Consider the following 57,671-nt stretch of genomic DNA (forward strand, 5'->3'; position numbering starts at 1 on the left):
CCCGCAGCGAAGATAAAGTCAAAGACTTCGCCGACAACTGGGGCTGGGAATCCTACGAAACCGATTGGCGAAAACTGATCGAACGGGATGACATCGACCTGATCGATATCACCACCCCCAACAATTCGCACCACGATATCGCCATCGCTGCCGCTGAAGCCGGCAAGATGGTGCTCTGCGAAAAGCCACTCGCCATGAACACGGCAGAAGCCGTTGCCATGACAGACGCTATCGAAAAAGCAGGCGTGGCGAATATGGTCTGGTTTAACTACCGTCGCGTTCCCGCCATTTCACTGGCCAAGCAACTGGTGGATGAAAAACGGATCGGTCGGCCTTTCCATTACCGGGCTTGCTACCTGCAGGACTGGACGATTGCCGAAGACGTTCCTCAAGGGGGTGCTACTCTCTGGAGACTGGATGCCAAAGTCGCCGGTAGCGGCGTGACTGGCGACCTACTGGCACACTCGATTGATTCCGCGATCTGGCTCAATGGGCCGATCACCTCGGTTTCCGCAGCAACGGAAACGTTTGTCAAAGAACGCGTGCATCAGGATACCGGCGAAAAGACCAAAGTGGAAATCGACGACGCCTGTATGTTTTTAGCCCGCTTTGCCAATGGGTCTATGGGAACCTTTGAAAGCTCGCGTTATGCCCGCGGACGTAAGAACTTTAATACGTTCGAACTGAATGGCGAAGATGGCTCTGTCTTCTTTGATCTGGAAGATCCACAGATTCTGCAGTATTTTGAATATGCGAATCCTACCACAGGTCAGAAAGTAGAAGATCATCTGACTGGCTGGCGCCGGATTCATGTGACTAACTTTGAGCATCCCTACATGGATCACTGGTGGGTTCCCGGCTGCACCATCGGCTATGAGCACACCTTTACAAACGCGCTGGCTGATTTCTTCCAGGGACTGGATACCGGCAAGCCAACCCAACCCGACTTCAGAGCGGCGCTTGAAACTCAAAAAGTTTGTGATGCCGTTCTGCAAAGTGCGAAAGACAAGCAATGGGTCGAAATTGCATAGCATTACAGGCAGCTTTTCTGCTATAATGCCAGCATAATAAGCCTTTGTAAAAACGGGCGACAATTTTACGTCGCCCGTTTTTGCTATATACTGAATTAAATAAATCTCGAGGATAGAGAACCGGGAGTCGAAATTATGGACCGTCATCCAATCACACAAGAGGGCTACGATAAACTGCGCGAAGAAATTCGTTACCTCGAAAACGAAAAGATGCCTGAGATCGCCCAGGCCATCGCAGATGCACGCGCTGAGGGTGACTTGAAGGAAAACACCGAATACCATGCCCAACGCGAAGCACAGGGGATGACACAAGCGAAAATCAACCAGCTGAAATCCAAGCTGGCAAACTGCTATATCGCCGATAAATCAAACATGCCTAAAGGCGTAGTCACCTTCGGAGCAATTGTGACTGTAAAAGACCTCAATGATGGCCTGGAAGAGAAGTATGAATTTGTCGGCCCCGGCGAAGAGGATTACACAGGCGAAGTCATGAAAATCCTGACCTCAAGCCCTCTGGCTGTAGGCCTGCTCAACAAAAAAGTGGGAGATCAGGTGGAAGTCGATGTTCCTTCAGGAACACTCCGATTAGAAATCATCAAAATAAACGACTGATCAGAACCGAAACTCAGAAATGATAATAGCGGCGTGAAACTGATTCACGCCGCTATTTTTGTATTCAAACATTGTCAGCATCGGGCAACTTTGACCCGGGCTGCTATTTGCCCTGAACCAGAACCCGGTTCACCAAGGGGACCGAAGGTGCAAAGGTTTGCACGACTTGTGTCACCAATTGCTTCAGATAGTAGGTGGAACTGACACCGTAGACGGTAATTCCCGCGTGATCGCAGCGAACTTTCACATTCTGGATCTGTTGGTGAGTCCCGGAGAGGATCTCTGCTTCCAACGTAGCGGGTGCAGGACAGGCTTCCCATTGAGAGGGGAGATCCTGCTGCGAAACTTCCATTTCAGGCTGGCATTCCAGGCTCTTTCTGAGACCATCCAGAATGGTTGTTTCTTCTGCAAATGAACGACGGGGTTTTTGTAAAGTCTGCAAAGACATCGCAACGATCCAACTTAAAAAAATGAGTGTCGGCTTGGATTCAAACTACTTTTCCACAGTCGCGAATCATGTGCCAAAATTAAGTTGTTTCAAAAAAACAGCAGACTCGCAACGCCAGCATAGATATGAAAAATCCCTATCTGACACAATATACAAGGCTTAGAAAAATCAATATTGAACTCAATCTTAACCGCCTGTAAATAATCCGGGCGACTTCGATTAAGTTTTGATGTGCGCCGTAAGTTTGCGAGCTGCGCAAAAAATGTGCGAAAACCGTGATCATCACCATGAAGAAAACGGCCCTGGCAGTCAGCCCGGATCGCCTCTAAGAACAGCCCCTATTTCTGGGCTTCGATCCATTTGGCAATATCTGTAATGACACGCTTCTCCACATTACCGGGAGTGATATATTCACTTGGAGCACTTTTTCCCTCGCCTGCCATGAAAAGGTGATTCAGCCTGGGATAAGCAATCAGCGTGACATCATCGCGGCTCCCCAATGCCTGTTTCCATAGATCAAAATCAACCATTGTGACCTGATAATCCCGCTCACCCTGCAGGATTAGAAAGGCCTTCTCCAATGTTTTCGCACTCTTGGAAGGGTCATACCCTCTTAGATCCAGCCAGTATCTTGCTGAAACCCCTAACGGGAGTTCCGAGGCCGCAACTTCCTCTGACAACGCAGGCGATTTCACCTTTTCCACCTGTTTTGCGATGACATCAATTTTCTGCTGCTCCTCAGCCGAGACCGTCCCATCGAGTGAAAACAGATAGCTCACCTGATCCAGCACAAGATCTTCCAGAGGCCTTACCGAGCCGGCCAAGCTGATAAAACCGGTGATTTTATCGGAGGCGGCTCCGATCCGCGGCAGTAGATTTCCTCCCAAACTATGCCCCAGTACAAAGATACGCTCAGGATCGATCCGCGGCTGCTTTGTCAGGGCATTCACGGCCGCGACAGCATCATCGACGGTCTCTTCCTTGACGGTTAGCCCTCCTGAAAGCAACGCCGTTTTGAGCCGATGATGCTTTGTCCGCTTCTCATACCGCAATACGGCAATGCCTCGGGAAGCGAGCCCGTGTGCCAGATCTCGGAACGGCTTATTGGGGCCAATCGTTTCATCCCGATCATGGGGGCCCGATCCATGCACCAGCACAACCGCCGGCACCTCCTTGCCTCCCTTGGGCAGCGATAGTGTGCCTGGCACCACCCAGAGCCCGCTGCCCACGGTCACTTCGACTTCCTCAAACGCCTTCTGGTTCACATAACCGGGAGAGCGATACGCGCCAGTGGGCACGAAAAACAGACCTGCAATTTCATTCTGCTCTGTAAACACCACCTTGGCATCGAGCTTGCCTCGCTCAAACTGACAGGTGACAAACACGATCTGGTACTTCTTGAGATCCTCGGTTCTCGTATCCCCAATCCGTTGAAGGCTGCCATACTGACTAACGAGCCCATTCCAGATCGCCTGCAATTTGTCGGAAGGAAGTGCTTTGGCCATCACAGTATCAAATCGCTGTACCGCCTTCTCAAACTCTCCCTGCTCCATCTGATTGACAAATCCCCGTGCCAGTTTCTCGCGATCAAATTTTACCTGCTCAGACGCAAAAACAGATTCCCAGAGTAAGGCGACGATCATCGAAACGGCAAAGATTCTAGCTCGCTGCATGATCTCACTCCACGCTACCTGCTTCATAAAAATCAATCAAACCAAATCGAATATAACAGGTCTAGTATGGATTTGATAACACTTCTGAGTCAATTCATATACAGGCTGCGAAATGACGAGATGAAGCCAAGACTTTTTCATTGCAAAATAGCTCTGCAAATTACTTCAGATCAAAATCCTGTACATTCTCGCCTTCTTTGATTTCGATTGATAACGTGGATTCCGTGTTATATTTGGATGGCAGAAACTGTACGACTTCCTCAATTTTCTGACTTTCGCCCCCGGAAGAAACTACTTTTTTCCCAGAACCACGATAGCTTTTGATTTCGATACGGTTCTTCCCAACCGTGGCGCCATCCTCTGACGAGACTGAATATTTACCATCCTGGATGTCAGCAAAGATCGCCTTGCCGGCTACCTGCCCATTGACCACTTTCCCATCTGGGATGAATCGAATCTTCCCGGACTCCAGCGGTTTCCCCTGATAGTTAACTGTTCCCTGAACTTGAGAGGTGGAAAACTTCAGACCTGACTGCCCACCGCAGCCAGTTATGGCCAAAATAGCCAGCCCAGTAAATAAGATATGAAGTTGGTTCTTTGAACGCATTTTTCTTTTCCATAAAAATAACAACAGTATGAGAAACTAAGCCGACCTTGTCATGGCAAAGTCGGCTACAGAGATCAACACCAGAGACCAACACGTCGATCCGTCCCAGTAGGAATTCTGCCCGAACTAGAATTCTCCCAGAACATTATCATCTGATTTGTTCCCCAAGTCCTGCCATGTTTTCAAATGGATATTATCAGATACAAATCGAACTGCCCCATCACAGAGCAGGATATGCACACCGCCGACATGCTGACTGGCGGGAGAAGCATTGGCATATTCCTGAAAGGTCCGGCAAGCCAGTTTTGTATTGGGAGAGAACACGGTCAAGTAAGCCCAGTCGATTGAAGCATCTCCATAAAACCATGATCGACCTCGTAGCTTTCCAGTACTTCCTGACATACTACAATCATCTAGAATTCCGCCCGTGCTGACATTACCGTAGTTTAAGTATTCAGAACCGACCAATAACTCGGATACCATCATAGTATTGGAAGTTCCATCAGTAATATCCCGGATTTTTGTTTTGCTATCGGTAAAAAAGACTGAGGTCCCATTGTTTTTATAGGAACTGCCCCCGCCTGAGACAGAACCAAGGGGGCTATTTCCGACACACCCTGTATAATTGCTGGGACCGCTGGAAGAATCACCAGTCGTCCCCTTCCCACCCGGATCGCTAGGGCAGCGATAAGCTGGCAAATCGACTTTCCGTACGTCTGCATTATTGGCGTGTCTTCCCGGATCAGGCATCGAGAAATCAATCTTGTTGTAAAGTGGTCCCTGATCCATAAAAGGTAGAATGAAGGCAGACCATAAAACTTTCCCTGTATTCCAGCCACTTACCCCGGCATAAGGGTGCTGTGGAGCTCTCGTAATTCCCGGAGGGAATGTGGAATGCGTATCGAGATAGTTGTGTAAAGCGAGCCCAATCTGTTTCAGGTTATTTTTGCAGGTACTGCGACGGGCTGCTTCGCGAGCCTGCTGCACAGCAGGTAATAACAAAGCAATCAGAATCGCAATGATGGCGATCACCACCAGCAATTCAATCAAGGTAAAACCACGTTTTCGCTGGTTCATCATAAGCTCCTGGATCAATAGAAATCATGGATAGATAGAAGATATAGCCGTATTTTCAAATAGTTCTGGTTGGGCTGAGTTTGGTGCAATTCCAGGGGATGGAATTTTATCGCACTGAAGGAAGGATCAATTCAATGCCTCTTTTTCACATCCCGCATACCAGAAACTGGTCGCGGAAGAACTCTCGAAAAAGCGGGGATGGATGCATATTCACTCAGGACTGTAGCTGGAACAAACCCAGCATTCAAAAGGTAGGAGATTAAACGTAGTCTCTCTAGGTGATTCGGACGAATTAACTTCATCAATTTGACATAAAGACGTTGTTAAGAATCTTCCTGTTTCAGGCTTGAAACCTTACTTGATTGTAACGATCCGCATACCTTGTGACTAGGATTTATTCATTTTTTCATTCGAAAACCACGTGCTTACAACCAGACTTTAGAAGTGCTCGTAAATCACTTCTGAAGCCAGAATGAGCCAATTGACTACTACAGAGATATGAGCCAGCGCGCTGCATGAGATATCTCCAGGCGCAAAAAAAGAGCCTTCAGCATTAAATCTGAAGACTCTTCTTTATAGAAAATATAACGACTCACTACGTGAAAAACCCGCAACGAGATCGATGATCTGACTTAAGCAAGCAGCCCCTGCAGGAGATTTTCTCCTGGACCGTGATCATAGCAATCACTATTATTCCAGAGCGGAAGACCGGCAGCATAACGAGCGGCCAGCATCAGAACTTTTTGTTCTGAACCAGGCTTCGCCTGAGTTGCATCATCTGGATTGATTCCCATTTCACGGTATTCTTCTTCACCGAATAAAGCATCGAAGTTGGGATCATACCCTTCTTCAGAAAACTCCTGGAAATCACCATCTTCAAAGCTGACCAGTGACGGATCAGCTTCGATTTCGTATGAAACATTACCAACGTCATTCGAACCCATCAAAAATGCCGACATTCTCTTCTTCTTTCTCCAACAACAACAATAACTAAGTCCAGTCCTTCTACCCATACCATATGAGTGGACAAACCTTCTTCGTGGAACAAAACAATCAGTCATCTCTACCAAACCGAGAAATTCAATCGCTCGTAGCGTACGCATCCATTGCGTTATTTGGGAGATTTCAAGCAACACCCTCCAAGGGTGCGGGAAGTTTTTTTCAGGTGGGAAACTCTTCTAAAATTTAGTGGTTAAAAAACATCCCAGTTTCTATAGGGTTACGGCTGAAAGCCGCAAGTAAGGACACCTAATATGTATCCCCTGTTTCTAGGACAATTCTTTAGTTTTTATGGTAAAATGTCAACAAGATTTTTGACATTTTTGCAAACTACTTTGAAATCGGATCTTTGATCAGGCACTACCCCCCAGACTTCAAGATGTAAGCCCCCACTTCGGCTGAATTTGCTGGGTTTTGATGACTCAAAACTTTTTGCGGTCAGGGCAGCGCCATTCTGATCGCCCCTCAAGGACGGTTGATCCCATAGCGTTTCAGCTTGCGATCCAGAGTCGAACGCTCGATTCCCAGAATCTGAGCAGACCGTGATTTATTCCAGTTGGTATTATTCAACACCGCTAGAATGTGCTCCTGCTCGACCACATCGAGCGAAACATCCCGAAACCCTGTCTGTGCCGCCGGTAACACACATTGAGGATCGCTTTTCATACCGACTGCGGAAAGCTGGATATCGGATGCATCCACGATATCACCCGTACATAAGATAAAGGCCCGTTCGATCGTATTCTGTAATTCACGGACATTGCCGGGCCAATGGTACGATTCCAGCAGGTCTTGTGCTTCCTGAGTAAGACCACGAATCGGCCGTCCGGTTTTCGTCACAAATCGATTCAGAAAATAGTTGGCCAATAACAGGATATCGTCCGCCCGAACACGTAACGGATCTACACTCACCTCAACGACATGCAGACGAAAGTACAAATCCTGACGAAAATCCCCTTTTGCCACTGCTTTTTCCATATCACGATTCGTGGCAGCGACAACCCGAACATCAACATCAATCGAAGTACTTCCCCCTACCCGCTCAAAAGAATGACCTTCCAGAACGCGTAGAAACTTCGCCTGAACGTTCAGAGACATCTCGCCGACTTCATCCAGAAACAAAGTTCCCCGATGCGCCTGCTCGAATTTACCAGGCTTCTGACTGGTGGCACCCGTGAACGCCCCCTTTTCATGGCCAAACAGTTCACTTTCCAGCAGGCCTTCACTAAGTGCGGCACAGTTCATACAGACGAATGGTTGTTTCTTACGCAGACTGTTGAAGTGGATCGCACGGGCCACCAGCTCCTTGCCGACTCCACTTTCCCCTCGAATCAACACACTGGCATCGGTCGGGGCAATCCGCAGGATCTGCTCCTTCATCGCGATCATACTCGCGCTATTGCCCACTAGTTCACTCTCCAGCTCCAACTGCTCGCGCAGCGCCTTGTTCTCAACCTCCACCCGAGCCAAACCTTCAGAGAGCTTCTTTTTCTCATTCAGGTTTTGAAAGGAGATGGCCAACTGATCGGCCAAAGCCAGCGTGAACTCCAGATCGTCAGAATCCAGCGGATTATCTGGATTGGTCGAATACAGGTGAATCAGCCCTGCTACCCCCTGCTTGTTACGCAGTGGGGCACAGATCACACTCTGGGCATGAATCTTTCCCAGACTGTCCCGGGTCGAAAGCTTGCTGTCCTCCGCGACATTGTGCGCCAGAACCGCATCCCCCTCTTCAAACACCATCTGAGACAGAAAATCAGATGGTTTTTGATAGGGCATTTCATCCACAGACTGAAACGCAATTACTTTCAAATTTTCTGGCTTGGGAGCTTCATGCCGGGCTGGATCAAAGTACAAGATTGCCCCGATATCCGCACTCGTCCCCTCAAACAAACCATTCAATACGATCTGCGAGAGTTCCTGTACGGACTGGGTATTCCCCATATCCAATGCCAAGCGGTAGAGACGTCCCAATTCACGACTTGTCCGATCCCGGTCAAGTTGAGACGGGGGAAGTGGCGTATGAAACCGTGTGTGCTTCTTTCGCTGGATAATCTCTGGAACGTTAAACTCTTCCCAACTGGATTGCTGTCCGACTCCGATCGTTTCACTCTCCAGTTCTTCAGACAAACCAGATGACGTCGCACGAGACGAAAAACGAGCAACATCATACGTGAAGATCGCCTCACTGTCTCCGAGCTCAATCACGTCCCCTTCCTGGAGTTCATGATCCTGTGTAATCGCAATCCCTTGCACCAATGTTCCATTACGGCTTCCCAGATCGCGAATGACCCAGGCAAAATCGCTATAAAAAATCTCACAATGATTGCGGCTGCAAACCTCATCATCCAGAACAATCCGATTTGTCGGCGCACGACCAATTGTCGTGACCTGACGGTCGACCAGACGATAGACTTTCCCCCGCTCATCCAGCTCTTGAATGATCAGATAAGCGACCGACGCAGCGCCATTTGGATTTTGTTGCTCAGAATTATGCATAGAATATTACGCAGGAAACGTTCCACTGTCGAAAATCAGTGAGCCTGGTACTCTCTTCAGGAAAAGGTGGAGCCCCCGCCCCGCAAACAATGCCGAAATCGGTACGCCCTATTTACTTACGATAACCCCAGTAATTATTATATTCAATTAACTTGCACCAGAACATAAAATTCGTCAAGCTAAAATAAGAATTCAGTAAGCTAAACGCGTGAAACATCAATATCTTCCTGCCTGTAAAGAGAATCTCCCATGCCTAGTTTAATTTTCGCCCGTGTTTTCACTACTCCCCTACGGACGGCCCTTGGTATTTGTCTCTGCCTTTCCGCCCTGACAACACTTCAGGCCGAGAACTGGCCTCGCTTTCGCGGGATTGATGGTTCTGGAATTTCCAGTGAAAAAGGATTTCCTCAAAAATGGACCGAGAAAGACTATGCCTGGCAGAAAGAGCTGCCCGGCGTAGGACATTCGTCACCTTCAATCTGGGGTGACAACCTGTTTGTGACGTCCGCTCTCGGCGAAGGAGAAACCCGCTATCTATTTTGTATCGACCCGAAAACCGGTCAGGAAAAGTGGCGACGCGAAACGAAATTGAAAAAAAGCCATAAACACCGAAAAGGAAGCTGGGCCTCCAGCACCCCGGCTACAGATGGCGAACACGTATATGTGGAATTTGCAGACGAAGAATCATATTTTCTGATTGCCTATGACCTCAAAGGAAATCAAATTTGGGAACGTAACCTGGGGTCCTTCACCAGCCAGCACGGTCACGGCAGCTCTCCCATTATCTACAAAGACCTGTTGATCGCCACCAATGATCAACAAGGCCCCAGCTCAGTGACCGCCTTTAATAAGCTGACCGGAAAAACCATCTGGCAGGCAGACCGGGCTGTGCGCAGAACTTCTTATGCAACCCCCATCATAATCAATCACCCCAACACCGGCCCGCAGTTGATTTGCGTCAGCGGTGCCACAGGTGTCAGCAGTCTCGACCCGGAAACAGGTAAAGCCAACTGGACCACGGGAGAATTTCCAATGCGAACCGTTTCCTCTCCGGTCTACGGCGAAGGCCTGATTTTTGCAACCTGTGGCGGAGGCGGCAGAGGAAAACTACTCTACGGCGTCGATCCCACCGGATCAGGAAATATCAAAGAAACCCACATCAAGTACCAGCGCTCAACAAAACTGCCTTATGTCCCCACACCGATTGTCTACGAAGGGCACCTTTACCTCTGGGGCGATAGTGGCGTGGTCAGCTGTGTTGATCTGGCGACCCAGAAAAATGTCTGGACGGAACGCGTCGATGGCGGCTACAGCAGCTCCCCCGTATGCATCAACGGTGTTCTATACTGCATCGATGAAAACGGCCAGGTCGCCATGATTGACGCCTCTCCCCAATTCAAATCGTACGGGAAGGTCAAACTCAATGACCCCAGCCACGCCACCGTCGTTGTGGCCAACGGCCGCATGTTCCTGAGAACCTTTAAAAACCTGTATTGCCTGGATGCCCAAAAGTAACTTTTTGGCCAAATTCCTGATGCACTTTGTAAGAATCTGATTCATAACCATTCACGGCGCTGCTATAATGGGAGCATGCCGCCGTGAAGTTTTTCCTCTCATTCTCACTTAGAGGACAGCCACTCACAGCGATTACAGTAGACTGCCGGGATCGAGATCGGGGCCATCTCGTTCCCACTCAATATTTCATCGATGATTTTCTACAGAAGGATTGATTATGCCCGCCTGGCCTGGTGGTTCCTGCCCTCAATGCGGGGAGGACATGCCTGCAAACCTGGTTCACTGCCAAACCTGTCGCGCACTGCTAAACGACGATCTGGATCACGATACCGTCGAGATCCCTGCCTTCCATCCACTGAAGGAACTCTCTGCTCACTGCGATGCCTATCCGGTTGGCTTTTACTTCCAATGCCCCGACTGCCATAAAGATCTACGGGTTCATAAAAAGTACCTCGGCAAAAAAGTCAGCTGTAAGTTCTGCCAGGCCCCTATCTCTTTGAATCTCGATTCAAAACAGACACAATCATTTGGTTTCTACACCAACTGCCCTCATTGTCGCGAAGAATTACGAATCGCACATAAATACCTGGGAACGATCGCATCCTGCAAATTCTGTCACGGGCATATTCAACTACTCGAAAAACCGGCTGACCCGGTTGACAGCTGAGAGAAAGGGGCGGTAGCTATTGACGCTCCGCTTCGGTTGTGGGATCTGCAGTGCTTTCCCAAGAGACATCTGCTTGTGCAGGACGCGTTTTATAAACCGCCCCTGTCTCATTGAAAAGTAACGCAACATTCAAATGCCAGCGGTTTCCATCTTCGCGTTTCCACAGATCACAATAATAGATCGAAGGACTTGATGAAAACTCTCCGGAAATCCCGGCTGCATTCAACTGCTTGATTGCCTGCTCTTTCTGTGTTCCAACGGGAGCAATTTCAAGAATCTTCTGCGATTGCTCCTCGAACACCAACGGTGCTGGAACAACATGCTGAAACCCAGTACACGCTACCAGAGCCAGCGTGCTTAACATGCAGATCGTAGAAACTCCCCGGCAGCGAAACCACCTCTTGCTTGCTGGCATTGATTCAACATTGTTTGACATTCGCTTCCCGCCTCCATGAAAGGGAAACTCACTGATCCCCTCGACCTGAATTCGAAGTGAAATATACCAGAATCAGCTTAAAAGTCGTACTGCAATTTTCAAAGCAAGTTTTCAGGGTCAACAGGGCATAATTTCCCCCAGTCCCCTTTGATTTGAGCATAAAAAAAGCCAGGCTTGCTGATCAAAACAAACCTGGCTTTGCAATTTGATTCGCCAATTAAGGCTGTATCAGGCTTAAGCTACCAATGCAGCTTGAGCAGCTTTCACGATCTCATCAAAGATTTGGGGCTGAAAAATCGCAAGTTCACTGAGTGACTTACGATTCAGCGTGATTCCCGCTTTTGTCAAGCCGTTAATGAACTGTGAGTAATTCGTACCCCGCTCACGACAGGCGGCGGTAATGCGAGTCACCCACAATGCTCGGAATTCACGTTTGCGTACGCGACGGTCACGATAAGCATAAACGCGTGAACGAACCAGGGTTTCTTTCGCGGTTCGCAACAACTTGCTACGACCGCCAACATTACCACGTACTTCTTTAAACAGTCTTTTCTTTGCTCGACGTCGAGCTGAACCTTTTCGAACTCTCATGACTACTTTCCAACTGAGAAGTTAAGTTTTGATTCCGTCAGGATTGATATCCCATACTCAGGCATACGGGATTGGCGGTGATGTTACGAACTGGAACGCAGTGCGTTCACAATCAATTTTGCCTCAGCACCTGTCACAACTCCATCACCACGAAGACGCATCTTTCGCTTGGGGCTCTTCTTGCTGAGAATGTGACCACGAGATGCTTTTCTGTGCTTGGCTTTACCAGAAGCAGTGATCTTAAACCGCTTCTTCAATCCTTTATGTGTCTTTTGCTTAGGCATTATATTTTCACTCTTCGTAAACGATTCAGAGGCAGCAGTCGCCTCTGTGAAAACAGAGATTCAGATCGCAAACCCTGGGGTACAATATCAATATTCTCTTCATTCAACAATTGAATGATTCGTCAACCACACAGAGGGGACATGTTCATACAAACAGTCCGTACTGATATTATGATGAAAGTTGATCGCGCAGTATAATCAGCCTCACTCTATTTTTTCTACCGAAACGAGACTAAAAACCGGGGGACTTCCCAGAAAAAATGTCTGATCTGCTTAAAATCGGGATTTTTCACTCACCAAATAGTCAGTTACCCCGTTTAGGATTGACGCCCCAAGGACACAAAACAGCGTAAAAGCCTCTGCACCTTCTTGAAAATCAACTCTGGAAGCGAAGCAGAAGCAGCCTCGCGCTCATGCTTGTGCCATCTCGGACGCTTTAACCCGCGCTTCAATAATATCTTTTGGAATGGCCAGCATCTTTTCAATGCTGATTGCTTTATGTCCCTTATAGACACCTGGATAAGCAGTAAAAACCGGAGAACCTTCTAATTCGACGGTCAAACTTTGCGCACTCCCCTTATTACACATGATTACATCACCAACCGCCAGGTTAAGAACTTCCCCGGCAGTCAGTTTACTGTTGTCCAGATCCACTTTCAAATTGATCTTGGATTTGGAGACACTGGCTTCCAGATTCAACTGCTGTCTCATATCAGGAGACTTCTTCTTATAAGCAGACCAGGTATCGGACGTCAGTTTATTCGAGAGGGGCTCAATTGTATTAAAGGGAATACACAAGTTAATAATGCCGCGGGTTTCCCCCATTGTGACTTCGAATGAAATCAAAACAATCACTTCGTTGGGAGGCACAATCTGCACCAGTTGTGGATTACTTTCGACCTGAGAAACGCGCAGCTTCCAGTCACACAGGTTACTCCAGGCCGATTCGATGCCCTCAATGGCCAGCCCGGTGATCCGAGAAACAAGACGAATTTCAATTTCGGTCAACGCCCGATTGGGATAGGCGCCCTGCGAATTCCCATCTCCTCCTAAAAGCCGGTCAATGATCGGGAAAATAATGGACGGGCTGATATCCAGAATAATATGCCCATCAAGGGTTTCTGATTCGAGCAGGTTGAAACAGGTTGGATTTTCAAGGCTGAAAACAAACTCGCTATAAGTCAACTGGTCAACACTGATCAATTTCACTTCAATAATTGAGCGAAGCATCCCACTCAGCGCAGCGCCGAATTCGCGACTGAAACTTTCATGCAACGCACGAAAGGCCCGCATTTGTTCCTTACTGACACGTTCGGGGCGTTTGAAGTCATAAATGCTGATCTGGGAATTGAAGTCGTTATTGCGCGTAGAAGGCCGACTCGACCCGCCACCACCGCTCGACGCGCTGGGGTCTAACGCCGATAATAGCGACTCGACTTCATTTTGACTGAGTACGTCTGCCATCCCTGGCCTCCCTAATATTCAAACTCAGAAACAGATCAGACCCGCTCCCTGAATTCCGAATCACCCAATGCCTTCTACTCTCTGATCTGCCCTGCTCCGTGGGCCACATATTTGTAACTCGTCAGCTCATGCAAACCACAGGGGCCACGTGCATGGAACTTATCGGTACTGATGCCGATTTCAGCCCCCAGTCCAAACTCGCCCCCATCGTTAAATCGCGTACTGGCGTTGACAATCACAGCGGCGGAATCCACTTCGGTCGTAAACTTTTCTGCAGCCGCCAATTCCTTGGTAATGATCGATTCTGTGTGTCCTGATCCGTATTTGTGAATCCGACAAATGGCTTCATCCATGTCATTCACAATTTTGACGGACATGATCTTTGCCCCGTATTCTGTAGCATAATCTTCTTCCGTCGCCGGCTTGCCGCCACTGATCAACTCCAGAGATCGGGGACAGCAGCGAAGCTCAACTTTCTGCTCAAGCAGTGCTTGCACTACAGCAGGAAAAACAGTCTCCACCAGATCAGCATGCACTAACAGACTTTCGGCGGCATTACAGACTCCCGGACGCTGGCATTTACTGTTGACGGTAATCGACTTCGCCAGTTCCAGGTCCGCTGATTGATCAAGATAGACATGACAGACTCCGTCAAAGTGCTTGATCACAGGCATCGTCGCATCACGGGCCACGCGCTCAATCAATCCCTTTCCACCACGGGGAATCGTCACATTAATAAATTCACTCAGCTTTAGAAAATGCCCGACCGCGTCCCGGTCTGTCGTCTCCACCAGTTGCACAGCCTGCTCGGGCAGACCGACGTCTTTCAATCCCTGTTGCAATAACGCATAAAAAGCCATGTTACTGTGAAAAGCTTCTTTCCCACCTCGCAAAATCACGGCGTTCCCGCTTTTGACGCATAACGCCGCCGCGTCGATGGTCACATTCGGTCGTGATTCATAGATAAAGAAGACCACTCCCAAAGGCACACGGATGCGCGTCACCAACAGGCCATTAGGACGCATGTTACTTCCGATGACTTCACCGATCGGATTCGGGAGTGCAATAATCTCTTCCAGCGCGGTCGTAATCCCCTGTAATCGGGACTCGGTCAGTCTCAACCGATCGATTGCTGCTTCCGCCAGACCGTATTCAGGAGCTTGCTGCACATCTTTTGCATTGACTTCCAGTAACTCAGGCGTGCGTTGTTGAATCAACTCAATCATCCGGCGCAACCAGGCATTTTTCTGATTTCCATTGGCGGAAACCAGCTTTCGGGAGGCATCGCGCGCCTGCTGAGCCAGCAGTTGTGTATATTGAGGCAGGTCTAATTCAGTCATGATACTCTTAAAAATCTACGGGACAGTGCGCCCGTTCTCTTCAGCTTGGTTTCGCAAAATAGTATTTCTTCATTCTACCAGACACACCGGTCACCAGAAAGTGCGCTCCTAAACAGCGCCTCATCGGTGAATCGACCTGATATTTCAGTGGGAGTATCAAATATCAGCGGGAATGTGTCAACGGGGGATCCCTGTCAGTGGGAAATCGCCCTTGTTTTGCTCATGACTCAGCTCAAGCGTACATTAGTTAGCACCAAAATTTAGAATTGCCACTCGGTATAGAGCTTGGATCGGAAATCGTGCCACTCGGCATTCTTGCTCCGGGAACCACAACTCTCAACCATGTCCGCTGTCCATTTATCCATTATCCTGAGCCGATCAGACATGATCCGAACCGTATTAAACACAACTTTTTGTGCCCCGTTAGCTCCGTTTTTAAGCATCTGATCAAAATCACGTCCCGGGATACGTACCGTTTTGACATCCGTCAATGCGACGACACTTGCAGAATGCGGCGCCGGTTTGAAGAACGACATTTCACCAAAAATAGAAAGCGGACTTAATTCAGCCAGAGCCTGCTCGCTACCGTTCGACAGTTTTTTGCGCACTTCACAGGAACCACTCTGGATAATCCAGAGATAACGCGTGGAATTGCCTTCATCAAGGATCCGGGTCCCTTCGGAAAACTCTTCCCACTCCGAAGTCGAAAGCAGTTCTTCCATTTCATCGGGAGTCACAGACTGAAATAGTACACAGTCATTGATCAGCTGCTCTGTTGATAGCATATTATCACCTCATTATCGCCTGGTGTTAAACTTAGAATTATTAATCAATTTCAGAATTGAATGGGAGAAGGGAATTCCAGTCAGGTCTTAAATACCCCCTAGAACGGTTGCCCGTCCCACACGGCCGATCCCCAGAATATAAGCGGCAACACGTAGCGAAACCTTTTTATCCGTGGCAATTTTCCAGACCAATTCAAAGCTGTCATGCATAATACGATCTAACTCGGAGCGAACACGGGTTTTTTCCCAACTAAAATGCTGCCGATTCTGTACCCATTCGAAATAACTCACGGTCACTCCGCCCGCATTCGCCAGAATATCGGGTACAACAACGATTCCATTTTTCTCAAAAATCTCGTCTGCATCCGGCTCCGTTGGGTTATTGGCAGCCTCAATAATGCATTTCGCCCTGATATCACGGGCATTTTCTGTCGTAAGCACTCCTCCCAATGCGGCGGGAATCAAAACCGTCACATTCGAAGTCAGCAATTCATCATTCGAAATTGCTTCCGTTTCCGGAAAACCCTTTACTGCTCCGGTATCTTTTGTGTATTCAATCAGCTTGGGAATGTTAATCCCGTCTGGGCTATAAATCCCACCGCTGGCATCGGAAACCGCAACGACTTTGGCCCCGAATTCATCCAGAAAGTGAGCGGTATAACTCCCCACGTTACCAAACCCCTGAATGGCAACCGTGACTCCTGTCACATCGATCTTCAGGTGGTCCAGGGTATCACGTGTAATCATCGCCACTCCACGTCCCGTTGCTTCTTCACGCCCATCAGCACCATGCAATTCCAAAGGTTTCCCTGTCACACAAGCGGGGTTGAAGCCACGATATTTTTCATACTGATTCATAATCCAGGCCATCACCTGCGCGTTGGTCCCCATATCGGGGGCCGGAATATCTTTTAATGGCCCGATTACATCGTAAATTTTATCAATGAATTTGCGGGTCACCCGTTCCAGTTCCCCTGGAGAGAGTTGGCCAGCATTGACTGAAATCCCCCCCTTCGCACCACCAAAGGGAATATTCACCAGCGCCGTCTTCCACGTCATCAGTGAGGCCAGCGACAGGACTTCATCGGCATCGACTTCCGGATGAAAACGAAGCCCCCCTTTCATCGGACCACGTGAACTGTCATGCTGAATTCGATACCCGATATAGGTCGCGATCTCGCCGTTATCGCGCTCGATCGCTACTTCCACCTTCACTTCGCGTTCCGGTGTCCGCAATAAGTCCTGCATGTTGCGCGATAGGCCGACCTGGCGGGAAGCCTGGTCAAAATAACGACAAGCTGTTTCATACGAACCCATAAATTTCTTTCCTGTTTTCGATGGGAGTTCATTTCAAAATGAGAGGATTTTTCACCAACAATTTGAGAGACCTGATGGACAACCATTCATTTCACGGATTTTTTCAATGTTTTACAAACGGATCAGAATTTTGGTTCTACACTGAAATGTTAAGATCCCTTAACATCAATAAAGATATGTCATGATTGAGCATAACCTCTTTGAAAATCAAAGAAATTGATACCCTGAATCTGATTGAAGGCTTTCCCCTTAAGATCAACTCTCTGAATCTGCTATGTTGCTATTAACACTGTTTCTGGTTTACTGCCAGACCCACTATTACCATTATATCCATTCCAAGCGTGAGAGTCCTCTCCTGTCTCCTGTTCAGCGCACCGGAACCAGAGCCTGCTGGGGCGCCGGCTGTGCAGAAGAATCAGGAACGGCATCTGACCAGATCCCGGGAATATCTTTCAAAATAAACAATGCCAGCTCTCGGGCATACAGGGCATGTCCCTCCCGGGAGAATTGCGGGACACTGTTCAAATAATAACGGTCTGGGTTCTGAATGCTCTGAAATGTAGACGATGTATCACAATACGAAAGGTTCAATTGCTTCGCATAGGTCTCCAGTAACTCGAACGGAAAGCGACTGGCATACCGCACGCCCTCGCGTACTCCCAGCGAACTGCGTGCCTGATCCCCGTTCATCGCAGTCTCCGAAACCTGCCACGGCTTAGGATACGATGCCAGGATAAATCGGGAGTACGTCCCCTGTGCGACTTGTTGAATGTTCTGAATCGGTTCCAAAGTCTGTCTGACATACACAGACCAGTCAGGAGGATGATCTTCCAGCCACAAATATTTCCCCTGAGGCGTATCAATGTCCCGATCAAGACCCGCTGGCTGGTTTTCGACCCAGTAGTCTCCGACCCACCTCAACGTGTAACGGTACACAAAAAAATGGCTCTCCAGCCGCTCCGGAGCATTGATCTTCTCGTATAACGGATGCATCGAGCAGAGCGGAATTCCGGAATCTCCAATCTGGGTATAACGCCGTAACGCGTGATCGTCGGCAACATCGGACATATCAAAATTGAACAGAATTAAGTCGGGCTGAAGTCCCAACAAAGAATGTCTTAAATGCAGATAAGACATCAGCGGACAGGCATCAGGCACACCGGCATTGATCACTTCTATCTTCAACTGAGTCTGTTTTTGCAACAGATTTTCCAGACGCACACAAAAGGTATCCGACGCTTCCATCTCTGGTGCGAGCACCGTTTCTCCTCCCAGGCAGAGAATCCGAAACACGCCGGCCGGCTTGGGAATGGTATACTCACTCCCTCTGAGCCCCATGCTGTTGATCTTTATCTGAACCAACTCTTCCGTATCCGGATGTTTTCGGGAGACATCCTGCAAAGGCCGAATCCGATGATAGGTCACATCAGAAGGAATCAGAAAGCCTTCTGTATCATAGTTACTGACAGAAACCTGCTGCCGATATTCGGCAATACGTAACGCGACCTCACTCCCTACTGCCAACAGTATGAGCGTAATCAATGCCAGCATTAAATGCTTGAGCCAGCGCAGCTGGGAACGAATCATCTTCAAAAAACAGAATACCGATGTTAAGATTCAGCCCGGGTCATCTGGAACCGGTTCATGAAATTGAGCCACAAAACAGCCGGGATTCTAATTTTGATCCTGATTTACAGCAATATGAGTCTGCCACTGTCTCAAAGTAGTGTACTTTTCGAACAGCAAACCGCATTGAAAAAACTTACCTGAAAGCGTAACTTGCTTAATAAGCCCGAAAACTCTCACTTACTCTTTTTGGTTGAAGCCTCATTATGAGCCCCCGTACCACAGCCGCTTCCGCTAAAGTCAATTCCAAACAGGCATTACAACTCGTCACCGCTCTGATGGCCATTCCCGGCAAAAGTGGGGAAGAAGGAAATATTGCCGCGGAAATTGTAGGACGACTTCGAAAGGCCGGCCTCCCCGAGAAGCAGATTACATTTGACGCTGCCTATAAAAAAAGCCCCATTGGTGGCGAAACAGGAAACCTGATCGTCAAGCTGCCTGGCACGATTCGCGGTCCCCGACGCCTGTTAATGGCTCACATGGATACCGTCCCTCTCTGCGTTGGTGCAGAACCAGTCAGAAAAGGGAATTTGATTCACTCGAAAAGCAATCAGACCGCACTCGGAGCCGACGACCGGGGCGGCTGCAGCGTGATTCTGAATGCACTACTCACCATTCTGGAACAGGATCTGCCTCACCCTCCCCTCACCTTCTGCTGGATGGTTCAGGAAGAAATCGGTCTCGTCGGAGTGCGAAATCTGGCGACCGGAAAACTGGGAAAACCCAAACTGTGTTTCAACTGGGACGGCAAGCTGGCTGATATGATCTGTATCGGGGCCACCGGTGATTCTGGCATGCTGATTCATATTTCTGGCATCGCCAGCCATGCGGGCGCGCATCCGGAACTGGGAGTCAGCGCCGCTGTTATTGCCGGTAAAGCCATCGAAGATCTCGTTGAGAATGGCTGGCATGGCCTGGTACTCAAAGGCAAAGAGAGCGGCTCCAGTAACATCGGCGTCCTCTCGGGAGGCGCTGCGACAAATGTGGTCATGCCTGAATTAACCATCAAAGCCGAAGCACGCAGTCACAACCCCCGCTTTCGACAAAAAATTCTGAATGAATTCAAAAAAGCCTTCCAGAAGTCTGCAAAAACCACGAAAAACAGCCTCGGAAAGCGCGGGAGCATTTCCTTCGAATCACATTTAAAATATGATTCCTTTCGCCTGTCAGAAGAGGAACCAGCGGTTCAAACCGCAAAACAGGCCATTCAGAAACTAGGGGGACAACCCAAGTTGACGATTGGCAATGGGGGGCTGGACGCCAACTGGATGGCCGCTCACGGGTTTCCCACCGTCACACTTGGATGCGGCCAACAAGACATCCATACTACAAACGAAACATTGATGATTGATGAATATCTCAAAGCCTGTGAAATCGGGCTGCTAGCGGCCACGGCGACAGAAACAGAATGAGATTCACCAGCAACTTCGCACAAAGATCATGATTGAATGAGTGAGAATTCTCTTTCCTTTAAGGAAACCTGGAGCGAATTTCAGGATCTGATCAATCGTCACCTTCCCGACGCCCTCGATCACTCAGCAGACTGCCCTCCGATTCTCAGAGAAGCAATGTCCTATAGCCTCTCTGCGGGGGGAAAACGGCTGCGTCCGATTCTAGTTCTGCTCAGTTGTGAAGCCTGTGGCGGAGAGAAGGAAACCGCGATCCCCGCCGCCTGCGCCATTGAAATGGTGCACACATACTCCCTGATCCACGACGATTTACCAGCCATGGATGATGACGAACTCCGTAGAGGCATGCCCACCAGCCATATCAAATTCGGGGAAGCCAACGCGATTTTGGCAGGAGACGCCCTCTTAACGCGCGCCTTTGAAATCATGGCTGAACAAATTGCAGTAAAGTCTTGTGCTGCTGAATGTTGTGTTGATCTAGCCAATGCCGCTGGCGCCGTCGGCATGGTGGGCGGACAAGTCGCCGACCTTGAATCAGAACATCGCCAAAATTCAACTTTGGAAGAACTCGAAGCAATTCACCGTCGTAAAACCGGTCGATTAATTTGCAGTGCCCTCACAATGGGTGCCCGGATTGCAGGTGCAGATGCTGTAACCCTGGAAAAACTGGAAAGATACGGCACTTGCATAGGATTGGCATTTCAAATTACCGATGACCTGCTTGATTTAACCGGTGATGAAGAAAAAATGGGAAAAGGCGTGCGAAAAGATGCCGAACACGGTAAATTAACCTACCCCTCCCTGATTGGCGTTGAAGAAAGTCGCAGACGCGCTAAAAATTTGATTGACGAAGCGTGCCTCTCGATCGCCCCATTAGGGAGCCACGGCCAAAGATTGGAAGAACTGGCCCATTTTATATTGGAACGAGACCACTGATGAAAATCGAAATTCTACCACGGATCAAGTCACCGCTTGAGTTGCAAACTTTATCCGGGGGTGATCTCGAAACCCTGGCTGCAGAAATTCGTGAAGTTTTGTGTACGGTCGTCGAAGACCGCTCGGCACACTTTGCAAGTAATCTCGGCGTCGTCGAACTCTGTATTGCCCTGCATCTCGCCTACGACTTTTCAAAAGATCGGCTCATCTGGGATACCGGGCATCAAATCTATCCCCACAAATTACTCACAGGCCGCTACTCCAAAATTTCCACGATCCGCCGCAAAGGGGGATTGATGGGTTATCCAAATCCGGAAGAAAGCGACTACGACCTGTTTATGACAGGCCATGCAGGAGCCAGTGTCTCTACAGTTCTAGGTTTGAAAGCCGGCGATGACCTGACTGGCGAAACCAGCCGCAAATCAGTCGCCGTCATCGGTGATGGCGCACTTCCGTCAGGCGTTGTCTTCGAGGCCATGAACAATGCAGCCGGCCTGAATAAAGATGTTCTCGTCATCCTCAACGATAACAAAATGGGAATTTGTCCCCGCGTTGGAGGTCTGGCGAAATATCTCGACAAAGCCCGCATCGCTCCCTTCTATAACGGTTTAAAACGGGACGTTTCCTGGTTGTTAAATAAAGTTCCTGTCGTCGGCGAATCGATGGAACACACGCTAGGCAGTTTCAAAGAGGCCGTCAAAGGCTTCCTGCATGGCGGGATGCTGTTTGAGGAAATGGGCTTCCGCTATATCGGCCCCGTCGACGGACATAATATTGAAGAGCTGTCCGGCTATCTGGAGATGATCAAAAACATCAAAGGCCCTGTACTGCTGCATGTATTGACAGAAAAAGGGCACGGCTTCGAACCGGCTACCAATGACCCGGTCTCCTTCCACGCGCCGGCCCCCTTCCAGCGGAACGAAGAAAACGAAATTGTACCCATCGAAAAACCGGGCGGCAGCACTTCCAAAGGATTCACCGATGTAGTCAGCAGCTCGATCTTCCAGGCCATGACCGACAATGAGCGGGTCGTGGTCCTGACCGCCGCCATGTGTGCCGGTAACAAACTGGGCAAAATTCGTGATGGATTCCCGGATCGCTTTTTTGATACCGGCATCTGTGAAGCACACGCCGTCGCATTCGCCGGGGGAATGGCAAAAGCGGGGCTGCGACCGATTGTCGATATCTATAGTACCTTCCTGCAACGCAGTTTCGACCATATTTTCCAGGAAGTTTCACTACAAAACCTGCCTGTCACCTTCTGCATGGACCGGGCCGGAATCGCCGGTGAGGATGGCCCCACGCATCACGGTGCGTTTGACAATACCTATATGCGCTGCTTCCCGAATATTGCTTTGATGTCTCCGGGAGATGCCCGAGATGTCGAGTCGATGCTCGAATTTTCTCTGAACCATGATGGCCCAACGGCGATTCGCTATCCCAAAGCACCCGCGGATTCTGTCGAACGCAAGGTAGCCCCCGTGGAACTGGGTAAATCGGAAGTCTATGTTTGGGGCAAAGATGGCATGCTCATCGCATTTGGCTCTTTATTCACGAATTGTATCCAGGCCGCCGAACAACTGCGAGAAGAGGGCCTGGATGTCGGCGTGATCAACGCCCGATTTGCTAAACCAATCGACACCGAGGTCATTCATCGGGCGATTCAGGAATCGGGCTTTGTGATTACCATTGAAGAAGGTACACTCTGCGGCGGTTTTGGTTCCGCCGTTCTGGAATCTGCCAACGAGGCTGGTCTGAATACAAGCCATCTTAAACGACTTGGGATTCCAGACCGATATATTGAACATGGTAACCGAAGCGAATTACTGGGCGACCTGGGGCTGGATGTAGCTGGAATCCTGGCAACATCACGCGAAATGGCTCAGCAGACCAAAGTGGCGGTAAACGAATAAATTTCCTTCTTGCATTCTCCAATCAGTATGGACGCTTGATTTACGGAGCCTTCCGAATGTTTTCATTGAGTGCTGCGATTCCTTCACGGATTTTCTGTTTCATCATTTCGCTGTTGGCGATCAATCTGATTTCAGATCTGAAATCAGCTGATGCGGAAACCTATGAATTCAAAGAACCAGTCCAAGACTCACGCACCTTTAACGTGGACTCCACAATCAACGTGGAAGGCCAACTCGAGACAGCAATTAAATCAGGTAAAGCCAGATCACTCACTTTGAATGTAGAAGGCAAACTTCAATACCTGGAACGCAGACTGCCCGGAACCGGACGTGATGCCGAAGCGCTCCGTTCTCTACGATACTATGAATCGGCGACGGCTAACATTGATGTGCAGGGACAAAAAACATTTGCCCGCGGAAGAGACAAGCATCGCATGATCGTCGCGGAAGGCAAAACCGAAGGTCTTTCTTTGCATTCTCCCACGAGTCCCCTGATGCCATCCGAACTGGAATTGCTGAACTCACCGGGAGACAGCTTGCCTGTGATCGCGCTGCTGCCACAATCCGACGTCGAAGTCGGCGAAGCGTGGACTCCCGATCGCTGGGTCATCCAGTCTCTGGCAGGTCTCGAAGCGGTCCTCAAGTCGGAACTGACCTGTAAACTGGAATCAGTCGAAGACGATCTGGCGGTAATCAGCTTTCAAGGGAGTATTGAAGGCGCCACCGTTGGTGCCCAGACAGAAATTACGATTACCGGAACACTTCAGTTTCGTTTAGATGAGAATTTCATCAGCCACCTGGAAATGAACCAGAATGAAAAACGGTCAGTCGGTTCTGTCAGCCCGGGCATGAAAGTGACCGCGCATGTCAAATGGGACCGTAAACTGGCGACGGCACCAGGGCCGCTCACCGAAGAAGTACTCGCTTCCATCCCTCTCGAAACAAAACCAGAATCAAAATTTTTGAGCTTTGAGCCTCCCTGGGATGTCCGCCTGCTACTGCCACGGGACTGGTATGTCTTTCATCAAACCGGTCAGGTTGCTGTCCTGCGATTACTGGATAAAGGGAGCTTGATCGCTCAAGCCAACATCTCAAAAATCCCGGCCGTCAAACCGGGAGAACACACTCCCGAAGAACAGTTCCAGCAAGATATTCGCACCTCTCTGGGTGATAAGCTAATCAAGATTCTCAAAGCCGAAAACCTCTCTCCCGAGGATGGTGGATATATCCATCGAGTCACGGTTGCCGGCAAAGCAAACGAAATCCCCGTGCAATGGATTTACTACCTCTGCACAGCACCGAATGGCAAACAGATTTCCTTTGTCTTCACTGTCGACGAGAAGCTGGTCGAACAACTGGGCAATCGAGACACTGATATCGTTCTCAGCCTCCACTTCCTCGAACCAAAGCCGGCTCCCGTTCAGGCAGGCCCCACAGAAGCCAGCAAGCGGAAATAATTTCCCCCGCTTTCATCCGGTATTCAGATCTTGTGAAGAGCGTCCCCACAGTCCCCTGCGCGGAAGAACCACTACAATCGATACATTCTTCGGTTGAGATTCCCTTGTGAAGTTGATTTGTAGGAAACACACCTCCCGTCTGCGCACTAAGCTTCATTTATGTAGAAGCTGATCAAAGCGCTACGCAATAGTCGGTTCTGACTAAATACTTTTCAAAAATCAATGTTTCATCCCCCTTCGGGAGAGATATATTTCCTTCCCAGTCAGGAAGAGAAGCATGACAACAAGCCTATTAGTATCTATGATATCCCTGTCAAATGAAGTTCTAATTTTGTTCGGAGCGGGCTTATTAATTGCCGTTAGCCTCGGTTTTACCACTGGCTACTTTTTCGGCAAGAGCGCCCCCGCACGTAATCTCCGTCGTGCCAAAAAACATATCCAAGGCTGCTTTCAACATGTCAAAGAAACATTGGATATCGCTCAGTCAGCCTGCAGCCTGCTCGAAAAGTTTCCTGGCATGGTGCTGACAAATGAGCAATCGACCGAACTGAATAAAAAACGTTCGAACTTGCTGGAACTCATCACGCGGCTGGTAGATCGAAAGAATTTGGATCAGAACCAAGCCAAAATTGAAACGAAACCAGACAAAAAGAAAAAACAAAAATTCCCGGCGATGCAATGGGTCCTTGAACCGGAACACGTCCATTTAAAACTACCCGAAACTGCAGCATTTGAAGCCAACCTGGAAATGATGCTGCTGGGAAGTACTTCGAGCGAACAGACCTGCGGTTTACTACTTGTCCAAATGAATCAGCATGACCAACTCAAAGAACGGTTTGGGATCATGGCTCCGGTCAAGTTCATGAAAACGATCTCGCGACTGGTGTTACATAAAGTGAGAGACGAGGATGTCATCTGTATCTGGAAATCCGATACGCTGGCAATCCTGTTCCCCAGCTATACGCTCAGTGAAGGTCAAGCCAATGCAGAAACCATTCGCGACGCCATCCGCCATCACCACTTTCGTCTCGAAGCCTCCAGCCCGGAAGTCGTCGTGACCGCCAGCCTCGCATATCTTACCTGCGTTCCTGGTGACTCTGCTGAACTCGTGCTCGAACGCGGTTCACATGCTTTAGCCAAGTCACAGAAAAAAGGCCGCAATCAGTTGATCATTCAAGACAGCCACTCCTACGAGCACAAAGCTGCAGTTTAAACCGGGAGCAAAGGATCTTGCTGCTGAATACGACCACGAACTATGGCGTCTGCTTCTTAACAGAATCCTGCTGCATTTCACGGATCCACCGCTGTATCAGTTCGACCGCTTCCTGATGCATCATTCGGTTTCCGATATTCGGCATCCGCGCGGCCAGATCACGCGATTGCAAGCGATGCATCAAAATCGATTTGTCAGGCTCACCGGGAACAATATCATAACTCCGTCCGCCTGATCCCCGGCCTGCTGCTACCGGCGTTTTCCAGACACCAATTTTGGCTGGATCGGATTGCGTCAAACGTAAATCCAGTCCCGTCGTCCGGGCGTTTCCACCGGGACTGTGGCAGTGCGCACAATTGACCGACAGATAAGCACGCACCCGCTGATCCAGAGTTCCTGAATCCGGATCATCAAAATCGGCCAGAACTTCAATTGCTTCCGGTTCGGGAGCCGCTTTCAGTAAATCGTTGCGCGTCAGGTATGCCAGTTGATTCTCTTCTCCCTGAGCGTAGTGATACAGCCGGTTCAGGTTGGCAGCCGTCGGACCAATGGGCACATACTTATCATGCTGACCATGACAACTGATGCATTGATTGGCATTGGGCACGAGATGACGCGTCGAGCGTGGTTTTCCATCGGAATGAACCCAGGAAACCTCGACTTCCCCTCCCCCCAGACTCAACTCCGCCTCCGTTTGTTCCTCATTCCAGATGTAAGAATAACCGTACCAGCCTGTCTCTTTGAGAAATTCCACTCGCGTTTCCAGTAGACGTTCTCCCTGCGACGGATCCCGCAGATCATTTAGATAGGAAAATGTTTTGATCAACATCGCCCCCACTGGAAATTCAAGAACCCCTGCCGACTTAAACTTGACTTGTCCCCCCTCAGGCAATCGCACAAACCGATACTTGGTTGTGTAATCGGTAAACAGAGTCGTAATTAAATCGTAGGGGATTACTCCATCAACGGGTTCCTGCGAGGCACCATTCCCCTGAAACAGCCCCAGTTCCGATAGCTTTTGGGGGGCTTCGTAATAGACAAGTAATGTCGTGTTTTTCGTTGGTTCTGGAATCCCATGTGGTTTGAGCTGAACCGGTTTAAGTGGCGTCAGCGTCCCTTCATACGGGGTCACCTCTGCACTGGGCCGATATTTGCCCGTCGCAATATTGACGGGACTCAGATTACTGAAATCGACATTCAGGAACTTCGCATCCCCGTTGTTTGACATTCGCAGACTTTGTTCTGTCGGAAGTTTTCCATCAACCTGCTTTTTCGGATCGATTACACCGTCATACACGATCGCAGGCAGCGGTGTGCCGACCATGGACTTGAGAACTAAACCAAGCTCGCCGTCAGGTGCGGTGCCGCCCCCCTTGATTTGATTATCATGAATCGAAATTCCCTCCGGGTAAGGGTCATAGTGTTTATCCTTCAATTTCTTTCCATAGATCAGAAAGCTGACCACAGAGATGCTGAACGTTCTGTTATCTTCAATTTGATTTTCAAAGACTTCTACATCATCGGTCGCCATCACCAGCACTCCCGTACCAGCGGGTACAGAAGCGACCATGTTCCCTTTGGGCGCAAAATTGGGAGTATTGTTTTTGAAAATCCGATTGCGAAACAGACGTACGTGACGTCCATTCTTCTGAGGAAGTCCCGGCAGGTCAAATACCAACAGCCCCCCAGTATTCTTCGTAACGACATTCTCGTAAACGTCGGCGTTGATGGTATTTTCAATCTCAATGCCGGCAACATTCGATTCGGCGCGACAATTTCTGACAACCACATCAGTCGACTGACCGACATAAATCCCCGCGTCGGCTGCGCCGATGGCGATACAATTTTCGATCAACACGTTTTTGCACTGCACCGGATAAAGTCCATAAGCGCCATTCGTCGTTTTCGGTCCTCCCGTCCATTCCGTACGCACGCCCCGAAAGGTCACGTTCTCTGCCCCTAAAACTTTGATGGCGTTATGACTCGTATCCTCAACCGCGAAATCTTCCAGAACCAGGTTATCCCCACTTGCCAGTAAACCAAAACTGCCGTCCGTCTGATCCTTAAAAGAAAGCACTGTTTTCTCATGACCTTGCCCACGAATCGTGACGTTATCCGTCACCAGATTTAATCCAGACAGTAGCTGATATTTCCCCGCTTCCAATACAAGCACATCACCAGGGATGGCTTGAATCAAACGAGATTGAAATTTAAATTGAAAATCGGGACCCGGTGAAAACGTATAAGTCGCCGGCTCCAGCTTAGGCACTTTCGACTCCGCTGCCTCACTGGAATATCCACCTATATCAAGACCGGGAAACAGAAGTAGGACTGCTATAGTGAAGCATTTGAGAATTTCCAATGAACTTGTCTGTGGCATCTTGAATAAACCTGCGCTAAGTTTGCTTAATGGAAATAATTATTTGAAGACGACTGAAAGCCCCACGCGGACAAGATTCATCAGCGAAGGCTGAGTATACAACTTCATTAACCCCCAGCCAACTGCTTCCGGATTCGGATGCGAGGGGAACCAGACCGGTTTGGGAAATAGCGTGAGCGGTCCATACAACACCGTTTTTTCCACATCTGAAAGAAAGAAGGTGTTATGCACGTTTCCAATCCCACTGGCAACATTGGTTAAATCAGCCCCCGGTGCCCCTCCCCAGGGAGTTGACATAAACGCATAATTCAAAGCAGGCCAGTGATTGATTCCCACCGCGCCATACTGCATTCGAGAGATGCAACCATCCAGAGTTTTGCGATCTGTTTTTTGAAACGAATCCGGAACCGTTATCGTGGCACACAGCGTGCCCCATACTTCCTGGTTCACAAACGCGACGGCCTGTTCGAGAAAATCGACATCAGAATCAGCCTGTAGCGCTGTTTCGGCACAAACACAGACAAATGATTCTTCCTGAAATAAGTGCGGTGACTGCCGGGGGTCGGCATTGCGAATCAATTTCCAGGGCAGATACTCTTTATCTTCAGGCACGTCCCCTGTAAACCGTTCCCAACGTTCCGCCGCGCCCGGATAGTAGGCAAAGCGTCTGGGAATCTGCTCCAGCTGAGACTCAATCATCGCCAGAAACCGATCTCGCTGAGGCCAGTCCGCAGACGTAATGACCACTTTGGTCGCCAGACAATTAAACGAAGCATTATTCACAATCGAAGCAGCAATGTTCTCCGCTTGAAACTGTAGCTGTTTTTCCGAATACGCGCCGGGGACCACAATCCAAGGAGACACATTTCCCAGCTCACTCGTAACCGGCACATTGATCAAAGGCTGGTTCTTCGCTTTCCGAGACTCTCGTTCTGCAGGATCACTCCCCCAGACAATCGCATCGTGTGTCTGCGTCGATCCGGTGATATGTATCCGATCGATGTCAGAATGCGACACTAGATATTCGCCAGCGGCCGCATTCCCTTCCACAATCCGCAGTAGCCCAGCAGCAATCAACGGCTGAAACGCCTGTTCGAATACCGGCTTCAGATACGCGTTGACCGGATTCATCTTTAATAAAACTCGTTCTCCATCCTGTAAAATTTTCGTCAATACATCGGTGGCGGGAATCGCAGAGACGTTGCCCGCTCCCAGCACCAGTGTCAGCGGCATTGATTCGCTGCTATCTGTTTTCAAATGAGCGAGATCAAACAACGACGCCGATTCCACACCCGACTTTAACCAGGCCTCCGCCTTCAACCCGGCGAAGACCAACGCGTCATAAATCCCACGGGTAGGAAAAACAGGCACACGCCATTGTTGCTCAGTTGACAGTGTCGGAGATGCAGGCAGTCGAGGAGTGCCAGAACGCTGAATCGCTTTCAGACTGATTAATAAGACTTGCAGAAATCGCGCCACGGAAACCGGGCCCGCAAGCACTTCTTCTGCGCGAACCGCACTCGCTTCCGGGATTCGTTTTGCCTGGCAGGAAAGATCAACCCATTCTTTCGCAACGGCGGAAAGACTCTGCAGACATTCCTCCGTCAATTGAATCCGCTGCCCGACTAAAAAGCCAACCGACGCTCGGTTGGCTTTAGTCAGTTCGTCTAAAGCCTGATCAAGGTCAGACTGATTCGGAATTGAAGCACCATGCTGATGCAGGATCGTTTTCTCCATCGTAGAAAATCACATTCCACTTCATGAAACAGCGAGATAAATATCACTCATCGAGACTAAGGTGTCTCGACGACTTCGCCTCCCTGAATGGTGGAAAGCGCCTGATAAACGCCTAAATCGACATTCTCACTGATAAAGTGAACCGACCCATCTCCATACAGGAAATGGCATCCGCCAATGTGCTGACTGCGAAAATTACTGGTGGCATCCGCGCTAGCACCAAAGGTGCAATTTGAAAAATCACCAACGTCGATCACTGTTTCTGTCGTGAACTCTTTATTGATCCGGTCGGCGGTACTTCCAAAGACACCGGCGCGCGGACCACCAAACAACCCTGCTTTGAAATCAGATGGAGGAGGTTGTGCTACCATCCAGCCTTGCGCTGCTTCCACTGGTGACGCAGGCGCGGTATTACAACCCTGCCCCTCACAAAGCATAAATTGAGGTCCGGTCGCACCTTCTCCCATCGCAATCGTGTTGCTCGAACCGTCGATAAGGTCCCGCATCTTGGATCCACGATTGAGGTCAAACATCCCTTTGACGTTGCTGGGATGGTTACTGGAACTGCACCAGGCAACATTGGATCCACGACACATCAGGTAAGTCGTGATCCCCAAAGTTCCCATCGCGGGTATCACAGCGTCCAAGGCGGGTTCATGAATCGGATTTGAGCCGACATTGGAAGGACAAACAAACATCGGAATCACAGTTCTAGCCACCGCAGGAGATTGATCTTCCCAAGGCTCACTGGAATTATAAAGATTCGCCAAATTGCCCTGATCAAAATAAGGCAGCATCATCACGATTCCGTTCGCAAAAAAATCACCCCCACCTGAAGAACCAGGTCTGAGACTGGCCCCCAGTGGAAATGTGGTATGCGCACCGTGATAATTGTGCATTCCCAGTCCGAACTGCTTCAGATTATTTTTGCACTGTGATCTGCGGGCGGCTTCCCGTGCCTGCTGGACTGCGGGTAACAGCAAGGCGATCAGAATCGCAATAATTGCGATGACCACTAACAACTCAATGAGTGTGAATCCTCTTTTCAGAGGTTTACGATGTGGCATGACGCTACTCCTCGCATATCCAGAAGTGTAAGAAAGTATAAGAAATTGACTATTCGTTAAGTGCCCGAGGCACCAATTTCAAAACTTGATCAATCAGTATTGAGATCAGGACACACATCGCGCCAAAACCACATTGAGTAAGAACAAACCTGATTTGGCAAGTCCTTCTCTGATCAACAAAACTCACTCTTGAAAATTGCCAGCGGTTCAAAAAGAAGTGAAGCGGAACCGCCAGCCATCACGGTAGCTGTAGAGTATTACCTCTCATCAATGCATAAACATGAGTCACAATTACCGGTTTTTCGTCTAAAAAGATTGGATAATCGGTAACGTTACCGTTACATTAATCTTAATAATAACCTGCTCATTTTTCAAATTCAACAAAATTCTGAACTAATTTGTGGTTCAAATCATAAACGGTCAGACAATCAAACCGGACATCACCAACGGATTCTTCACATTCTGAATCGCTGTCGCTATACTCGGCTTTCATCACATCAATTGGAGATCGAATGACAACTACCGATGCGGAAATGGTTCCACCCAAAAAGGAAGTCAATTCCCAGGCAGCGATCCTCAAAGCGGCTATTAAGGAATTTGCGGAACGTGGAGTCGACGGTGCCCGGATTGAATCAGTCGCTCGTCAGGCTAACTTTAACAAGTCGCTCATTTACCGTTACTTCACTGATAAACACGGACTGTTTGAGGCAGCCCTGCAAAGTAAACTTGAAGAACGAAATGAGAATGTCGAAAAGATTCCCGTCGACATTACAGAAATCTTACAGTTTTATTTCGAAGAAAACTTGCGGGATCAGAACTACGTGCGCGTGCTCTTGAACGAAGCACAACAGAACAACGGCGCGCCGCTCATCGACGAACCCTGGAGACAGGACTACTACCAGAAGCATATCAATCGCCTCAAACAATCTCAGGCAGAAGGCGCGATTTCTGACGAATTTGACCCGGTCTGTCTGATGCTCATCTTCACGGCACTCGTTTTTTTTCCGGCGACTTTGCCTCAGCTGGCTCAGTTGATTTCCGGGCACAATGTCGATTCTGCAGAGTTCAAAGAATTTTGGAACGAATGTCTGGCTGCAATCACAAAACTGCTCCAACCTCGTGAATGACTCCAGCCCGACTGATAAATTCACGTAACCTCTTAACAAGCTGTATCTTAAGACAAATCACCAAATCGCACTTCTTGAAATCCAGCACGAACGCTCTGTCGTAGCCCGGACTTTTTCTCATTTAGAACCTGATCCAGACAAAATACAGGCAATAATGACCAACAGAGAACGCTGTATTGACGTACTAATCTTCACTGGCGTCATGACATAAGGAAATTCACGTAGTTTTCCCTCTCTCGCTGGTAAATCGGCAACTGACAAGTAGATCGGGTTTGAGAGTCTTGGAAATGTCATCTTGTTCTGTTTTCTCTGATCCTATAATATCAAACTGCTCACATGAGTGAATTCCCGGCTCACAGCTGGTTCTACAAACGGTTTCTCTACATCAATTACAATCCAATAAACGGACGAAACTTATGAAGTTAAATCCTCCCTCAAAAGCAGCCTCTGCTCTTAGCCTTTGCATGTTTCTCCTATTGGGAACAGCCATCTTCGCGCAGCAGGCGAATGTCTCTAATTCAGCCAACGATTCGGTCACAGCAAAACGAGTTTGTGCGATGGTCAGCCGTTTTCACATTAGCGGTAAACCGATCAATGATGAGGTTTCTCAAAAACTGATGCGACGCTTCATCAAACAACTGGATCCACAGAAACTCTATTTTTACAAATCGGATATTGCCAGTTTCGAAGCGGAAAAGAATCAACTGGATGACAAGCTGGCTGTGGGAGATGTCAATTTTGCCTACAACGCGTTTGACCTGTACCTGAAACGACTCCAGGAACGAATGGATTACGCTCAGCAACTGGTTGACGTCGATCATGACTTCAGCGTTGACGAATCAATCGTCGTCGATGCCAAAAATTTGGATTCCCCCAAAGATCAATCAGAAATGAATGAACGTTGGAGAAAACGAGTCAAATTCGATTTGCTGAATCTGATTCTGGAAGATACCGAACTTGATAAAGCGCGTGAGCAGTTACATAAACGTTACCGCAATAACTTGCGAACCATGTTGCAGACTGAGAAGTCTGAGAAGCTGGAAATGTACTTGAGTTCGTTAACACACTGCTTCGACCCTCACTCCAGTTACATGTCACCTCAAACCCTGGAAGACTTCCGTATCAGTATGGAACTCAGCCTGGACGGAATCGGTGCTGCTCTGCGTTCTGAAGACGGTTATACCGTTGTCGCAGAGATCGTTCCCGGCGGTGCCGCAGATGCCGATGGTCGTCTCGAAGCAGATGACAAAATCATCGCGGTAGCCCAGGAAGATGGTGACTTCGTCGATGTCGTCGAAATGAAACTCAGTAAGGTAGTACGATACATTCGTGGAAAACGAGGAACCATCGTTCAATTACGCGTCAAAAAAGAAAAAGACAGCGCGGTTGAAGTTTACAAGTTAACACGCAAAAAAATTGAATTAAGTACTTCGGAAGTCAAAGGCAAGATCATTGAAACTGGTGAACGCATCCCCGGCAAGACCGGACGCATCGGTGTCATCAGCATTCCTTCCTTCTATCGTGATTTCCGCGGAGCGCAACGGGGCGACGAAAACTTCAAAAGTACTGCCCGTGATGTCCGTAAAGTTCTCTACGACTTCCGTGATCAGGGGGGCGTTGATGGAGTCGTCATCGACCTGCGGTTTAACGGCGGTGGTGCCCTCAGCGAAGCCATTGAAGTCTCCGGATTGTTTGTTGATGAAGGTCCTGTCGTCCAGGTCAAGCAACCGGACGGCGAACGAAAAGTTCATAGCGACGTTGAACCGGGTGCGGTCTACACCGGCCCGCTGGTTGTCGTCTGTAACCGTCTGTCTGCTTCGGCTTCAGAAATTTTTGCAGGCGTCATCAAAGATTACAAACGTGGTCTGATCATCGGTGATACAACCACACACGGTAAAGGCACCGTGCAAAACGTGATGCCTGTCAGCAATCAGATGTTTAGCTTCCTCAAAGGCCAGGATCTGGGTGCTTTGAAACTGACCATCAACCAGTTCTATCGCGTCAATGGTGACAGTACTCAAAACAGAGGCGTTCGTTCAGACATCGTACTGCCTTCACTGATCGACAACATGGACTTGGGAGAATCATTCCTGGATGATGCGATGGAGTTTGATAAAACCGAAATTGCACCATTCGCTCCGGTTGGCATGGTCAGCCAGCAAATTCTGAAGCGACTGCAACAATCAAGCACAGAACGTGTGGGTGCAGATAAAGAGTTCAAAGAAACACAAGCAGAGATCGACAAATATCTGAAAAAGAAAAATCAGAAAACGATCTCGCTAGTCGAAGCCACTCGTCGAAAAGAACTTTCGAACGATAAAGACAAAGATAAAGAAGCAAAGAAAAAGGAAGAAGAAGAGAAGAAAAAAGACAAAGCGGACAAAGAGATTTTCAAGAAAGGTTACTATAACGATGAAATCTTGAATATCACCGTCGACTATCTGAATGTTCTTAAAAACATGAATACAGTCCAACGCTAAACTGAGTCAAAACTAGTCCCCTTAACTCCGGCCTCTTCACAGAGGTCGGAGTTTTTTTATTGACCTGCTTTGTTCTCCCACCGTAAAAATAGTGACAGCTGCTAACCTCCACCCGAATACTTCTCAACATCATTTCAAAGGCTTGAACCTGTTCTCCCCAATTCGAGACTGTTACACTGATAAAAAAGAGATCGTCGTACTCTCGCTACACTCTGATCGTGCAGGTTCCCGTATGCAACATTCTCAGCAATTCCCACACTATGACATTCGGCAGACGTATCAATGGAATTATGAAAACGTGCCCGCGCCGTCTGAAGTGGAACCACCGGCTGTCCCCGGCCAATGGTCATTTTGCGACCTGCCGGTCCCTTCTCCACTGGGTATCCCGGCGGGACCGTTACTGAATGGAAAATGGGTGTTGTATTATGCCAGTCTTGGATTTGATGTCCTGACTTATAAAACAGTCCGCTCCTCAGCCCGTGCCTGTTACCCGCTTCCCAATTTACAACCGGTTCAGTCAACATCTCTGGAGGGAGGAGAACAACGGGTCTCCATTTCAGAAACCATGCAAGGGAGTTGGGCGGTTTCTTTCGGCATGCCTTCAGCCGCGCCGGATGTGTGGCGCAAAGATATCGAACAAACCCGAACGCTTCTCCCCGCAGATAAAATATTGTCGGTGTCCGTTGTAGGTTCCCTGCAACCTGGCTGGTCGCTTGATGAACTCGCAGACGATTATGCCAAATGTGCGAAGTGGGCTATTGAATGTGGCGCCGATTGTATTGAAACCAACTTCTCCTGCCCGAACGTCTGCACGCGAGATGGCCAGCTTTATCAGCAACCAGAGGCGGCGGCACTGGTCGCCAGTCGCGTCAAGCAAGTCACCGGCTCCGTCCCCTACCTCATCAAAATTGGACACATGCCTGATCGAACTCAGGCGCGCGAATTCTTACAAGCCATGCTTCCCTTCGCATCCGGCATTGTCATGACCAACAGCGTCGCCACAACCGTCGTTGATCCAGAGCAGAATCTGCTTTTTGCAGGCGAACAGCGTGGCATCTGTGGCGCAGCCACGAAACAGGCCTCGCTGAACCAGCTCAAAATCTTCGCAGACCTGATCGCGGAGTTGCCCGCCGAAGCGAACAAACCTCATCTGATCTCCTGCGGAGGAATTAGCTCTGCCAGCGATGTCAAATTGTTCCTCTCGGCCGGCGCTCAGGCGACGCATCTGGCAACCGCCGCCATGTGTGATCCACTGATCGCCTGTCAAATCCGCCAAACGCTGTCGGAATCAGTAGATCTCTTTGTCTGAAATAACATCCGTCACATCAAACGCTGTTTGCGCTTCTGTTTTTTCCGAATCCGGTACTTTGTCGCTCGACCCGAAACGATGGGTACCGTAAGATGACGACATGAATGCCATCGTCGTAAAAAATCTAGAAAAAACCTACAAAGTCTACCAGAAAAAAGAGGGTGTACTCGCTTCCCTCAAAGGACTTTGGCGACGCGAGCATAAAACCGTGCAGGCTGTTTCCGATGTCAGTTTTTCCATTGAGAAAGGGGAAATGGTGGCCTTTCTCGGCCCAAATGGCGCCGGCAAAACCACGACCCTGAAACTTCTGGCAGGACTGATTTTTCCCTCCGCCGGCGAAGCCACTGTTTTAGGGCATGTCCCCTGGAAACGCGAAAATGAATACCGCCGCCGTTTTTCACTGGTAATGGGTCAGAAGAATCAACTTTGGTGGGATCTGCCCGCCCAGGAATCATTTCGTCTGCATAAAGAAATTTACCGGATCGACCCACAGCAATATACACGCCGCATTGATGAATTAACGAGCCTGCTCGAAGTACGACATCTGATTGGACAACCCGTTCGCGAACTTTCCCTGGGGGAACGTATGCGGATGGAATTGATCGCAGCTTTGCTTCACAGACCCGATGTCCTGCTTCTGGATGAACCAACGATTGGCCTGGATGTGGTTTCCCAACGCCGCGTGCAGGAGTTCCTGAAATACTACCAGGTCGAACAGAAAACCACCGTTGTTTTAACAAGTCACTACATGAAGGATGTCGAAGCGCTTTGCAAACGCGCGATTATCATCAACCAGGGCCGTATCAAACATGATGGCCCCTTAAGCGATATTCTGGATCGGTTCAGTAATTATAAAATCATGGACGTTCAGTTCGATGGTGATGATCACCCCCGTGACTTTTCACAATGGGGGGAAGTCATTGAATTTGAAGCACCGCATGTCAAACTGAAAGTCCCTCGTAATAAAATACCTGAAATCCTATCGAGCCTGCTTGCCAAGTATCGCATTGTGGATGTCGGCGTTCAGGAACGACCTCTGGAAGAAGTCATCGCAGAGGTCTTCATCGAACATAAGAAAGAGACAGACCGTGCGCAGGACGAAAACAATCTACTGCAATCAACAACCGATTAATTAGAGCCTTGTAACTCGTTGATACCGTCGATTGAGTTGGGCACTTTGTTTTGAACACCACTTTTCAATTTCAGTAAATCATGATTGCCAGCCTGCGAACAAACTGGATCATTCTCAAAACCTCGGTAGAAGAACGTCTCGTCTACCGGGGAGATTTTGTGTTTGCCACCCTGGTTCGCTTCCTGCCGATTGTCACCCAGATTTTTCTGTGGGGCGCCATTTATGGGGTTTATACCAGTTCCCCCGTCGCTTCCATTAAAGGCTACAGCTACCACCAGATGGTCGCCTACTACCTGCTGGTTATGGTCGGGCGGGCGTTTTCCAGCATGCCTGGGCTGGCCAATGGGATTGCCAAAGATGTCCGTGATGGAACCATCAAAAAGTATCTGATACAGCCGATCGATATGCTGGGGTATCTCTTCTGGGCGCGCATGGCTCATAAGCTGGTGTATTACATGGTGGCGATCGGGCCTTTTATTCTCGTGTTCTATCTCTGCCGTGACTACTTTGCCGGTTGGCCCGATGCCTTTACGATTACGGCCTGGATCCTGTCACTGATCATGGCATTCCTCGTCGGCTTCTTAATTGAATCGCTGATCGGCCTGATTGCGTTCTGGTTTCTTGAAGTCAGCTCTCTGATCTTTATCTACATGATGCTGAACTACTTCCTCTCCGGTCACATGATCCCACTCGATCTCTTTCCAGAACCTTTAAGCGGGTGGATGCAGATGCTGCCCTTCAAATACCTTGCTTATTTTCCGGGAACCGTGATCTTGGGCAAATATTCGCATCAGGAACTGATTTTCGAATTGTCCATCGAAGTCGTCTGGATTATTGTGCTCTTTTCGCTAAACCGTATCGCCTTTCAACGAGGTATCAGACGCTACAGCGCTTTTGGGGGTTAACCCAGCCATTCAGGCCTCGATGGCTCCCTCTGCCCTTCAATTTGACGCGAAATGGTTGCTTTTCGGGGGGGTTCTCAAACCCTTCTACCACAAAGTTTCATATTTCTGCCTTAGACGAATGCGCGCCCATCTGCTAAAATACATACGAAGGGCTGAGTGTACTTTCGTCAAGAATGACCCGCCGCAGGATGAAAGTCGCTGCTCGTCTGAGGTCACGAACTTAGATGCCACTGCTGGTGTCTACCAATTGCCCCCCTTTTCAAGCATCCTGAATAGATACGAGGGGCATGCTACTTTTCTCTCCTGTTCAGGCTTCCTGAATCTAAGATGTGAGCAGAAAAGAGTTTGAGTTCCAACAAATACAGTGCTCTTAAATCCGGCAATCAATCACAGTTTGAATTAAAATCATCAAATGTCTATTACCCCCGTCGTTCCCACGAATGAAGAGGAACCCATTTACAATCGGCTGTTTTGGCTCTGCTATCTGGCAAACGTACTTTTAGTAACCGCGAATGCCCTGACGTTTCGTTTTGCCGATTTAATCACTGACCTGGGGGGAACCGAAGAACTCGTTGGTGATATTGTCAGCTGTGGCGTCTTCGTCGCGTTGATTGCCCGCTTCTTCCTTGGACAGGGTATTGACCGCTATGGCGTCAGGCGACTCTGGGCCATTTCCGCGATCATTTTTGTAATCGGTGCTGGCGGAATGGCGTTCTGCCAGTCATTGGGCTGGGAAATATTTGCGCTAAGAACATTTTTTGCGACAGGCATCGCCGGCATGTTTACCTGCTCGGTCGTGCATATTCAGCAAAAAGTCCCCCATCACCGCAGAACCGAAGTCATCGGCAGCCTGGGCAGCAGTGGCTTTGTCGGAATGATTCTGGGGACACAGGCCAGTGACTGGATGTTGAACTGGTTTCCACCTGGAATTGACCAGTTCTATGCGTTGTTCGGTATCCCTGCCATCCTGGGCGTATTTTACTTTTTCATCGTGCTTGCTGTGACACGCAATGACGTCCATCGCAGGCCCAAAGTGACGCCAGCCGCACACCAGTTATTGTTCCGCTACTGGCCAGGACAAGTCGTGGTCATCGCCATCATGATGGGACTCAGCTTTACCGTAGTCAGCGTGTTCTTAACTCGCTTTGTGACACAACGGGATCTGGGCGGCATCGGAACATTCTTTGCCGGATATGCCGCCTCTGCCTTTGTTATTCGCATCCTGACACGACGCTGGGGTGAGACCGTTGGACGAAATAAAATGATTACCATGGGTCTGATGGGACATGCTGTCGGTCATCTCATTCTGCCTTCCATCACTCGAGAATGGCAATTAATTGGCCCTTCGATCCTGTGCGGCTTTGGGCACGCCCTGCTCTTTCCCGCAGTCGTTTCGCTGGGAACGGAATCATTCCCCAAGCATTACCGTGGCACAGGGACCACGATCGTGCTCGGCTTCTTTGATGCCGGAGCCATCATTTTTGCTCCGATCCTGGGAAGCATTATCGATCACTGGGGGATTGTGGCCATGTTCTACACATCAGCAGCCTTCATGACCTTAACCGCGACCGTCTACACGGTCACGGCAAACCACAGTCTCAGTAAAGATATCGCAGCCACACCGGAAGAGCTTTGCGTCACTCTAGAAGAAGCCGTCGACTGACCAGAAGACTGCTACAACGGATTACTGAATCGCTCCCGACTCAATATCCTGAACCACTTCAGCCAGGATCGCTGGATCCGCTGATTTGAGGACGTGAGCAATACGAGTTGGTGGCACATTCAGCCGTTCCATTAGTTCTTGCGCCCGCTCCCAGAGCTTTTCTTTTTTCTTACCTTCTGTCAAAAACAGATTGGTACAGAGTTCGGAAAGCTTTTGCTGATCAATGGATTCGCGGTTATCATAATAGCGTTTGATCACATCTTTCTGGTAATTTGAAAAATCTGCCATCGGAAAGGCTTCACTCCTGAGCTCAATTCAAAAAAAACATCTATACAACGGGGTGCATCCCTGTTGAACTGGGATAATGCTGATTTTTATCGGTATGAAAGGTCAAAGGTTTGACTAGAATTTAGGCTCTGACCTGACTATTAAAAAGAAAATTTGATATTGGGCTTCTATCAAATAAAATGAATATTAACAGCGGAAACTGATGATTCACCAACTAAGAAAGATTATTGTGAGATTTTATGCTAGTTGTATACTCCCAGATCAATGCAATTTTCGTAAAATACCCTTTCACACATTGCTCCTGAATCGTCATAATCAAAAAAATAATGCCATCATGAGCGTGAGATCACAAGACATGATGCAGTAATCAACCCAAATGGCCGAATTTTCTGATTAGTTGACTCACCGCTTTTCAGTGAGTACCATTTTATCTAGTTTAAGTTGTATCTACAGTAACGCATAAGTGTTACTCATAACTGGTTAAATAAAATATTAGAAAAAGTGCTGGTAGTTTATTAAGCCCGGAGCGAAACGTGTCTGTCACACAATTCACTGAAGAAGAGTTGAAGGATCTGGAAGAAAAAACGACCATTCCCCGTTTTTTGTTCTTACCATTGGGAGCAGTTGGACTTTGGTGCTTAGCCGTTTACTGGCCTAGCAATGCCATTGGCTGGCAAGCCTTTTGGACTTTATTTACGTCCTATTGCCTGTTCTGCTGGACCAGTTGCTTTCATGAATGCTCTCACCACACACTGTCTGGGTCCAAAAATGCCAGTATCTGGCTGGGGCGCATACTAGGGACAGCGATGTTCGTGCCTTACACGATCTATCGAGAAAGCCATATTCGCCATCACGCCTACTTAAACAAACCGAGTGACTGGGAACTCTGGCCGTATTCCGATCCGAATACCTCGCTTGGTTTTCGCCGGGTTTTCATCTGGTTCGACCTGCTAATGGGCCTGTTTATGGCGCCTTTTATTTATGGTCGAATTTTCTGGAATAAAGACTCGCCACTAACCGACCCCAAACTCAGAAAAACAATCCGTTATGAATATACGGCCATGGTTTTATTCTGGGGATCTGTGATTGGCCTCTGTGCCTATTTTGGCGTCCTCTGGGGACTGGTGCGGGTCTGGTTCCTGCCACACTACCTAGCTGGAATTTATCAAAACACCCGTAAATTTACCGAGCACCTTGGAATGAGTAGCTACGACCCGATGCTCGGAACACGTACGGTTGTTGGTTCCAATATCATTACCAAGTTATGCACCTACTTTAATTTCGATATTTTTGTGCATGGTCCACACCATCGCCATCCTCGAATTGCTCACAACTTGCTTCTGCAAAAAATGGATGACTACCAGGAGAAAAACCCGGACGTCAAATACCCTGTCTTCACAAGCTACTGGGGTGCCATCATCGACATGGCTCCCTCATTCATCTTTAAGCCAGGCGTGGGAATGAATGCAGGTGGCTCGGCGCCTGCCAAAGAGAAGAAACAGATCAACAACTTCGTGCAGGATGTCGCGAAAGAAGTCCTGGCTGATAAAGATCACGTCAGCAAGACCACTTAGCCTGATCTCAGCCTGACTCAAAAAGTCTCATGAGGGCAAAGCTGCTTCATCGAGGATCACTTTCGAGTTCCTGGAATTCACTCGAAAGCGGCCGCCTCACTCAGTTGCAGGTACTGTGATCAATCTGGTTTCTTATGTGTCGCGCTTATAAAACGGAAGTTCCGTCACTTTGACAGGAAATCGTTTCCCGCGAATGTCCGCATCCAAAATCTGCCCTGGTTCAGCAAACGCCGGTTCGACATAAGCCATCCCGATTGGCATGTCGAGCGTGGGAGAAAAAGATCCTGAAGTCACCATTCCGACTTGCTGATCCCCGTTAAACAGCAGACACCCTTCACGGGCGGCCCGTTTCCCTTCCAACGTGAAACCTACACGGACTTTCCGATCTTCGCGGGCTTTTGCGGCAATCAAAGCCTCTTTGCCGATGAAGTCCGCTCCCTGTAATTTCACAGCGAAATTCAGCCCGGCTGTAAACGGATCGGTTTGCTCATCCAGCTCATGACCATATAAGGGCATCGCTGCTTCTAATCGCAGTGTATCCCGACAGCCTAACCCGGCGGGGATAAGCCCCACAGACTCTCCGTCCGCAATCAGACGTTCCCAAAGCGTCATCGCCTGCGATTGATCCAGCACCACTTCAAAGCCATCCTCGCCTGTATAGCCAGTTCGACTGACTAGTGCATCTACGCCCAAAACTTGAGTTTCCACACCGTAATAATATTTGATCTCGCTCAGCTCTGCCTCGGCCAGGGGATTTAATACTCCCAGCGATTCAGGTCCCTGCAAAGCCAGCATGAATTTTTCACATGTCCGGTCGTCAATCTGGACATCAAACCCCTGTCGCTGTTTCTCGATCCACTCCACAATTTTCAAGCGATTGGATGCGTTCACAACCAGTAGGTAAAACTCGGAAAACCGGTAGACAAGCACATCATCTAAAATTCCGCCCGTTTCATTCGTCACCAGCGAATACCGAATCTGCCCCGGCTTGAGAGACTCCACATTGTTCGTTAGCAGTCGATCCAAAAAACGACAGGCATCGGGTCCGGAAAAAAACAGCCGCCCCATATGAGCAATATCAAACAAGCCTGCTGTTTTCCGCACTGCATGGTGCTCTGTGGTAATATTGGAATACAGCAGAGGCATTTCCCAGCCAGCAAAATCGACCATACGACCACCATGGCCAACATGCCATTGATGACAGGCAGTAGATAACATTGATTCAGACACGGGAATTCTCTCTTTTATTTCTGTTGAGAACAGAATCTTTGATAGAAATAAAACGGGTTCGATTTTCTTAACGAGGCTGTTCTATTGTGGAACCTCGCCTGCCATCACGCAATCATCAGGCAGATAGAATCTAAAATTTCTAAAACTCGGCGCGCAGAAAAACTCTGCGTAAAAAAAGCGAGGCCCCTATTAGGAGACCGCGCTTTGAATATTTGAGATTGAATTCGGCTGCCCTTACTCTTTCGAGCAAAGCTTGGCACGCAAATATTCCCGATTCAAACGGGCAATATTCGAAACGGAAATTTCAGCAGGACAAGCGGCCTGACATTCTTCTGTATTCGTACAGTTTCCAAAGCCCTCCAGATCCATCTGTGCCACCATATTCTGTACTCGGGAAGCGCGTTCTGGCTCGCCTTGAGGTAGCGTGGAGAGATGTGAAACTTTAGCAGAGACAAATAACATCGCAGATGCATTTTTACAGGCAGCCACACAGGCTCCGCAGCCAATACAGGCAGCCGCATCCATGGCGGTTTCCTGGATATGCGCGGGTACTGGAATCGCGTTGGCTTCGGGTGCATTACCGGTATTCACCGAAATGAACCCACCATTTTCAATAATGCGATCAAAGGCGCTACGATCTACAACCAGGTCGCGGATGACGGGAAATGATCTGGCACGCCAGGGTTCAATCACAATCGTATCGCCGTTTTTGAAACGCCGCATATGCAACTGGCACGTCGTCGTGCCCGAATCAGGACCGTGTGCCTGACCGTTAATCATCAGACTGCACGCACCACAGATCCCTTCACGGCAGTCATGGTCAAAGGCAATCATTTCTTCGCCTTTTTCATGTAGCTGCTCGTTCAGGACATCTAGCATTTCCAGAAACGACATATGCGTGGAAATCCCGGTCAATTTGTATTCAATATAACGCCCCGAGGCATCAGGGCCAGGCTGTCGCCAAACTTTGAGCGTCAGATCCAAAGACTCGCTCATTATTTATAACTCCTCGTAGTCAGAGGTACTTCGACAAATTCCAATTGCTCACGATGTTCTACAGGATCTTTTCCGACCTCAGTAAACTCCCAAGCCGCGACATGACAGCAATTTTCATCATCACGCTTAGCTTCATTATCTGCAGTCTGATGTTCTTCTCGGAAATGACCGCCGCAGGATTCTTCCCGCACGAGAGCGTCACGCACCATTAACTCACCAAACTCCAGGAAGTCAGCCAGACGTCCCGCATGTTCCAGGTTCTGATTGAGCTGCTGTCCTTCGCCAATGACTTTAATGCTGGACCAGAACTCTTCTCGCAGGTCACGAATTTTTCCCATCGCCGTTTCCAGCCCCTGGCGTTCGCGCGACATACCACAATATTCCCACAGGATCTGTCCCAGTTCCCGATGAATACTGTCAGAAGAACGCGTGCCCTGAACCCCCAGGATTTTGGCATTCCGATCCTGAGCATCCGCCATCGCGGCTGTGAAAGCTTTATCATCCGTCGAGACAGCAGGCAGGTCGTGTGAAGCCAGAAAGTGACCTGTCGTATAAGGAGCCACAAAATAGCCGTCTGCCAGTCCCTGCATCAAAGCAGAAGCCCCCAGACGATTGGCACCATGATCAGAGAAGTTGGCCTCTCCCAGAACGAACAGGCCGGGGATCGTACTCTGTAGATGATAATCAACCCACAAGCCCCCCATCGTGTAATGCACGGCGGGATAGATTCGCATTGGAACTTGATACGGGTCTTCGCCAGTAATCTTGGCATACATGTGGAACAGGTTGCCGTACTTCGCTTCGATGACGTGTCTTCCGTCACGGGCAATCGCATCCCGAAAATCCAGGAAGACCGCCTGACCTGAAGCACCGACGCCATAACCGGCGTCACAGCGTTCTTTCGCAGCCCGAGAAGCCACATCACGCGGCACCAGGTTTCCAAACGCGGGGTAACGACGCTCCAGATAGTAATCCCGTTCGGAATCGGGAATCTCATTGCCGCGACGCTTATCCCCTGCTGCAACAGGAACCCAGACCCGACCATCATTTCGCAGACTTTCACTCATCAGCGTCAGCTTAGACTGATAATCGCCGCTGACGGGAATACATGTCGGATGGATCTGTGTGTAACAGGGATTCGCAAAGAAAGCCCCCCGTTTATGACATCGCCAGGCAGCGGTCACGTTGGAACCTTTCGCATTGGTCGAAAGATAGAAGGCATTTCCATACCCCCCCGTACACAGCAAAACACAATCTGCAGAATACTTTTCGAATTCGCCTGTGAGTAAATTCCGCACAATAATCCCGCGTGCCACACCGTCAATCACGACCAGATCCAGCATTTCCCGGCGCGGTAATAATTTAACACGCCCGAGGCCGACCTGTCGCATTAATGCACTGTAGGCCCCCAGCAGTAACTGCTGACCGGTTTGACCGCGTGCATAAAAAGTTCGTGAGACTTGTGCACCACCAAAGGAGCGGTTTGACAGTGTTCCGCCATAATCACGGGCAAACGGAACTCCCTGAGCAGCACATTGATCGATAATATTATTACTGACTTGCGCCAGGCGATGCACGTTCGCTTCGCGGCTGCGATAGTCGCCCCCTTTGACGGTATCGTAAAACAACCGCCAGATGCTGTCGCCGTCATTCGGGTAGTTCTTGGCTGCGTTGATCCCGCCTTGAGCGGCAATACTGTGAGCACGCCTCGACGAATCCTGAAAGCAGAAAGACTGCACCTCATAGCCCAACTCTGCCAGAGAGGCAGCGGCGGATGCCCCCGCTAAACCGGTTCCGACAACGATGACTTTTTTCTTCCGTTTATTCGCCGGGTTAACCAGCTTCATTTCTTTTTTGAAGCGGTCCCATTTCTGGGCCATCGGACCTTCAGGGACTCGAGAATTCAAAACCGTCGTAGCCGCTTCGGCCATGATATCAACCTTCAAAACGGAAACTGTTAAACTAAAGAATGATTTGTGACAACAAACGTACTTGAATGGCAGTCATCAATGAATGAAATATCCCCAGATCGGCAGGCTGACAAAACCGACTGCAATCACGATTGCAAACAGGATCGCCAGCTTCTTGATCCAAGGCGTGTATTTGGGGTGGTTCAAACCCAGTGATTGGAACGCACTCCAGAAACCGTGCGATACATGAAAACCAAGCACAATCGTTCCCACAATATAAATCGGAGCACTCAGACTGCTGCCCAGCACCTGCATGATGATATCGTATGGCGATGCATCCTTGTAATCCACGGTGGGATTCGCCTGCAGTTTCATATCGATCATATGCATGATCAGAAATGCCAGAATGATAGCCCCTGAAATAAACATCCAAGAACTGGTCCGCCCCATTGGAGTACGCCCAAAAAGAGATGGCGGCTCCTCAATCTTGCTTTGAGCCTGCTGATAACTGATATGACGTGCCTCGCGATTGTCACGAGTCAACTTAAATGCCAGAGCAATATGCACAAACAACAATAGAAACAACCCGGTTTCCGCGACCGGCAACAGCATCATGCTATGCAACTCGTGTGCATAGTTGTTGTAAGATTCCGCCCCCACATATACGAGCAAATTGCCCGCTAAATGCACGACCAGAAAGCTGCACAGTAAAAGCCCAGTGATCCCCATCACGAACTTCTGACCAATGGAAGAGGAGATTAATGTCATCAACCATTTCGTAGCTGACTTTCCGCCTGCTGACGGAGATGCCTGCTGTTTCTCACCCAATTTCGTCACCATAATCAAGCTCTCACCCGGTTACCCTGAGGCGATCCCGTGAACAATATTGTGATATTAAAATCTCATCTGAGCGGCCCACTCACAGCCTCTCACCACGAATAGATTTTGTATTCGAAAAGAGGGGCAGCCAGATTTATGATACTACTTAAGTTATTATATTTCTTTGCCTTGGAACATCAATCTTTACCTAATTATAAACTTGGACGCTTTTCCAAATATCAGGCATTCCAAAACAGTTCTAGAGAAAGACGGGCTATTTTCAATCGAAACATCCGAAAATCAATTCTTACCAATCAATTTGGAGGGGAATCGATACTTTTGCCTGTCCCTGTTCTCTTTACATCGGATAGACGCTGATTGATCTCCGCACCTCTTTGAGGTTTACGATTATTTTCTCTTTTTCTTCTTGCTGCGTTGTGATTTCACCTTCCGACTCTTCTTTGTCGTGTTGGATTGTGACTTTGGCGAAGACTTGGTCGACTTCTTATTGTCTTGGCGAGCAGGTCCCGTATTTCCTTTTGAGGACTTTCCCGCTTTATTTGAATTCGGCAGCCGGAAATCCAACTCCCGGCGGTCGAGGTCAATCTTCTCGACTTCAACAGTTAAGTAATCGCCTACCCGGTATTCCTGCCCCGTTCGCTCACCCACAATACTGAACTTCGCTGGATCCTGATGAAAGTAATCATGCTTCCCCAGACGACTGATATGCAACAGCCCCTCCACAGGAACATCCGTCCCCCTGCAAAACAGACCAAAGGTCTCTGCGCCTGTGATCATAGTTTTCAGAGTTTTGATGTTATTCTCGATCATCCAAGAGAGTAGTTTGACTTTCGTCAACTCACGTTCCGCCGACTCTGCCCGACGCTCACGCAAGGAAAGTTCCTGCCCCAGTTGCCTGAGCCCCTGCGGGCTTTGACCTTTCCCTTTATCCGGCCGTTCCAGAATTTCATCTATCATGCGATGAATCGTCAAATCGGGATAACGACGGATCGGACTCGTAAAGTGGCAATAATGATCAACGGCCAGAGCATAATGCCCGAACTCTTCATCTGTGTATTCTGCCTGTTTCAAGCTACGCAGCAAAGCATAATTCACAGCCTGTTCAACGGGTGTCCCGTGAACCTGCTCAATGATCTGTTGAAGATCTTTACGACTCTGTGCTTTTTTAAGCGTATACCCCAATGCGGTAACGAATTCTGCAAATGCCAACTGCCGCGGCAGCTCCGGAGAGGGGTGCACACGTCTCAAAAAACGCAGTTTCCGATCGTTAAACGCTTCCGCCACCGAAATATTGGCCGCCAGCATAAACTCTTCGATGATCTGATGACTTTCATCATGCTCGCGTTCGACGGCACCAGTCACGCGATGCTTGTCATCAAAGGTGAGTCGGACTTCGGAAAGGTGCAATTCCAACGAACCGGCTGAAAACCGACGTCTCCGCAAAATCATTGCTAAATAATGCATATTTTTCAGCAACTCACGCACTTCAGTAGAAACGTTTTCCCCTGCCTCATCTCGCCCCTGAACGATCGGCAGGACTTCTTCATAGGCAAAACGCTGCGTTACTTGAATTGCGGAATTCGCAAATTCCGTATGGACGGGAATTCCCTCGGGTGTAAACTCAATGAACGCCGACTTCGTGAACCGTACCTGCCCTTCCTGCAGACTGGCCAGTCCATTCGAGATAATTTCCGGTAACATTGGAATGACCTGGCCGGGCAGATACACGCTGGTTCCCCGCTGTTTCGCTTCGCGATCCAGGATAGAACCTTCTTTCACGAAATGCGCCACGTCTGCGATGTGCACACCTAACAGCCAGTGCCCTTTTTCGTTTTGCGTTAATGAAATCGCATCATCAAAATCACGGGCATCGGCAGGGTCGATCGTCACAATCGTCTCTTTGGTCAGGTCGCGACGATTTCCCAACTTTGTTTCATCAAACAGACTGGCCTGCTCGCGGGCCTCTTTCAGAACCTCTTCCGGAAACTCCATCGGAATTCCGAACTCATAGACGATCGAAAGCAGATCAACGCCCGGTTTCCCGTGCGGACCAAGCACCTTGGAAATGACGCCCTGCCCCAGATAATCCTTAGAGGGAAAATGCAGAATGTCGATGACAACCTTATCTTCTGCGCTTACTCCTTTAGCACCAGGGTCTCCCACATGAATTGGTGAATTGAAGATTTTGCCATCCACGTGGACATAACCTTCTCCGTTTGATTCAAAATAAGTGCCGACAAAGGTTGTCGAAGCCCGCTCGATAATCTCGACCACCCGACCGCAGATCTGGCCTCCACTACGTTGGCGGTTAATCACCGTGGCATAAACTTCGTCCCCCGTCTGGGCATCTCCCAGATCCCGTTCGGATACATAAAGATCCCCCGCGTGGCGCTGGTCGTGGGCTATATCATCGGGTTTATGATGCGGAATCAGATAACCTGCACCGGAATTGATCTTTTTAATCGTTCCCGCAATCCAACCCTCTTTCTTGACAGGGCGAATTAACCCCGAGTCAGAAACCAGAATATTCTTTTTGGAACGTAAAGCCTCTATTGCCTGCTCGAATTCTGCAGACGTGGACTTAGAGCCTCCTACTTTTTTCAGCAGCGCCTTATCACGCACAGGCGTATAACCAGGCCTGGTTACATAGTCGAGAATTTTCTTCTCAAAATCGGGCATCAACTCAGTCCTCGCTTATTCCCTTAAATAATTTTCGCTGTAAGCGGGGCGAATAAGGGGTCCAGTTTGATGTGGAATTCAAGTCGTCATCAATGAATCGAGCGAACTCATTGACTTTGGCATCCAGATTATCGAGATGATGCAAGGCCACCGCTTCAGGAGTCATCGGCAAGCGGGCACTTCCAAATTCATAGGTTCCATGATGGCTGACGATCATATGCTTCAACCGCAGCTCAGCCTCTTTGGGAAATGACTCACCCGTCATTTCCTGATATGCGTTGATTTTCTCAGTCAGCATCTCCACACCAATAATCAGGTGCCCCAGTAACTGACCTTCGTCCGTATAAACAAATTCGTTCTCGTAACCAAGCTCCCGCACTTTGCCAATATCATGCAGAAAGACACCCGCCAACAGCAGACTCATATCCGCTTTAGGATACAGGTCCGCCACACGCTGGGCTGTCTCCATCAAATTGACCACGTGCTCAATTAACCCGCCATGATAGGCATGATGTGTTTTGACGCCCGCTGGTGCTCTGCAGAATTCATCCATGAGCCCTTCATCAACCAGAAAGCACTCCATTAAAGTACGAATTTCATTATTTTCGAGGCTCAGCAGCATTTCACGAAGCTTAGTCAACAACTGCTGCACATCCTGCGGCGCTTGCGGCTGAAACTCTGTGGGGTCTAGATTTTCTGCGGAGACAGGCTCGATGTAGGTCAGGATAATTTGCAACGTTCCCTGAAACAGATGCACCTTCCCTTTCACCTGGACGTAATTTCCCGATTGAAAATGCTGCATCCGTTCTTCAAGAACATTCCACATCCGGGCATTGACGACTCCTGTACAATCTCGCAGATCGGCTGATAAAAACAGACTGGCATTTCGATTGGCACGTAACTGCTTATCAACCAACAGAAAAACCTCGTTTACCGTATCACCATCTTTCAACTGATTTATATATTGACGAGACATCTCGAGTCGGCTTTCAGAATCATTTTTAAAACGCTATTGTCGATCTAAAGTTTCGCTAAGAAACACAATAGAACGATCTTACGCCGTTCGATTCTGCTCAACAAGTCCGACACCGGTCCGTTCTGAAAGTCTCTCCCATTTGATTCCTTCCGCTTCATATTTACAGCCGGCTTGGAGTTTCCACTGGCGTTATTAAAATACAACAACACATTCTCTCACCAATACTTAGCTCGATGAGAATATTTTCCCGACAGCCTAGGCCGAACCTTTTGGATACGAATCTGTTCTGCTAGACTGTGTCCAGTTTTATTGTAGCGTCTCCAAGGCCATTTGGACCGAGTATCGATTGAGAGACGCTATGGTAAAATGCGATGCGTTCCAGAATACCCGGCCATCTGCAGGAAGGTCTCTCCGGCGACTTCATCTGAGAACCATCAAATAACGTAAACACTTTTAATCAAACACTTAAGGAAATAACGTGCGCTGGTCAAACACTCTGATTCCGACTATCAAAGAAGTTCCCGCCGATGCGGAAATTCCCAGCCATCAGCTCATGCTCCGGGCAGGGCTCATTCGCCAGTTGATGGCCGGCGCTTATACGTATCTCCCTCTCGGCTGGAAAGCCATTCAAAAAGCAGCCCAGATTATCCGGGAAGAAATGAATGCCGCCGACGCCGCAGAACTTCACATGCCGGCCCTCCAACCCCTGGGACTGTTTGAACGAACGCAGCGTAAAGAAGCCTTTGGCTCCGTATTAATTCAATTCGATGTTCCCCGTGGTAATCGCCTGATCCCCATGGCTCTGGGCCCGACTCATGAAGAAGTCGTTACCGATTTAATGAGTCATTGCATCAGCAGCTACAAACAACTCCCTTTGACCGTATATCAGATTCAGACCAAGTTCCGGAATGAAGAGCGGCCCCGCTTCGGCGTATTACGCACGAGCGAATTTCTGATGAAAGACGCCTACAGCTTTAGTTCCTCAGTTGAACAACTGGATGAAATCTATGACCGCATGTATCGGGCCTACTGCCGGATTTTCGCACGTTGCGGGTTGAAATACCTTCCCGTAGAAGCGGAAAGCGGCCCGATTGGCGGCGATGCCTCTCATGAATTCATGATACCCGCCGACAACGGCGAAGATTCGATCGTATACTGCGAAGCATCTGGCTATGCCGCCAATATGGAACGCGCGGATACCGGCCGCACGGCACCAGAAATCAAAACATCGGCGAATGCCGGGGCGCTGGAGAAAAAAGCGACTCCCGAAGCCACCAGCATCGATCAAGTCAGCACGTTTCTGGGATGTGCGCCTGCCCAGATGATCAAAACTTTGATCTACCTGGCTGATGAATCGCCTGTGGCTGTGCTGATTCGCGGCGACCACGAAGCCAATGAAGGCAAGATCCGCCGGGCATTGAATGCGACCTCGGTCGAAATGGCGGACGACAAAACCGTTCAAGAGGTCACCGGTGCTCCCACCGGATTCGCCGGCCCTGTCGGAATCAAATGCAAGATCATCGCCGACCATGACATTCCAGTGATTGAAAACGCTATCACCGGCGCAAACGAAGCCGACACCCACCTCTTGAATGTCAATGTCGGTCGAGACTATCAACTGGATACCACCTATGATCTGCGTAACGCTGAAGCTGGCGACCCCTGTCCCAAGAGTGGAGAGCCACTGACCATCGTGCATGGCATCGAAGTCGGTCACGTCTTCAAGCTCGGAACCAAATACACTGAAGCCCTTGGTGCTAATTTTCTGGATGAAAAAGAAAAACGACATCCGATTATCATGGGCTGTTATGGGATCGGCGTAAACCGGATTGTCGCTGGTCTGGCAGAAACACGCCACGATGAGAAGGGCCTGATCTGGCCACTCTCGATTGCCCCTTACGAAGTCCTTGTGATTCCGCTTAACACCAAGGACGAGGAAGTCATGCAGACAGCAGAACGCTATTACAGCGAGCTCAAAGCGGCCGGCGTGGACGTGTTGTTTGATGATCGCAATGCCCGTGCGGGAGTCAAATTCAACGATGCTGACCTGATTGGAATTCCCTATCGCGTGGTCATCGGCGGCAAAGGGCTCAAGAATGGCGAGATCGAAACCAAATGGCGTACGGCGGAAAATGCAGAAATGATCGCCCTCGATGCCGGTATTACACCGATCCTGAAAGCATTGGAAGCAAAGAAGCAGGAAGAATATCAGGCAGCCAACGTCCCTGAATAAGACCGTCTTACTGAAGACTAAGACCTCAATAAAGACAGCCGGCAGAGAACGATTCTCTGCCGGCTGTCTTTTTGCATTCCGCAATCGATTAGATCAAATCGATTACTTCAGTTCTTTGATCCGAATATCTTTCCAGGCAACAGAATAAGGGCCGGTTCCCTTTTTGATTCCGTGAACCTGCAGACCGATGAAACCTTTGGGATGCGTTTTATTAATCGCTTCATCTGTCAGGTCTGAAACTTCATGACCGTTGATCCAGGTTTGGATTCGCGATCCATTGGCAACGACACGAAACTTGTTCCACTCCCCATCTTTTAAATATTTGTGCGGCTTACGAATGTCATCTGGTGTCAACCAGCCACGTCCGGTCGCTTCACCATAAATATAACCAGCTTCCGCACCATTGGCGCCACTGGCTTCAATTTCTACCTGGGGACCATTCACAGATTGCTCGCCTTCTTTTTTCCGGCTGCGAATCTGCACACCTGAGTTCAACTTGTCGTGAACTTTGACTTCAAACTCAAGTTCAAAATTTCTATATTTTTTCTTGGTACACAAAAAGGTGTTACGGCTGCCTTCCTTAGTCGTCCCTTCAATCGTGCCATCGACCACTTTATAGGTGGCTGTTCCGTTCTTCACTTCCCAACCATTAAGGTTCTTGCCATTAAACAGTTTTACCCAGCCAGACTTCTCTCCAGCTTGCAGGCTGCCCGTCAGACAAATAGCGGCCAGAACGGCCATACTGATTCCTAATACGCGCTTTCGTGTCATGTTTTCTCTCCAAAAAAGTCTCAGTGTTGTTATTTAGATCTAAAGCAGATCCGCCATCTTAACAAAGCGGAAGTTACATATCGAGCAGCCACCAGTGAATCCAGTTCACTACGGGACCAGAATCGGCCCCGGTGCATTAATCGTCGTCGCCTGTTTTGCATCGCCGGGCATTTCACGGTGTGCAAACTCAGGTGGCTCCGGCTCACCTGGTCGTTGGTTCCGATCCAAAGTCGGATTCTTTGGAACGGTATCACCCGTTTCAGCAGTCCACTGATCCAAAACTTTCCTCAGCCTGGATAGGTCGGCAGCATACTCAGTTTTTGCTGCCAGATTGTGAAACTGATGTGGGTCTTCTGTGACCAGATAGAGTTCTTCCGCCGGTCGAGGCTTCAAAAAGACATCGCGCTGAAACTCATTCAGTTTGTCCGCTCCGAAGCGCTGCCAGAGTACTTCACCGGAAGGAAAGTCAATCGATTCGACACAGAGATTTCGCTGTTCCGGCCATGCATTACGAATGTAAAGCAAATCCCCCGAGCGAACCATGCGTTCGTGGGCTTTAAAAACGTGCCAGTTATGTTCGGCAAATGCATAATCACGTACTTTCACAGTTGGTTGCTTGAGCACACTCTGAAAGCTGACTCCCTGAATCCGCGGGTCAGGTGGTACTCCCGCCAAATCCAGAAACGTCGGGCCAATATCAATCGAGCTAACAAGACTATTGGTGACGGTCCCCGGTTTGACTGCAGCAGGCCAGCGCACCATCAGTGGTGTTTTGATGCCACTGTCATAGAGTCTGGTTTTGCAGCGAGGAAAAGGACGACCATTATCAGCGAAAAACAGAACCAAAGTATTGTCGGCAATTCCCTGTGCATCGAGTTCGTCGAGAATTTTCCCGGTAAAGAAATCAATGCGGCTGATTTCATCGTAGTATTGTGCAAGATCCTTGCGTGTTTCCGGTGCATCTATCAGATAAGGGGGCACCACAACATCTTCTGGTTTGTGTGGCTGATACTCTTTCGACGCTTGCCACGCTCGGTGTGCATCCACCGAAGCAAACCAGCAAAAAAATGGTTTGTCTTTCGGACGTTGTTTGAGAATGGGAACCCAGTCTGCTTCTCGTCCCGGCCCCTTTCCCTTCGAAACATGATCAAAGGCGGTCAACGCATATTTCCCCATGTGCTGCTTGCCCGAAATGACCGTGTAATAGCCGGCATCACGTAACAATTGGGGAAATAAAACCTGTTCTTCAGGCAGCGGCGTGTGCAATTCAGGAGCACCGGTATTATGTGGATAACGACCTGTGATCACACTACAACGACTCGGACTGCAACTGCTGGTGGTGAGATACGCATTATCGAACCGCAGCCCCTCTTTTGCCAGACGATCCAGATGGGGCGTTCGTATGGTTGGATGCCCATAACATCCCAGATCATTCCAGGAAACATCATCGGCAAAAATCATAATGATATTGGGACGGCCTGAGGCGGGTTTACTCGCTGCATCGCTCCCTGAAGTCATCAAAACAACGCAGGCAAGACACAGAAGCCAGTTCCACAAACGCAATTGAACATGCATTAGGCACGCTACCTCATTTCAAAAGAGCAGAGAGAAATTAGAACCTGTCAGAAACAGCATCCTCTACGGTACTATAACGAGACAGACATCTCAATCTTGAGGTAGCAATTCGATTTTGAAGATTCTCCAAAACCAGTTTCATTAACAATCGTTAGTAATTAAACGTCGTAATCCTCTTCGGGATCAATTCCAAAATCTTCTGTTTCTTCTTCTGGTTCATTTTCAAGAAACGCGTTCTCGTCGAGATCCGATTCGTCCACTTCTTGAACAGGTTCTAAAGAGATGGAGAGCTGAATTTTGTGATGGACGACCGGGTTGAATTGTTCGCCCAGAGGTTCAAAACGGAGATGGATATTGGCTTCGGAAGCAATTTCATCAGCCGTGCGTTCCGCACTTTCGGCTAAATCCTTCTGACCACTTTCTCGGTAACAGGCTCCCAATGACTTCCAGGGAAGCTGGCTATGGGGTATCGGCAATAAATCAGCCGCATATTGCAAAGGTTGAATCGCCTCGGAATAACGTCCGACCCGCTTCAATGATTCCCCTCGTAAAAAAGAATAGGAAGCCGTGAGAGAACCGGGATCACTCACCTTATCCAGTTCTCTGAGTGCCTGCCGGGGCATCCCTAATTCCAGATAGCCTTCTGCAGCAATCAATCTTCGCACTGTTTTTTTAGGAATTCGAGGGATCATCATAATAACCTCCAGTTTCACCTGATCTGGTGAACTTTGCTGGTTGAATTTTTTGGGAAATCAACGCCTCTGGACCAGATTTGTTTTTTCCCGTTCTGGAAAAACGTATTTGAGAGTCCTCTGGATCAATTTTACCGCATAGAATGTGCCAAATCTCCCCCCTAATCATCAATACTAACTTTAAATCAATACTATATAACGACTTAAACTACATTGGCAGTCTCAAACCAAACCTGGACAGTGCCATTTTGACAGTCACCCTGATATCATAGTGGTTGCACCGTGCATCAAAACTGCACAGGAAGCACTTGGTAGGGGCTTTTCTTTAGACAATCAGATACAGTAGCCGGTTCGCCCTTCGAATCTGAACTAATGTCCGATTCCAACTGCAAATGGCAAAAGACTCTGCTTTCACTACGTAAAGAATGGGGATTTATTCAGCAAGAATTTGGCGAAACATGCCATTAAATTCCAACTTTTCTTCCGCTCCCTGATCGACCGTCGCCTCAGAAGGCTTGGGATCCTTGGGCCAGACTGTTGAGATGCGGGAAGGGTCACTTTGTAACCAGTCCTGGTGGCTGGTCGCCTTCTCCGGCTTCAGGAAGAGAACCGTCTTGATCTTGGAAGGATCAATCTCAGCCTTAGATTCATCGCCTGCCTCAGCTTTCGCCACTTTTTCCGCTTCTTCCTTATTGCCAGGTTCAGGCTTGGTTTCTGTCTTCGGTGCTTGTGTTACAGCTTCCGCTTTCTGCTTTTCTTTTGCCGCTGTCTCTGATTTGATCCACTCTGCCAGAGTTTTTACCGTTCGCTTGGGCGTTTCTTTCTTGGCAGTCGAAGCTTGAGAAGTTTCAATGAAGCGGGCAGGTTCCCGATAATCAACGGTGCTCTCATTCGCAAACTCCTCACTACTAGCTAAAGGATTCGAAATCTTTGCGCCAGCAAACTGAGCTCCTTCTTTATAAATCGTTCCCCGTTGAAATGGTCCCGCCCCCAGAATCCAGGTATCACGGGCAGTACTCTTCGCCTGAAGAAGTCCCGACTGCCAGACACGTTCACGTGTTTTCTGGTTATAAGCAAACACACTGATTTTTGCGGCTGCGGTCTGATTATTCTTTTTCGCCAGAGAGATCTCAGGGATGGTAGGAATGGCAGGAGCCGTGGGAACCAATGATGCAGCGGAAGACAGCATACTACTGGCCGGAATTCCATAATTCACTTCATGGCCGTTAGTTGCCAGTGTGCCCACACGGGCTTCGACCACATACTCAGCGTCTTCTTTTTTTTCCTGAATCAGACAATTGGCAGCTACAATCTGTTGTCGCAATGAGCTGATGATATAGTCTGCATTAACAAACCCAATCCCCTTCACATTTTTGACATACGTCGTATCAAAGTAAACTTTCTTATTCGCCAATGTGCTGAAATCGAGATAGGAAATCGTCTGGTCAACCGCATCGGAAGTCAATAACTGTTCGGTCGCACTATTACTGATCATCTTGCCGCACCCGGAGAACAGAGTCAGCAACATCATACATATACAAGCAGAAATGCGATTGTTTAAGAACCGATTGAAATCAAGCATGAGTTATGGCGATCGTCTTTTCAGCACAAAATTTGTCAACACAATTTCCACTGACCGTTCGGGGAATCCCAACCGGCAGCAGCCCGGAAATACTGTGTAAAATAGAACGTCCATACGTAATCACTTTGCAATCAATGCTGGCATTGATTGTTGAATCCGTATTTCTGTTTTTATTGTGAGGGAAAGTTGGCCAGAACCAGGAAGGAACTTTGACCAGGAGGTTATTACTCTGCCCTGATGCGTATGGGATACGATCAAAGACACAGGTGGATCTGAGTGAATCTTGAAGTGAGAGGGATCAAGAAATCATCTCAGGGGCGGAGTATAACGAACACATCGCGAAACTCATATATGACTTTCAACATAATCAAATCGACGCAAAACAATATACTACAGTGCCTTGCATCTTTTCTTCAGAACTCTCCTAAACAAGAATCCTAAGAAATCCTGGCATTTTTAACGCGGAATCCGGGGAGCACTAAACCGGTTGGACTCCGTAAAACTTGTCATTCGGGAAGAGAAATCACTCCATTCGAACGCTGTTTTCCGCTCTTGCGTCAGGCTTAGCACGGCACAGGTGACCTCAATCTCTTCGACGGCTTCGGCCGTCAGGGAAGCCACTTCTG

At 48.9% G+C, this 57,671-nt stretch carries 46 protein-coding genes (1 of these 46 running past the window's edge); 17 read left to right on the top strand and 29 right to left on the bottom strand.

What is annotated here, in order from left to right; translation table 11 throughout:
• Nucleotides 1–1,031 (top strand): Gfo/Idh/MocA family oxidoreductase (locus AAC022_RS20170; protein WP_339733875.1); only part of this gene is annotated, 1,031 nt, incomplete at its 5' end.
• A gap of 135 nt (nucleotides 1,032–1,166) precedes the next feature.
• Nucleotides 1,167–1,643: a transcription elongation factor GreA gene (greA, locus tag AAC022_RS20175; protein ID WP_339733877.1), complete on the top strand. Its 477-nt coding sequence runs from the start codon at nucleotides 1,167–1,169 to the stop codon at nucleotides 1,641–1,643.
• 103 nt (nucleotides 1,644–1,746) lie between these two features.
• Here the strand turns inward: greA and AAC022_RS20180 are convergent, their stop codons facing one another.
• From AAC022_RS20180 to AAC022_RS20205, 6 genes are all read right to left on the bottom strand, one after another.
• A complete protein-coding gene (locus AAC022_RS20180) occupies nucleotides 1,747–2,091 on the bottom strand; it encodes a hypothetical protein (protein WP_339733879.1) in 345 nt (114 codons plus the stop codon).
• Between the two features lie 338 nt (nucleotides 2,092–2,429).
• Nucleotides 2,430–3,764, bottom strand: a complete 1,335-nt coding sequence (locus tag AAC022_RS20185) for an alpha/beta fold hydrolase (RefSeq protein ID WP_339733881.1) — start codon at nucleotides 3,762–3,764, stop codon at nucleotides 2,430–2,432.
• A gap of 160 nt (nucleotides 3,765–3,924) precedes the next feature.
• On the bottom strand, nucleotides 3,925–4,371 hold the full coding sequence (locus AAC022_RS20190) for a hypothetical protein (protein WP_339733882.1): 447 nt from the start codon (nucleotides 4,369–4,371) through the stop codon (nucleotides 3,925–3,927).
• A gap of 126 nt (nucleotides 4,372–4,497) precedes the next feature.
• Nucleotides 4,498–5,448, bottom strand: a complete 951-nt coding sequence (locus AAC022_RS20195; protein ID WP_339733883.1) for a DUF1559 domain-containing protein — start codon at nucleotides 5,446–5,448, stop codon at nucleotides 4,498–4,500.
• A 632-nt stretch (nucleotides 5,449–6,080) separates the two neighbouring features.
• Nucleotides 6,081–6,407: a hypothetical protein gene (locus tag AAC022_RS20200; RefSeq protein ID WP_339733885.1), complete on the bottom strand. Its 327-nt coding sequence runs from the start codon at nucleotides 6,405–6,407 to the stop codon at nucleotides 6,081–6,083.
• 505 nt (nucleotides 6,408–6,912) lie between these two features.
• Nucleotides 6,913–8,946, bottom strand: coding sequence for a sigma 54-interacting transcriptional regulator (locus AAC022_RS20205; RefSeq protein WP_339733886.1), 2,034 nt, complete (start codon nucleotides 8,944–8,946; stop codon nucleotides 6,913–6,915).
• Nucleotides 8,947–9,195: 249 nt separating this feature from the next.
• Between AAC022_RS20205 and AAC022_RS20210 the strand changes: the two genes are divergently transcribed.
• Both AAC022_RS20210 and AAC022_RS20215 read left to right on the top strand, forming a co-directional pair.
• Nucleotides 9,196–10,461: a PQQ-binding-like beta-propeller repeat protein gene (locus tag AAC022_RS20210; RefSeq protein WP_339733887.1), complete on the top strand. Its 1,266-nt coding sequence runs from the start codon at nucleotides 9,196–9,198 to the stop codon at nucleotides 10,459–10,461.
• Nucleotides 10,462–10,678: 217 nt separating this feature from the next.
• The gene (locus AAC022_RS20215; RefSeq protein ID WP_339733888.1) at nucleotides 10,679–11,128 is read left to right on the top strand and encodes a hypothetical protein; all 450 of its coding nucleotides are present in this window, start codon (nucleotides 10,679–10,681) and stop codon (nucleotides 11,126–11,128) included.
• Nucleotides 11,129–11,144: 16 nt separating this feature from the next.
• Here the strand turns inward: AAC022_RS20215 and AAC022_RS20220 are convergent, their stop codons facing one another.
• From AAC022_RS20220 to AAC022_RS20255, 8 genes are all read right to left on the bottom strand, one after another.
• On the bottom strand, nucleotides 11,145–11,564 hold the full coding sequence (locus AAC022_RS20220) for a hypothetical protein (RefSeq protein WP_339733889.1): 420 nt from the start codon (nucleotides 11,562–11,564) through the stop codon (nucleotides 11,145–11,147).
• 234 nt (nucleotides 11,565–11,798) lie between these two features.
• Nucleotides 11,799–12,155 carry a 50S ribosomal protein L20 gene (rplT, locus tag AAC022_RS20225; RefSeq protein ID WP_339733891.1) on the bottom strand — a complete coding sequence of 119 codons (357 nt, stop codon included), beginning with the start codon at nucleotides 12,153–12,155 and terminating at the stop codon, nucleotides 11,799–11,801.
• Between the two features lie 83 nt (nucleotides 12,156–12,238).
• Nucleotides 12,239–12,439 (bottom strand): 50S ribosomal protein L35, encoded by a 201-nt coding sequence (gene rpmI, locus AAC022_RS20230; RefSeq protein WP_339733893.1) that lies wholly within the window; start codon nucleotides 12,437–12,439, stop codon nucleotides 12,239–12,241.
• A 411-nt stretch (nucleotides 12,440–12,850) separates the two neighbouring features.
• Nucleotides 12,851–13,903 carry a flagellar motor switch protein FliM gene (gene fliM / locus AAC022_RS20235; RefSeq protein ID WP_339733895.1) on the bottom strand — a complete coding sequence of 351 codons (1,053 nt, stop codon included), beginning with the start codon at nucleotides 13,901–13,903 and terminating at the stop codon, nucleotides 12,851–12,853.
• 74 nt (nucleotides 13,904–13,977) lie between these two features.
• Nucleotides 13,978–15,243, bottom strand: coding sequence for a glutamate-5-semialdehyde dehydrogenase (locus AAC022_RS20240; protein ID WP_339733897.1), 1,266 nt, complete (start codon nucleotides 15,241–15,243; stop codon nucleotides 13,978–13,980).
• Between the two features lie 260 nt (nucleotides 15,244–15,503).
• Nucleotides 15,504–16,028: a cyclic nucleotide-binding domain-containing protein gene (locus AAC022_RS20245; protein WP_339733900.1), complete on the bottom strand. Its 525-nt coding sequence runs from the start codon at nucleotides 16,026–16,028 to the stop codon at nucleotides 15,504–15,506.
• Between the two features lie 87 nt (nucleotides 16,029–16,115).
• Nucleotides 16,116–17,345 carry a Glu/Leu/Phe/Val dehydrogenase dimerization domain-containing protein gene (locus AAC022_RS20250; RefSeq protein ID WP_339733902.1) on the bottom strand — a complete coding sequence of 410 codons (1,230 nt, stop codon included), beginning with the start codon at nucleotides 17,343–17,345 and terminating at the stop codon, nucleotides 16,116–16,118.
• Nucleotides 17,346–17,711: 366 nt separating this feature from the next.
• Nucleotides 17,712–18,932: a hypothetical protein gene (locus AAC022_RS20255; protein ID WP_339733904.1), complete on the bottom strand. Its 1,221-nt coding sequence runs from the start codon at nucleotides 18,930–18,932 to the stop codon at nucleotides 17,712–17,714.
• A 245-nt stretch (nucleotides 18,933–19,177) separates the two neighbouring features.
• Here AAC022_RS20255 and AAC022_RS20260 point away from each other — a divergent pair, with 245 nt between their 5' ends.
• From AAC022_RS20260 to AAC022_RS20280, 5 genes are all read left to right on the top strand, one after another.
• Entirely contained in the window at nucleotides 19,178–20,383 is a 1,206-nt protein-coding gene (locus AAC022_RS20260; protein ID WP_339733906.1) for a M20/M25/M40 family metallo-hydrolase, read from the top strand.
• 36 nt (nucleotides 20,384–20,419) lie between these two features.
• Complete coding sequence (locus AAC022_RS20265) at nucleotides 20,420–21,316, top strand: polyprenyl synthetase family protein (RefSeq protein WP_339733908.1); 897 nt, start codon at nucleotides 20,420–20,422, stop codon at nucleotides 21,314–21,316.
• Nucleotides 21,316–23,229: a 1-deoxy-D-xylulose-5-phosphate synthase gene (gene dxs, locus AAC022_RS20270; protein WP_339733910.1), complete on the top strand. Its 1,914-nt coding sequence runs from the start codon at nucleotides 21,316–21,318 to the stop codon at nucleotides 23,227–23,229. Before AAC022_RS20265 ends, dxs begins: the two co-directional genes overlap by 1 nt.
• Nucleotides 23,230–23,285: 56 nt before the next feature.
• The gene (locus AAC022_RS20275; RefSeq protein WP_339733911.1) at nucleotides 23,286–24,686 is read left to right on the top strand and encodes a hypothetical protein; all 1,401 of its coding nucleotides are present in this window, start codon (nucleotides 23,286–23,288) and stop codon (nucleotides 24,684–24,686) included.
• A gap of 277 nt (nucleotides 24,687–24,963) precedes the next feature.
• Entirely contained in the window at nucleotides 24,964–25,899 is a 936-nt protein-coding gene (locus AAC022_RS20280; RefSeq protein ID WP_339733912.1) for a diguanylate cyclase, read from the top strand.
• Nucleotides 25,900–25,939: 40 nt separating this feature from the next.
• Here the strand turns inward: AAC022_RS20280 and AAC022_RS20285 are convergent, their stop codons facing one another.
• Genes AAC022_RS20285 through AAC022_RS20295 form a run of 3 tightly spaced genes read right to left on the bottom strand, consistent with a single transcriptional unit; the run spans nucleotide 25,940 to nucleotide 31,083 of the window.
• Entirely contained in the window at nucleotides 25,940–28,279 is a 2,340-nt protein-coding gene (locus tag AAC022_RS20285) for a parallel beta-helix domain-containing protein (protein ID WP_339733914.1), read from the bottom strand.
• Between the two features lie 39 nt (nucleotides 28,280–28,318).
• Nucleotides 28,319–30,016, bottom strand: a complete 1,698-nt coding sequence (locus tag AAC022_RS20290) for an aldehyde dehydrogenase family protein (RefSeq protein WP_339733916.1) — start codon at nucleotides 30,014–30,016, stop codon at nucleotides 28,319–28,321.
• Between the two features lie 56 nt (nucleotides 30,017–30,072).
• Nucleotides 30,073–31,083, bottom strand: a complete 1,011-nt coding sequence (locus AAC022_RS20295) for a DUF1559 domain-containing protein (protein WP_339733918.1) — start codon at nucleotides 31,081–31,083, stop codon at nucleotides 30,073–30,075.
• A gap of 512 nt (nucleotides 31,084–31,595) precedes the next feature.
• Between AAC022_RS20295 and AAC022_RS20300 the strand changes: the two genes are divergently transcribed.
• From AAC022_RS20300 to AAC022_RS20325, 6 genes are all read left to right on the top strand, one after another.
• Nucleotides 31,596–32,210 (top strand): TetR/AcrR family transcriptional regulator, encoded by a 615-nt coding sequence (locus AAC022_RS20300; protein ID WP_339733920.1) that lies wholly within the window; start codon nucleotides 31,596–31,598, stop codon nucleotides 32,208–32,210.
• A 416-nt stretch (nucleotides 32,211–32,626) separates the two neighbouring features.
• Complete coding sequence (locus AAC022_RS20305) at nucleotides 32,627–34,690, top strand: carboxy terminal-processing peptidase (RefSeq protein WP_339733922.1); 2,064 nt, start codon at nucleotides 32,627–32,629, stop codon at nucleotides 34,688–34,690.
• Between the two features lie 232 nt (nucleotides 34,691–34,922).
• Nucleotides 34,923–35,999 carry a hypothetical protein gene (locus AAC022_RS20310; protein ID WP_339733924.1) on the top strand — a complete coding sequence of 359 codons (1,077 nt, stop codon included), beginning with the start codon at nucleotides 34,923–34,925 and terminating at the stop codon, nucleotides 35,997–35,999.
• A gap of 100 nt (nucleotides 36,000–36,099) precedes the next feature.
• Nucleotides 36,100–37,131 (top strand): ABC transporter ATP-binding protein, encoded by a 1,032-nt coding sequence (locus AAC022_RS20315; protein WP_339733926.1) that lies wholly within the window; start codon nucleotides 36,100–36,102, stop codon nucleotides 37,129–37,131.
• An 80-nt stretch (nucleotides 37,132–37,211) separates the two neighbouring features.
• Nucleotides 37,212–38,036: an ABC-2 family transporter protein gene (locus tag AAC022_RS20320; protein ID WP_339733928.1), complete on the top strand. Its 825-nt coding sequence runs from the start codon at nucleotides 37,212–37,214 to the stop codon at nucleotides 38,034–38,036.
• Between the two features lie 412 nt (nucleotides 38,037–38,448).
• Nucleotides 38,449–39,699 carry an MFS transporter gene (locus AAC022_RS20325; RefSeq protein ID WP_339733929.1) on the top strand — a complete coding sequence of 417 codons (1,251 nt, stop codon included), beginning with the start codon at nucleotides 38,449–38,451 and terminating at the stop codon, nucleotides 39,697–39,699.
• Nucleotides 39,700–39,720: 21 nt separating this feature from the next.
• On the opposite strand, the gene AAC022_RS20330 is transcribed toward AAC022_RS20325, so the two are convergent.
• Nucleotides 39,721–39,987 carry a hypothetical protein gene (locus AAC022_RS20330; RefSeq protein ID WP_339733930.1) on the bottom strand — a complete coding sequence of 89 codons (267 nt, stop codon included), beginning with the start codon at nucleotides 39,985–39,987 and terminating at the stop codon, nucleotides 39,721–39,723.
• A gap of 533 nt (nucleotides 39,988–40,520) precedes the next feature.
• Between AAC022_RS20330 and AAC022_RS20335 the strand changes: the two genes are divergently transcribed.
• On the top strand, nucleotides 40,521–41,561 hold the full coding sequence (locus AAC022_RS20335) for a fatty acid desaturase (RefSeq protein ID WP_339733931.1): 1,041 nt from the start codon (nucleotides 40,521–40,523) through the stop codon (nucleotides 41,559–41,561).
• 132 nt (nucleotides 41,562–41,693) lie between these two features.
• On the opposite strand, the gene gcvT is transcribed toward AAC022_RS20335, so the two are convergent.
• From gcvT to AAC022_RS20365, 6 genes are all read right to left on the bottom strand, one after another.
• A complete protein-coding gene (gene gcvT / locus AAC022_RS20340; RefSeq protein ID WP_339733932.1) occupies nucleotides 41,694–42,791 on the bottom strand; it encodes a glycine cleavage system aminomethyltransferase GcvT in 1,098 nt (365 codons plus the stop codon).
• A 234-nt stretch (nucleotides 42,792–43,025) separates the two neighbouring features.
• Nucleotides 43,026–43,787 (bottom strand): succinate dehydrogenase/fumarate reductase iron-sulfur subunit, encoded by a 762-nt coding sequence (locus AAC022_RS20345; protein ID WP_339733933.1) that lies wholly within the window; start codon nucleotides 43,785–43,787, stop codon nucleotides 43,026–43,028.
• Nucleotides 43,787–45,718 carry a fumarate reductase/succinate dehydrogenase flavoprotein subunit gene (locus AAC022_RS20350; RefSeq protein ID WP_339733934.1) on the bottom strand — a complete coding sequence of 644 codons (1,932 nt, stop codon included), beginning with the start codon at nucleotides 45,716–45,718 and terminating at the stop codon, nucleotides 43,787–43,789. The genes AAC022_RS20345 and AAC022_RS20350 overlap by 1 nt, the downstream gene beginning before the upstream one ends.
• 75 nt (nucleotides 45,719–45,793) lie before the next feature.
• Nucleotides 45,794–46,537 carry a succinate dehydrogenase cytochrome b subunit gene (locus AAC022_RS20355; protein WP_339733935.1) on the bottom strand — a complete coding sequence of 248 codons (744 nt, stop codon included), beginning with the start codon at nucleotides 46,535–46,537 and terminating at the stop codon, nucleotides 45,794–45,796.
• 387 nt (nucleotides 46,538–46,924) lie between these two features.
• Nucleotides 46,925–49,216 (bottom strand): ribonuclease R, encoded by a 2,292-nt coding sequence (gene rnr, locus AAC022_RS20360; RefSeq protein WP_339733936.1) that lies wholly within the window; start codon nucleotides 49,214–49,216, stop codon nucleotides 46,925–46,927.
• 4 nt (nucleotides 49,217–49,220) lie between these two features.
• On the bottom strand, nucleotides 49,221–50,192 hold the full coding sequence (locus AAC022_RS20365) for an HD domain-containing protein (protein ID WP_339733937.1): 972 nt from the start codon (nucleotides 50,190–50,192) through the stop codon (nucleotides 49,221–49,223).
• A gap of 478 nt (nucleotides 50,193–50,670) precedes the next feature.
• Between AAC022_RS20365 and AAC022_RS20370 the strand changes: the two genes are divergently transcribed.
• Nucleotides 50,671–52,425, top strand: coding sequence for a proline--tRNA ligase (locus tag AAC022_RS20370; RefSeq protein ID WP_339733938.1), 1,755 nt, complete (start codon nucleotides 50,671–50,673; stop codon nucleotides 52,423–52,425).
• Nucleotides 52,426–52,527: 102 nt separating this feature from the next.
• Here AAC022_RS20370 and AAC022_RS20375 read toward each other — a convergent pair whose 3' ends face one another.
• The 5 genes from AAC022_RS20375 to AAC022_RS20395 form a co-directional block, all read right to left on the bottom strand.
• Nucleotides 52,528–53,196, bottom strand: a complete 669-nt coding sequence (locus AAC022_RS20375; RefSeq protein ID WP_339733939.1) for a DUF1080 domain-containing protein — start codon at nucleotides 53,194–53,196, stop codon at nucleotides 52,528–52,530.
• A 108-nt stretch (nucleotides 53,197–53,304) separates the two neighbouring features.
• Nucleotides 53,305–54,771 carry a sulfatase gene (locus AAC022_RS20380; RefSeq protein WP_339733940.1) on the bottom strand — a complete coding sequence of 489 codons (1,467 nt, stop codon included), beginning with the start codon at nucleotides 54,769–54,771 and terminating at the stop codon, nucleotides 53,305–53,307.
• Between the two features lie 158 nt (nucleotides 54,772–54,929).
• Nucleotides 54,930–55,466: a hypothetical protein gene (locus tag AAC022_RS20385; RefSeq protein ID WP_339733941.1), complete on the bottom strand. Its 537-nt coding sequence runs from the start codon at nucleotides 55,464–55,466 to the stop codon at nucleotides 54,930–54,932.
• A 430-nt stretch (nucleotides 55,467–55,896) separates the two neighbouring features.
• Nucleotides 55,897–57,045: a DUF6655 family protein gene (locus AAC022_RS20390; protein ID WP_339733942.1), complete on the bottom strand. Its 1,149-nt coding sequence runs from the start codon at nucleotides 57,043–57,045 to the stop codon at nucleotides 55,897–55,899.
• 456 nt (nucleotides 57,046–57,501) lie between these two features.
• Nucleotides 57,502–57,671: the 3' portion of a hypothetical protein gene (locus tag AAC022_RS20395; RefSeq protein WP_339733943.1), read on the bottom strand. 292 nt of this gene lie beyond the right edge of the window; the window shows 170 of its 462 coding nt (coding positions 293–462); the start codon falls outside the window, past its right edge; it ends in the stop codon at nucleotides 57,502–57,504.

Origin of the sequence: uncultured Gimesia sp., from assembly GCF_963976445.1 — a bacterium.
GTDB lineage: Bacteria > Planctomycetota > Planctomycetia > Planctomycetales > Planctomycetaceae > Gimesia.

Bases quoted from the DNA above. Each gene is read 5' to 3' on its own strand.
- greA (WP_339733877.1), top strand. From the start codon at position 1,167: ATGGACCGTCATCCAATCACACAAGAGGGCTACGATAAACTGCGCGAA.
- AAC022_RS20180 (WP_339733879.1), bottom strand. From the start codon at position 2,091: ATGTCTTTGCAGACTTTACAAAAACCCCGTCGTTCATTTGCAGAAGAA.
- AAC022_RS20185 (WP_339733881.1), bottom strand. From the start codon at position 3,764: ATGCAGCGAGCTAGAATCTTTGCCGTTTCGATGATCGTCGCCTTACTC.
- AAC022_RS20190 (WP_339733882.1), bottom strand. From the start codon at position 4,371: ATGCGTTCAAAGAACCAACTTCATATCTTATTTACTGGGCTGGCTATT.
- AAC022_RS20195 (WP_339733883.1), bottom strand. From the start codon at position 5,448: ATGAACCAGCGAAAACGTGGTTTTACCTTGATTGAATTGCTGGTGGTG.
- AAC022_RS20200 (WP_339733885.1), bottom strand. From the start codon at position 6,407: ATGTCGGCATTTTTGATGGGTTCGAATGACGTTGGTAATGTTTCATAC.
- AAC022_RS20205 (WP_339733886.1), bottom strand. From the start codon at position 8,946: ATGCATAATTCTGAGCAACAAAATCCAAATGGCGCTGCGTCGGTCGCT.
- AAC022_RS20210 (WP_339733887.1), top strand. From the start codon at position 9,196: ATGCCTAGTTTAATTTTCGCCCGTGTTTTCACTACTCCCCTACGGACG.
- AAC022_RS20215 (WP_339733888.1), top strand. From the start codon at position 10,679: ATGCCCGCCTGGCCTGGTGGTTCCTGCCCTCAATGCGGGGAGGACATG.
- AAC022_RS20220 (WP_339733889.1), bottom strand. From the start codon at position 11,564: ATGTCAAACAATGTTGAATCAATGCCAGCAAGCAAGAGGTGGTTTCGC.
- rplT (WP_339733891.1), bottom strand. From the start codon at position 12,155: ATGAGAGTTCGAAAAGGTTCAGCTCGACGTCGAGCAAAGAAAAGACTG.
- rpmI (WP_339733893.1), bottom strand. From the start codon at position 12,439: ATGCCTAAGCAAAAGACACATAAAGGATTGAAGAAGCGGTTTAAGATC.
- fliM (WP_339733895.1), bottom strand. From the start codon at position 13,903: ATGGCAGACGTACTCAGTCAAAATGAAGTCGAGTCGCTATTATCGGCG.
- AAC022_RS20240 (WP_339733897.1), bottom strand. From the start codon at position 15,243: ATGACTGAATTAGACCTGCCTCAATATACACAACTGCTGGCTCAGCAG.
- AAC022_RS20245 (WP_339733900.1), bottom strand. From the start codon at position 16,028: ATGCTATCAACAGAGCAGCTGATCAATGACTGTGTACTATTTCAGTCT.
- AAC022_RS20250 (WP_339733902.1), bottom strand. From the start codon at position 17,345: ATGGGTTCGTATGAAACAGCTTGTCGTTATTTTGACCAGGCTTCCCGC.
- AAC022_RS20255 (WP_339733904.1), bottom strand. From the start codon at position 18,932: ATGATTCGTTCCCAGCTGCGCTGGCTCAAGCATTTAATGCTGGCATTG.
- AAC022_RS20260 (WP_339733906.1), top strand. From the start codon at position 19,178: ATGAGCCCCCGTACCACAGCCGCTTCCGCTAAAGTCAATTCCAAACAG.
- AAC022_RS20265 (WP_339733908.1), top strand. From the start codon at position 20,420: ATGAGTGAGAATTCTCTTTCCTTTAAGGAAACCTGGAGCGAATTTCAG.
- dxs (WP_339733910.1), top strand. From the start codon at position 21,316: ATGAAAATCGAAATTCTACCACGGATCAAGTCACCGCTTGAGTTGCAA.
- AAC022_RS20275 (WP_339733911.1), top strand. From the start codon at position 23,286: ATGTTTTCATTGAGTGCTGCGATTCCTTCACGGATTTTCTGTTTCATC.
- AAC022_RS20280 (WP_339733912.1), top strand. From the start codon at position 24,964: ATGACAACAAGCCTATTAGTATCTATGATATCCCTGTCAAATGAAGTT.
- AAC022_RS20285 (WP_339733914.1), bottom strand. From the start codon at position 28,279: ATGCCACAGACAAGTTCATTGGAAATTCTCAAATGCTTCACTATAGCA.
- AAC022_RS20290 (WP_339733916.1), bottom strand. From the start codon at position 30,016: ATGGAGAAAACGATCCTGCATCAGCATGGTGCTTCAATTCCGAATCAG.
- AAC022_RS20295 (WP_339733918.1), bottom strand. From the start codon at position 31,083: ATGCCACATCGTAAACCTCTGAAAAGAGGATTCACACTCATTGAGTTG.
- AAC022_RS20300 (WP_339733920.1), top strand. From the start codon at position 31,596: ATGACAACTACCGATGCGGAAATGGTTCCACCCAAAAAGGAAGTCAAT.
- AAC022_RS20305 (WP_339733922.1), top strand. From the start codon at position 32,627: ATGAAGTTAAATCCTCCCTCAAAAGCAGCCTCTGCTCTTAGCCTTTGC.
- AAC022_RS20310 (WP_339733924.1), top strand. From the start codon at position 34,923: ATGCAACATTCTCAGCAATTCCCACACTATGACATTCGGCAGACGTAT.
- AAC022_RS20315 (WP_339733926.1), top strand. From the start codon at position 36,100: ATGAATGCCATCGTCGTAAAAAATCTAGAAAAAACCTACAAAGTCTAC.
- AAC022_RS20320 (WP_339733928.1), top strand. From the start codon at position 37,212: ATGATTGCCAGCCTGCGAACAAACTGGATCATTCTCAAAACCTCGGTA.
- AAC022_RS20325 (WP_339733929.1), top strand. From the start codon at position 38,449: ATGTCTATTACCCCCGTCGTTCCCACGAATGAAGAGGAACCCATTTAC.
- AAC022_RS20330 (WP_339733930.1), bottom strand. From the start codon at position 39,987: ATGGCAGATTTTTCAAATTACCAGAAAGATGTGATCAAACGCTATTAT.
- AAC022_RS20345 (WP_339733933.1), bottom strand. From the start codon at position 43,787: ATGAGCGAGTCTTTGGATCTGACGCTCAAAGTTTGGCGACAGCCTGGC.
- AAC022_RS20350 (WP_339733934.1), bottom strand. From the start codon at position 45,718: ATGGCCGAAGCGGCTACGACGGTTTTGAATTCTCGAGTCCCTGAAGGT.
- AAC022_RS20355 (WP_339733935.1), bottom strand. From the start codon at position 46,537: ATGGTGACGAAATTGGGTGAGAAACAGCAGGCATCTCCGTCAGCAGGC.
- rnr (WP_339733936.1), bottom strand. From the start codon at position 49,216: ATGCCCGATTTTGAGAAGAAAATTCTCGACTATGTAACCAGGCCTGGT.
- AAC022_RS20365 (WP_339733937.1), bottom strand. From the start codon at position 50,192: ATGTCTCGTCAATATATAAATCAGTTGAAAGATGGTGATACGGTAAAC.
- AAC022_RS20375 (WP_339733939.1), bottom strand. From the start codon at position 53,196: ATGACACGAAAGCGCGTATTAGGAATCAGTATGGCCGTTCTGGCCGCT.
- AAC022_RS20380 (WP_339733940.1), bottom strand. From the start codon at position 54,771: ATGCATGTTCAATTGCGTTTGTGGAACTGGCTTCTGTGTCTTGCCTGC.
- AAC022_RS20385 (WP_339733941.1), bottom strand. From the start codon at position 55,466: ATGATGATCCCTCGAATTCCTAAAAAAACAGTGCGAAGATTGATTGCT.
- AAC022_RS20390 (WP_339733942.1), bottom strand. From the start codon at position 57,045: ATGCTTGATTTCAATCGGTTCTTAAACAATCGCATTTCTGCTTGTATA.